This is a genomic window from Clostridium folliculivorans, from assembly GCF_024341905.1.
Taxonomy (GTDB): domain Bacteria; phylum Bacillota; class Clostridia; order Clostridiales; family Clostridiaceae; genus Clostridium_AR; species Clostridium_AR folliculivorans.
Genome location: NZ_BQXY01000010.1, coordinates 1 through 57,671, shown reverse-complemented (window position 1 = coordinate 57,671; position 57,671 = coordinate 1). Strand labels below are relative to the sequence as shown.

The 57,671-nt window shown below is 30.6% G+C and carries 42 protein-coding genes, 1 tRNA gene, 2 rRNA genes and 1 riboswitch; of the genes, 5 read left to right on the top strand and 40 right to left on the bottom strand.

The genetic code is table 11. The features are described from left to right. Positions 1-357: 357 nt before the first annotated feature. Positions 358-1,443, bottom strand: a complete 1,086-nt coding sequence (locus OCU55_RS20115; RefSeq protein WP_261854082.1) for a radical SAM protein — start codon at positions 1,441-1,443, stop codon at positions 358-360. Positions 1,444-1,474: 31 nt separating this feature from the next. Continuing rightward, on the bottom strand, positions 1,475-1,906 hold the full coding sequence (locus OCU55_RS20110) for a ferritin-like domain-containing protein (protein ID WP_261854081.1): 432 nt from the start codon (positions 1,904-1,906) through the stop codon (positions 1,475-1,477). A 268-nt stretch (positions 1,907-2,174) separates the two neighbouring features. Between OCU55_RS20110 and OCU55_RS20105 the strand changes: the two genes are divergently transcribed. Further along, the gene (locus OCU55_RS20105) at positions 2,175-2,837 is read left to right on the top strand and encodes a hypothetical protein (RefSeq protein ID WP_261854080.1); all 663 of its coding nucleotides are present in this window, start codon (positions 2,175-2,177) and stop codon (positions 2,835-2,837) included. A gap of 397 nt (positions 2,838-3,234) precedes the next feature. Here the strand turns inward: OCU55_RS20105 and yidA are convergent, their stop codons facing one another. The 9 genes from yidA to OCU55_RS20060 form a co-directional block, all read right to left on the bottom strand. Then, entirely contained in the window at positions 3,235-4,041 is an 807-nt protein-coding gene (gene yidA, locus OCU55_RS20100; protein ID WP_261854079.1) for a sugar-phosphatase, read from the bottom strand. A 195-nt stretch (positions 4,042-4,236) separates the two neighbouring features. Beyond that, positions 4,237-4,452, bottom strand: a complete 216-nt coding sequence (locus tag OCU55_RS20095; RefSeq protein ID WP_261854078.1) for a hypothetical protein — start codon at positions 4,450-4,452, stop codon at positions 4,237-4,239. Between the two features lie 350 nt (positions 4,453-4,802). After that, complete coding sequence (locus OCU55_RS20090; RefSeq protein ID WP_261854077.1) at positions 4,803-5,819, bottom strand: hypothetical protein; 1,017 nt, start codon at positions 5,817-5,819, stop codon at positions 4,803-4,805. Positions 5,820-5,836: 17 nt separating this feature from the next. After that, on the bottom strand, positions 5,837-6,424 hold the full coding sequence (locus OCU55_RS20085) for a hypothetical protein (protein ID WP_261854076.1): 588 nt from the start codon (positions 6,422-6,424) through the stop codon (positions 5,837-5,839). 2 nt (positions 6,425-6,426) lie between these two features. Then, positions 6,427-7,146 (bottom strand): LPXTG cell wall anchor domain-containing protein, encoded by a 720-nt coding sequence (locus OCU55_RS20080; RefSeq protein ID WP_261854075.1) that lies wholly within the window; start codon positions 7,144-7,146, stop codon positions 6,427-6,429. 22 nt (positions 7,147-7,168) lie between these two features. Then, the gene (locus OCU55_RS20075; RefSeq protein ID WP_261854074.1) at positions 7,169-7,786 is read right to left on the bottom strand and encodes a COG1361 family protein; all 618 of its coding nucleotides are present in this window, start codon (positions 7,784-7,786) and stop codon (positions 7,169-7,171) included. Positions 7,787-7,854: 68 nt separating this feature from the next. Continuing rightward, the gene (locus tag OCU55_RS20070) at positions 7,855-8,538 is read right to left on the bottom strand and encodes a CalY family protein (RefSeq protein WP_261854073.1); all 684 of its coding nucleotides are present in this window, start codon (positions 8,536-8,538) and stop codon (positions 7,855-7,857) included. 98 nt (positions 8,539-8,636) lie between these two features. Further along, a complete protein-coding gene (locus OCU55_RS20065) occupies positions 8,637-9,236 on the bottom strand; it encodes a signal peptidase I (RefSeq protein ID WP_261854072.1) in 600 nt (199 codons plus the stop codon). Between the two features lie 369 nt (positions 9,237-9,605). Continuing rightward, positions 9,606-10,136 (bottom strand): signal peptidase I, encoded by a 531-nt coding sequence (locus OCU55_RS20060; protein ID WP_261854071.1) that lies wholly within the window; start codon positions 10,134-10,136, stop codon positions 9,606-9,608. A 532-nt stretch (positions 10,137-10,668) separates the two neighbouring features. Here OCU55_RS20060 and OCU55_RS20055 point away from each other — a divergent pair. After that, positions 10,669-11,220 (top strand): ATP-binding protein, encoded by a 552-nt coding sequence (locus tag OCU55_RS20055; protein ID WP_261854070.1) that lies wholly within the window; start codon positions 10,669-10,671, stop codon positions 11,218-11,220. Between the two features lie 210 nt (positions 11,221-11,430). On the opposite strand, the gene OCU55_RS20050 is transcribed toward OCU55_RS20055, so the two are convergent. The 4 genes from OCU55_RS20050 to glcT form a co-directional block, all read right to left on the bottom strand. Next, a complete protein-coding gene (locus OCU55_RS20050; protein WP_261854069.1) occupies positions 11,431-13,026 on the bottom strand; it encodes a peptide chain release factor 3 in 1,596 nt (531 codons plus the stop codon). A 1,088-nt stretch (positions 13,027-14,114) separates the two neighbouring features. Then, positions 14,115-15,005 (bottom strand): IS1/IS1595 family N-terminal zinc-binding domain-containing protein, encoded by an 891-nt coding sequence (locus OCU55_RS20045; protein ID WP_261854068.1) that lies wholly within the window; start codon positions 15,003-15,005, stop codon positions 14,115-14,117. 526 nt (positions 15,006-15,531) lie between these two features. Then, positions 15,532-17,025 (bottom strand): PTS transporter subunit EIIC, encoded by a 1,494-nt coding sequence (locus tag OCU55_RS20040; protein ID WP_261854067.1) that lies wholly within the window; start codon positions 17,023-17,025, stop codon positions 15,532-15,534. 291 nt (positions 17,026-17,316) lie between these two features. After that, the gene (glcT, locus tag OCU55_RS20035) at positions 17,317-18,162 is read right to left on the bottom strand and encodes a glucose PTS transporter transcription antiterminator GlcT (RefSeq protein ID WP_261854066.1); all 846 of its coding nucleotides are present in this window, start codon (positions 18,160-18,162) and stop codon (positions 17,317-17,319) included. A 345-nt stretch (positions 18,163-18,507) separates the two neighbouring features. Here glcT and OCU55_RS20030 point away from each other — a divergent pair, with 345 nt between their 5' ends. After that, positions 18,508-19,536, top strand: a complete 1,029-nt coding sequence (locus OCU55_RS20030) for an acyltransferase family protein (protein ID WP_261854065.1) — start codon at positions 18,508-18,510, stop codon at positions 19,534-19,536. A gap of 157 nt (positions 19,537-19,693) precedes the next feature. Here OCU55_RS20030 and OCU55_RS20025 read toward each other — a convergent pair whose 3' ends face one another. The 7 genes from OCU55_RS20025 to OCU55_RS19995 form a co-directional block, all read right to left on the bottom strand. Beyond that, positions 19,694-20,368, bottom strand: coding sequence for a hypothetical protein (locus tag OCU55_RS20025; RefSeq protein ID WP_261854064.1), 675 nt, complete (start codon positions 20,366-20,368; stop codon positions 19,694-19,696). Further along, the gene (locus OCU55_RS20020) at positions 20,365-22,866 is read right to left on the bottom strand and encodes a glutathionylspermidine synthase family protein (protein WP_261854063.1); all 2,502 of its coding nucleotides are present in this window, start codon (positions 22,864-22,866) and stop codon (positions 20,365-20,367) included. The genes OCU55_RS20025 and OCU55_RS20020 overlap by 4 nt, the downstream gene beginning before the upstream one ends. Positions 22,867-22,885: 19 nt before the next feature. Beyond that, complete coding sequence (locus OCU55_RS20015; protein WP_261854062.1) at positions 22,886-23,218, bottom strand: hypothetical protein; 333 nt, start codon at positions 23,216-23,218, stop codon at positions 22,886-22,888. Between the two features lie 14 nt (positions 23,219-23,232). Then, positions 23,233-23,859, bottom strand: coding sequence for a hypothetical protein (locus OCU55_RS20010; protein WP_261854061.1), 627 nt, complete (start codon positions 23,857-23,859; stop codon positions 23,233-23,235). 14 nt (positions 23,860-23,873) lie between these two features. Beyond that, complete coding sequence (locus tag OCU55_RS20005) at positions 23,874-24,077, bottom strand: hypothetical protein (protein WP_261854060.1); 204 nt, start codon at positions 24,075-24,077, stop codon at positions 23,874-23,876. A gap of 494 nt (positions 24,078-24,571) precedes the next feature. Next, entirely contained in the window at positions 24,572-25,396 is an 825-nt protein-coding gene (locus OCU55_RS20000; protein WP_261854059.1) for a Cof-type HAD-IIB family hydrolase, read from the bottom strand. Positions 25,397-25,851: 455 nt separating this feature from the next. Beyond that, positions 25,852-26,235 carry a desulfoferrodoxin gene (locus tag OCU55_RS19995; protein ID WP_261854058.1) on the bottom strand — a complete coding sequence of 128 codons (384 nt, stop codon included), beginning with the start codon at positions 26,233-26,235 and terminating at the stop codon, positions 25,852-25,854. Between the two features lie 445 nt (positions 26,236-26,680). Between OCU55_RS19995 and OCU55_RS19990 the strand changes: the two genes are divergently transcribed. Beyond that, the gene (locus OCU55_RS19990) at positions 26,681-26,899 is read left to right on the top strand and encodes a hypothetical protein (protein WP_261854057.1); all 219 of its coding nucleotides are present in this window, start codon (positions 26,681-26,683) and stop codon (positions 26,897-26,899) included. Between the two features lie 350 nt (positions 26,900-27,249). On the opposite strand, the gene OCU55_RS19985 is transcribed toward OCU55_RS19990, so the two are convergent. The 3 genes from OCU55_RS19985 to OCU55_RS19975 form a co-directional block, all read right to left on the bottom strand. Beyond that, positions 27,250-35,781: a glycoside hydrolase family 94 protein gene (locus tag OCU55_RS19985; RefSeq protein ID WP_261854056.1), complete on the bottom strand. Its 8,532-nt coding sequence runs from the start codon at positions 35,779-35,781 to the stop codon at positions 27,250-27,252. A 383-nt stretch (positions 35,782-36,164) separates the two neighbouring features. Next, entirely contained in the window at positions 36,165-37,460 is a 1,296-nt protein-coding gene (locus OCU55_RS19980) for a M18 family aminopeptidase (protein ID WP_261854055.1), read from the bottom strand. Between the two features lie 362 nt (positions 37,461-37,822). Next, positions 37,823-39,601, bottom strand: coding sequence for an N-acetylmuramoyl-L-alanine amidase (locus OCU55_RS19975; protein ID WP_261854054.1), 1,779 nt, complete (start codon positions 39,599-39,601; stop codon positions 37,823-37,825). Between the two features lie 414 nt (positions 39,602-40,015). Between OCU55_RS19975 and OCU55_RS19970 the strand changes: the two genes are divergently transcribed. Continuing rightward, positions 40,016-40,906 carry an IS1/IS1595 family N-terminal zinc-binding domain-containing protein gene (locus OCU55_RS19970; RefSeq protein ID WP_261854053.1) on the top strand — a complete coding sequence of 297 codons (891 nt, stop codon included), beginning with the start codon at positions 40,016-40,018 and terminating at the stop codon, positions 40,904-40,906. 697 nt (positions 40,907-41,603) lie between these two features. Here OCU55_RS19970 and OCU55_RS19965 read toward each other — a convergent pair. From OCU55_RS19965 to OCU55_RS19895, 15 genes are all read right to left on the bottom strand, one after another. Continuing rightward, positions 41,604-43,433 carry an LTA synthase family protein gene (locus tag OCU55_RS19965; RefSeq protein WP_427847083.1) on the bottom strand — a complete coding sequence of 610 codons (1,830 nt, stop codon included), beginning with the start codon at positions 43,431-43,433 and terminating at the stop codon, positions 41,604-41,606. A gap of 796 nt (positions 43,434-44,229) precedes the next feature. After that, entirely contained in the window at positions 44,230-44,952 is a 723-nt protein-coding gene (locus OCU55_RS19960; RefSeq protein WP_261854052.1) for an amino acid ABC transporter ATP-binding protein, read from the bottom strand. Further along, positions 44,939-45,598, bottom strand: coding sequence for an amino acid ABC transporter permease (locus tag OCU55_RS19955; RefSeq protein WP_261854051.1), 660 nt, complete (start codon positions 45,596-45,598; stop codon positions 44,939-44,941). The genes OCU55_RS19960 and OCU55_RS19955 overlap by 14 nt, the downstream gene beginning before the upstream one ends. A 146-nt stretch (positions 45,599-45,744) precedes the next feature. Then, the gene (locus tag OCU55_RS19950; protein WP_261854050.1) at positions 45,745-46,578 is read right to left on the bottom strand and encodes an ABC transporter substrate-binding protein; all 834 of its coding nucleotides are present in this window, start codon (positions 46,576-46,578) and stop codon (positions 45,745-45,747) included. A gap of 345 nt (positions 46,579-46,923) precedes the next feature. Next, the gene (locus OCU55_RS19945) at positions 46,924-49,056 is read right to left on the bottom strand and encodes a HelD family protein (protein ID WP_261854049.1); all 2,133 of its coding nucleotides are present in this window, start codon (positions 49,054-49,056) and stop codon (positions 46,924-46,926) included. Positions 49,057-49,147: 91 nt separating this feature from the next. Continuing rightward, positions 49,148-51,136 carry an ATP-dependent zinc metalloprotease FtsH gene (ftsH, locus tag OCU55_RS19940; protein ID WP_261854048.1) on the bottom strand — a complete coding sequence of 663 codons (1,989 nt, stop codon included), beginning with the start codon at positions 51,134-51,136 and terminating at the stop codon, positions 49,148-49,150. Positions 51,137-51,274: 138 nt separating this feature from the next. Beyond that, positions 51,275-51,808, bottom strand: coding sequence for a signal peptidase I (gene lepB, locus OCU55_RS19935; protein ID WP_261854047.1), 534 nt, complete (start codon positions 51,806-51,808; stop codon positions 51,275-51,277). Then, positions 51,795-52,031, bottom strand: coding sequence for a DUF3006 domain-containing protein (locus tag OCU55_RS19930; RefSeq protein WP_261854046.1), 237 nt, complete (start codon positions 52,029-52,031; stop codon positions 51,795-51,797). The genes lepB and OCU55_RS19930 overlap by 14 nt, the downstream gene beginning before the upstream one ends. A gap of 508 nt (positions 52,032-52,539) precedes the next feature. Continuing rightward, positions 52,540-53,832 carry a diaminopimelate decarboxylase gene (gene lysA / locus OCU55_RS19925; protein WP_261854045.1) on the bottom strand — a complete coding sequence of 431 codons (1,293 nt, stop codon included), beginning with the start codon at positions 53,830-53,832 and terminating at the stop codon, positions 52,540-52,542. Positions 53,833-54,204: 372 nt separating this feature from the next. Continuing rightward, positions 54,205-54,407, bottom strand: a riboswitch (Lysine riboswitch). Positions 54,408-54,614: 207 nt separating this feature from the next. Further along, a complete protein-coding gene (locus OCU55_RS19920; protein ID WP_261854044.1) occupies positions 54,615-55,304 on the bottom strand; it encodes a beta/alpha barrel domain-containing protein in 690 nt (229 codons plus the stop codon). A gap of 252 nt (positions 55,305-55,556) precedes the next feature. Then, the gene (locus tag OCU55_RS19915) at positions 55,557-56,048 is read right to left on the bottom strand and encodes an NAD(+) diphosphatase (RefSeq protein ID WP_183275723.1); all 492 of its coding nucleotides are present in this window, start codon (positions 56,046-56,048) and stop codon (positions 55,557-55,559) included. Positions 56,049-56,088: 40 nt separating this feature from the next. Further along, positions 56,089-56,781 (bottom strand): DNA/RNA nuclease SfsA, encoded by a 693-nt coding sequence (gene sfsA / locus OCU55_RS19910; RefSeq protein ID WP_261854043.1) that lies wholly within the window; start codon positions 56,779-56,781, stop codon positions 56,089-56,091. Between the two features lie 526 nt (positions 56,782-57,307). Continuing rightward, positions 57,308-57,382 (bottom strand) — tRNA-Glu (locus tag OCU55_RS19905). 4 nt (positions 57,383-57,386) lie between these two features. Next, positions 57,387-57,504, bottom strand: a 5S ribosomal RNA gene (gene rrf, locus OCU55_RS19900). 56 nt (positions 57,505-57,560) lie between these two features. Then, positions 57,561-57,671 (bottom strand): 23S ribosomal RNA (locus tag OCU55_RS19895); the annotation flags it as partial.

Sequence of the window (57,671 nt, the reverse complement as noted above, 5' to 3'; positions counted from 1 at the left end):
CTCCATAATATTATCCACAGTTTCTATCGTACTTTGTGTAATTTATCAACAGCTTTAGATGCATAACTTTGTAATTGAACTTATAGAAATCCGTCATAGATTTATACTCTTCAATTATTTCTTAAATCAATGATTAATGTTAATACCTTATACAGGTTTCCTATAATGGAACTTAATATAGACTTGCCTGACAATCACTATTTCTACGGATTATCAGGCATAATATATACAGTATGAAAGTATAAGCTATTTAGTTATTTTCTATAGATAAACTACTTCAGTCCTTGGATTTCAAATAAAGATTTCTATGCATCTACGAATCTTTATTTGGATAAATTCTAATATGAAGTAGTTTATCTATAATAACTTCTTAACTTCCTCTTCCTTTTCAAATAGTACGCAGCCTCCACTATGCTCTCCTGAAAGTATTTCGTATTCCTTAAGCTTTTGGAATAGTGGGGATTTTAACGCTTCAAGTAAAGTACAATTTTTTAAATTCATATCTGAAAAAGGAGAAAACGGGCATGGTTCTGCTCCTCCATTTGTGTTTATGTGAAAGAATCCTCTACCTGCTGCAAGGCATCCACCTGTATACTTTTCATCTCCAGGGAAAGATAAGAAAATGGCATCTTCGTACATTTCTCTAAGCTTTCCTTGCTCAGTTTCAAGAATATCACGTTCTTTATCCGTTGGCGCAATATCCTTTGTAGCTTCTGTAACGGGCACATATTCTACGAAAACCATTGCTCTACAGCCCTTTTCATACAGTTTATCAAAAAACTCTTTACTTGTAACTGTATTTATATTCTCAGTAGTTACAGTAACTGACGCACCATATAGTATGCCTTTCTTCTTTAAGCTGTCCATTACCTTCATGAGAATGTCATAGGTTCCTTGTCCACGTCTATCATCGGTCTGGCTTCTGTCTCCTTCTATACTTAGAATTGGTACAAGATTTCTATTCTTATCAAGGAGACTTATATAAGCTTCATCAAGCATTGTACCATTTGTAAATATAGGAAACATTATTTCTTTTACCTTAGCAGCTTTTTCAATTACTTCTCTTCTCATAAGTGGTTCTCCACCAGCAAGTAATATAAATGGTATACCTAATTCTTTTGCTTCTTCAAAAATCTCTCCCCATCTTTTTGCTGACATTTGATTTAGTTCTAAACCTTCTCCACAAGCTTTATTTGCTCTAGCATAACATCCCTTACAAAATAGGTTACAAGTGCTGGTTATACTTGAAATTAAAAATGAAGGTATGCCTTGTCCATTGACTTGAAAATCATCTCTTTTCTTCTTCGCTTCTTTACTGGCTAGCATGTATTTTACCATGAATGCCGTTTCTCTTGGATTTTTAAAGGATGCTTTTATTATATTATTGATTATATTTTCTATCCCACCACTCATATATTCTGCTATGTTAAACTCACTATTCATATTCGCTAAAACCCCTTTATTTTTAATATCTTTAATTATCTCCAAATGCCTCAGAATATATCTTAGAATGGGCAATTTCATCTGGTAGTATTCTTTCTAACACCTTTAGATAATCTTTATGTACTCCATCAGCAATCTGCTTCTCAATCTTCACTGCAACACTTGCTTCATTATCACTTATCATTTTTAGTTTTTTACTTAGCGGAATAGGTGTTAAGGCATAACCCACCAGCTTTCCAAATGCTATACAAAGCTTCTCTTCTTTCAGCTCAATATTGTATTGTTTTTTATAAAACTGTCTAAAGATTCTCCCGTGCATATGCTCTTGTTTTCCAGCTTCTTTTAAATGCTCTCCAAAGTTAGGTTTAAAGTTTTTATATTGATTACCAAGTACAGTATATAAGCCAAAGGCAAACATCTCTGTACGAAAATTACTTCTCACTTCTGCTTGAAATTTATCCATTTTTATTCCTCTCACTGATCACTTAATTTCATCATAGCGCTTTTAATAGACATCATACGATTGTATTGTATTCATCACAACATGCCTTATTATATATTCTTTATATGTCCTAAATGTGACTATAAACTTACAGAATCTCAACTCTAACTATTAAGGTATGCATGCTAAAAGTCATAGGTGCATAATTTTCGAACTAGTATAAATTAAGTTTCTACACAGTAACCCATATGCAACTCTCTTCATATAATGTATAGAGGTGATTTATAATATGTCAACTCCTAAATTCATGTTAGAACTTCCCGAAGAACAATTAGCCGCTAAACCTACAGTAATTCCAGATCCAAATTTAGTTGCTAAGACAAATAGATTTTATAAAATCCCTGTATTTTTAAGTCATCCTACTAGCAATACTATGAACAATCTTCAAATAAGCTTTTTATTAAGACTTATGGAAGAATTAAAAAAAGAATTGCTGTTTCCAAGGACACTTCCAAATACTGAACAATATCCCGAAACAACTATGACAAGTATAAGAAGAATGATTTACTCTAGCTATGGTATGGTAACTTTGAATCTTGCAAGAAAGAAAGTAAGAGTTATTGAAACCAATGGTGCTACTGTATATGATAAAGATCTTGGAACCGAATATTGGACTGGCTCTACATTCTCATTTATTGAACCAGCTATGGCCTTCCAATATGGTTTACCTCAGCTTTTTATAACTGAAGCTATAGTTTCTGGACAAGATGTTTATGAATCTGGAGGTATAATTCCTTTCCGTACTATGGTTTGGGATTCATCTCAAGGTATAGATTATTTCTTTAAGAGTACTGAGTGGAAAGAAATGCTTCAAAACTGGTCAGCAGAAGTCAGAAGCGGTTATTTCTTAAATACTTTACCACCTTATAATTATGTACCAGAAGGTCAATAATCATATCATTTAGCTAAAGTTTTCATCATTAAAATAAAGAGACGTAGATATAACTATTACAGGTTTATCTACGTCTTTGTTATTGCGTTATTATTCAATACTATATATTAGAATTTATCCTAATTTCAAATTTAAGCACATTATGTCATAAAAATATGGTTTATTTTTTACTGTTCCCCCTAAACAGCTCTTCTAACCCATTGAAATTGCTAGGTTTAGCTAATAAAATTTCTTATAACTTCCTACACAGCAAAAAAAGAACTGATCAACTATAAAACAAATTGATCAATTCTTTTCTATTAAACTAAATCATATTGAAATCTATCAAAATAAAACTTCTTGAATTCACCAAAATTTTTATTTCGAGTCTAATTATATAAATGGCTCATCTTCAGATTTAGCAAGCTAATATAAATTTTTCTATAACTTCAGCAACCCCATCATCTTCGTTAGTTGATGTTACATAGTTCGCTACTTGCTTTACCTCATCGAAAGCATTTCCCATAGCAACACCAAGTCCTGCAAATTCTATCATATGTAAGTCATTACCGGCATCCCCTACACAAATAACTTCTTCTTGCTTAATTCCAAGATAATCTGCAAGAGCTTTAACGCCTTCACCCTTATTACTCTTCTTGTTTAAGAACTCTAAGAAGTAAGGAGCACTTCTAACAACTGTGTACTTGTCGTAAACTTCTTTTGGTAACTTTTCTATGGCTGCTTGTAGTATTTCTGGTTCATCAATCATCATTATCTTTGATATATCTGCATCACTATCTACCTTATCAAAGTCAACTTCTGATACGTCAATACCATTTATAGTTCCTTCAACTTCTGTGTATTTGCTCATCTTAGGAGTTATACATCCTGTCTTATCAAAAGCATGTATGTTTACACCTAATTCCTTGCTTAGTCCATAAAGGTATGCTATATCTGTACCTTTTAATATATTCTTTGAAATTACTTCTTTAGTTTTTGTATTTTGAATTAATGCTCCATTAAAGCTTAATACATAATCATCTTCATCAATTAAATTTAAGGCCTCTAAATATCTAGTTATACCTTCAATAGGTCTTCCAGAAGCAAGTACAACTTTTACGCCTCTTTTTTTAGCTCTTGCTATCGCTTTTTTAGTTATATCAGAAACCGTCTTATCTTCTTTTAGTAAAGTACCATCCATATCTATTGCAATCAGTTTGTACATATATACTCAACTCCCGTAAAATTTTTTACGAGTTCATTATAGCACTGATAGCACTATTGTTTTTTTATGTAACAGAAGCAATTTAGGGAAATATACTTGATTTACAACGATTACACTATCTTTTTTGTATGTTACAATATATTGAGTTTTCTAATAATTCACAAAACATTTCCATTACAATACCTTATGCTCCTGTTATGTTTCTGAAGATAACTTTCTTTTAGCCGCACTATAACCTTTTATGAAGAAAATATTGTATATTAGTATAATTACCCCAAGTACTATTAGCCCTACGCTTACTTCAAATTGTTGTTTTGCAAATGGATTATCGTTCCCATACATCTTAGCTTTAGTTACGAATAACAATATAATCCCCACTATCATTTGTATGATAGAATAAGCTATCATCATAAGCTTATATGTCCTAGATTTCTTTATCCTCTTTATATAGATCCCTCCTGTACGAATATAATATTTCATTTTATTAACTAAACTATATTATTATATTGTCCATTTGTAAGTTTTTTACACAAAAATTTATAAAGAGGTATTTTTATAAATAGATTTGCTCCAACTAATATGATTTATTAGTGAAATTTTAATTAAGTTCTTGCTAGTATTAAACTCAATATTCATATGCCTCTAAATTAATTTGGATAATCACTTATGTATTTATTTTAATGTAGAAAGTGATTAAGTGGATTTTTTCTATCAAATTAAAATGTGGCAGGCTAAATATCTGCTTACCACACTTTTTATTATCAATAATTAATTATATATTTTTGAATAGGAACCTGATAATCATTATACTTAAAAGTTGCAGTAAATTCAGTTCTATCAAGCTTGCAGTTTATATCACCTTTAGGACTCATATACTTTAAAACTATGTCATTCATTTTTCCAATCCAATCAGTTGACCATGCATTGCCTTTTTTATATGCATAAGGCATTTTGCCATTTAATAAAGCTTCTAATTTATCGAACTGGTTAGCATTTCCTCCTAATAGATCAGAAGTACTGTATCCATTATTACCTGCATCAAAAATAATCAAATCTGCTTGATCTGCAGGAGTATATTTGTTGTTAGCAGTAGTTCCTGTTCTTTCATATTTACCTTCTTTATAATCGTAAGTTACCACTCTATTTCTGTTCTTATCTATGCTTAAATTAGTACTTTCGTTTGCCAATGTATATTCATTATATTTATTATTTGCATCTTTCTTTGATGTACTTTGAAACACATCTCGTTGAGTAATTTCTATAGTAGCATCGTTTAGTTTTATTTTCCCATAATTGAGTCCATTACTTATTGGTGTACCTATAGCAATAATGTTATGAACTAATGTACCGTATTCTTCTCCACCGTTACAATTAAGCTTTCCTCCATCCCAATTTTTGAATTCAGGACTTGAAATATCACTTTTAGAACCAATGGATTTATTGTCACTTGGTATGTTTTTAAATTGTGCGTATCCAGTTCCTATAGCCTCCCCTGGAGCCTTTCCATCTAAATCCCTCAATATATATGTGCATGCATTATCTAACCATGTGTTATAACTTGGACTTTCATCAATTTTTAATTTCTTAAAATAACCGCTATATAAAGGTCCTATGGATGCATATATTCTTATAAAAGGCTTAGGATATTCACCAGTGGTAATAGTATTTTTTTCGTTAGAGTTTCTATCTGTCAAAAATGCATAGGTCCCAGTACTCATTGCTGCAGTCATAAAAAATGCAAGTATAATAATTATATATATTTTTTTATACCTTCTCATAATATATCCCACACCTCCTAATTTGAACTGAGCCACTGAGGATCATTTGGTTGTGTGGCATAAGCGTTAATAGTAAAACTTAAGTTCTTGCCTTCAGTACAATATGGAGCATTTCCCTTTAGTGAAAATACAGCGTTTACTTTAATCTTATCCCCTGATTTTAATAATAGTGGCTGGTTTTTGTCATCCAAAAGCTGAATATATCTTGATTTACTATCAATAAAATTCTGCTTTAAATTTCCTTCATATACTTTTGAATCTATAGTAATTTTATAATCTAAATATGATAATAAAGTATCCTTACCTGAACCTTGAAAATCCTCCAAACTTAAAGCAAGCTTACTTGTTAATGTTCCTGTATTCTTAATATAGAAATCACTGCTTTTTGACCCATTAGGTATTAATCCGTTAATATTGACTATAGCATCAGAGCATTTAGTAGTTCCATCAGCTTTCATAAAGCTTGAACTAACATTTCCTAATGATATATCAATACTATTCTCTACTTTTTGATTGACAGCAAAATATGAAAAGGTGTAGGTTGAGCTAGTAATTATACATGCTAAGCCTAATAGAATAATGATGAATTTCTTATTCTTAGTCATATCTATTTATCCTCCTTTTTTAAAGAGGTTTCTTCCCTATAACCTAATATCATAAATCCTATTCCTGAAAGTAATAAACCTATAACAACAAGTGTTATAAAATTATAAATACTTCCTGTCTGTGGCAATGTTGTTATATCTCCGCTTACTGCACTGCCATCCTTTGAAATATACTGTATGCTTAAATTAAACAGATTCTGAAGATCTTCAAATATATTTCCTGATTCTTCTTGAAAGTGTATTCTTAATGACAATTCATCCTCACTATTACCTTTTATCTTTATAGGAGTATTCAGTAAAGCCCCCTTATTGTTAAAATCTTCAAAGGTACCATCAAAAAGTATATCATTACCTTCTTTAAGCTGAACCTTTAGATTTTTAAGGAACTCTCTGTATATTTCTTCATCTGAGTTAAACACTTTATTTACTGCAAAATTGCTAACAGACTGAATATTAACTGAAATCTTATCAAATTCAATCTCACTGTTGTCCCCATTTTTTATGCTAAATTGTTTTTCCAAGGTTCTTCCTGGATACCAAAAGCCATCCTTGTCACTAAATCCACCTAAACTACCATCATTATTTTTAGATATTATTGTAACCTTCTTTTGAATATCTTCTTGTGCACTAGCTTTGGTGTAGCTACCCATAATTAGAAGAAATAATGTTATAGCTATTAAAGAAAAGATTGTTTTTTTATTAATATAATTTTTTATAATCATTATTCATACTCCTTTCTCATAGCTACTCACTCCATGATGTATTATTCCATTGGGTAGCGGTAATATCTAACAGCTGAAGTGCATCATTGCTTAGTCTTATATTACTTTTATCTAAATCCTTATTAGTTACCTCTACTGGAAGCTCAAGTCTTACTGTAAAGCTGACTTTTGCCTTAGGTTGTAAATTCTCAACATACCATATATTTTTATCATTCACATCATTGCTTACCTTACAAGTCATATCATGCTCTTTTAGACTAACACTCATCTTAAAGAGTGAATTCTTTGATAGTTCACCTTTTGTTATCTTAATTCTTGAATTCAAAGATCCTATATTAGTTATAGTAATATCCTTCTCAAAAGCATCTCCTGGTCTAAGATTAGCTGCTTCAAGAGCACCAGAAGTGTTCTTATTATTTACAGAATCATTTGCTGTATAATTATTACCTGCCACAGGAATTGGAACATACCTCCAAGAACTTTGAGAAGTATTATCTGTTTCTACTTTTAAATTCCCGAGAACTATTGATTGAGTATCAGTTTTACTTTCACTTGTAAAATATGAGTACGTTGCTCCAAGATTCAAACATACTATTGTAATTAGGGATAATATGAAAATTAAAGGCTTATAGCGTTTCATTTATCTCCTCCATATATAAATAATTACAGTACCTTAGGGTACTGTAATTATTTAGCTTGTATTTTAGTCTAGTTACCAGCTTGATCCCAACCAGGGTTATTCCATTGAGTTGCTTCAGCAACAAGCTGCAAGTCAAATTGCTTATCGAAATTTGAGTAAGTAGCAGGTCCATTTGGATTATTAGCACTAACTAAATTTCCATTACCCATTGTAGGATCTAAAGTAACGGTCATTTCAACTTGTACTGTCTCATCATGCTTAGCATCAAGAGTAATATATTTTATGTTTTTACCATCAGCATCATACTCTAAGTTTACCTTTACTGCATCAACCTTACCATCAGCACCTACAGTGTATGCTTTTACACAATCATAGTCATGGAAAATCCAAAATCCATGATCTTCGACTTTATCTGAATTAGCTGTCATATCCTTTAATTGCATTCTAACTTTTGCATCAAGAGACCCATTATTTTGAAGTGTGAATGTTTTAGTAATCTTATCGCCAGGAGCCACCTTTGTTGCATTAGCTTTATTTGTTAGATCTATTTCACTATTCTTATTATTGTTAGCGCCATCTACGTATCTCCAATTTGTTTCTTGAGCACTTAAGAATTGAACCTTTACATTTCCTGTTGTAAATGATACTACATCAGTCTGAGTTTTGTTTGTAAAATAAGCAAATGTTGCACCAGTTCCAGCTACGAATAGAGCTGCTGACAATAATACTGCTCCTATAGATTTTTTATTCATTTTAAAACCCCCTAAAAATATTCATTTTATTGTTTACCTTTAATCTATGGCCAGTAGATCAAAGCTATTTTATTTAAAAGCGCGCATCTTTACTATATTTAACTATTTACTTTAACATCTTCAATTTTCTTTTCTTTTGATTTCTTCATTCTTAAATAAATTTCAGTTCCAGTAACTCCAAAGAATAATATCCATATTAAAATTATGCCTGCTAATCCCTTTAATTCAGTCAAAATATATCCTATAAGTGGAATTTTAAATGCATATTTACCTACTACATTTACCGAGTTTACTGCCTCTTGATCTACTGCATTATTATTATCCCCTTTGGTTTTATAACTAACATTTCCTTTACCATCTTTGATTATTTCAACGATTCTATGAGTGGATAAAGAGGTATTCCATCTAAATGTAACAATATCACCAACTTTTAAATCCTTAACATCAACTTTTCTATCTATTATTAGATCTCCCGAACTAAAAATCGGCTTCATACTATTAGACAAGACTGACATCCACATATAAGAACCAATAGATGGAGCATTGAAGTCTTTTCCCTTTGTCTTGACATTGCCATATACAGAAAGTCCAACTAATACTATAAGTAATACAATTATCAGATTGCTCGTGTAACTCCATACCTTCCTTACAATCTTGTTACTTAACATCTTTCTTATGTTCTCAATAACTTTCTTCATTTTCCCCTCTCCTCTTTCTTATCCATCTAATAAATGTAACGAGTATCTCTTGAGTGTAAAAAGTATCTTCTGTTATTTTGTTACGATTTATCTTATTCTTTTTTTATTGCAATTATTACCAATATATTTTATTTTTTACATTTGTTAACAACAAGTTAATGTTGTTATTAAACATTCATAAAAAATTGTTAATCTCCTTTATATTTATTTAGTAATTCCTTGAATTATTACATTAATAAAAAAAACAATTTAGATTGATTACATAATCATCTAAATTGTTTTTTAGTAAGGCTTAGAGCATAATACATGGCTAAAATTAAAAATACAAATTTAACATTGGCCCCTATAAATTCCAGAATTTTTATGAATTTAATTATTATTAAAATCCTTCTTTCTATATCTACTATATACTTCATTGATCACTACTAACAAAATCAATAGCCAGATAACAATTATCCCTATTGTTCTCTTCATATATACTATTACAAATCCAATTAGTGGAACCCTAAATAAATATTTGCTCACTATATCTTGTCCCTTAACAAGTTCTAAGTCTTTCACATTATTATAATCTCCTTTAGTTTGAAAAACTAAGTTTTTATCTTCGTTTGAGATACTTAAAATTCTGTGAGTGGTTAATGAATCATTATATTTAAAAGTTATTATATCGCCTGACCTTAAATCTTTTATATCAGTAGACTTTCCGATGATTACATCACCTGCATTGAAAGTTGGACTCATACTTCCCGACAATACTGTCATTATCTTATAGGGACCAATACTAGGTATATAATTTCTTTTTCCACTTCCCTTTATATTTAAAACAATACATATTATTAAAATAGTAACTATAATAGCGAAAGATATATTCTTTATCCATTTTAAGATATTCTTAACCAAATCAACCGCCTCCTACTCTATTTATAACCTATCTATAACTATATAACTTATTCAAGAAATATTATGTTATAAATAGTCAATATTATAAATATTTACTCATCAACTTTTAACAAATTACTTATGTCATTTATTATTACTAGAACTATAATTTAAACGAATCTTGCTGAAATCATTACAGATAAGTTAGTTTATTGCCATTGATAATTCTAATAAATTGTTCATATGCATCTTACTTTGTCAGAATATTTTTCCGTAAATATATATCATAATCATTTATGCATGTGTCCTATAAAAAATACTATATATTCGCTTTTTATTTTATCCTTTATTTTCCATAAACTTCATAGACTCTTCTTAACTAAAATCATTTAAATAATAATTCCAAGTTTGTAAGCTATAAATTTGATAATTGATATCTTACCTACTAATTCATTAATTGAAATACATGTCCAAAACTGCTATAATAACTTTGTTTTCACAAAATTACAAATTCCAGATTTAAGTTGGAAATTATTTATTCGGGGGTTTAATGATGCCAATTAGAATTGCAATTCTAGGTGGTCCTAGGTGTGGAAAAACCACATTAATACAACAACTGTACGTAGATTTGAAGATTAAAGGCTTAAATGTAGGTGCTGCAAGTGAATACAGCACTGAATACCTTAGAGAAAAAGGCATGATAGAATCTATCGCTGAACAATATGGTATTTATTTAGGACAAAAAAACATAGAAAATTCATTAAGTAGTTTTGATTATGCCGTAACCGATTATGCTACTTTTGTGCCATACATATATGGACGTTTTATGCTAGGCGATAAAAAAAGAACTTCAAAAGATAAAGAAATCTTAAAAGACCTTTACGCACTTGCTCTTAGAGATTTGGACAAGTATGATCATATTTTCTTTGTGCCAAGAGAATTTGGATATACTAAAGATGGAGTAAGATGGCAAGATGAAACTGCTGCTGAAGGTATTGATTCTGCTATAAAGCATTTTTTAGATTCAGAAAATGTTAATTACCAAGTTATCGAAGGCAACACAAAAGAAAGATGCGAAAAGATTTTAGATATATTAGGTGTATAATTTCCTAATATCCAAACATTTTGAAATTCATTATGACTTTTAAATAAACTAAAGACCCGTGAAAACTTAGGGATGTATATAACTAAGTTTTCACGGATTTTATGAATAACCTTCTATATTAAGTTTATATATTCTTTTAAAAGTTTTATACTTATATAAGAAAAAATAGCACCACCAAAATTGGTGGTGCTTACTTTAGTTAATACTATATTATTCTTCTGTCTTACCTATATCAGAAAGCACTAGACCTTTGTTATGATCAAGAGCCCAGCTTATACCCCAATCATTTTGGAATATAAGAAGATTTCTATCTCTAAAGTCTTTAACTTTTTTCGTATCTGAAGTTAAGTTTAGCTTATCAACATCTATATCTTCATTTTCGATCCATCTTACATATCTATAAGTAGATCTATCCATCTTAATATCAACGTTGTATTCATTCTTTAATCTGTATTCAAGAACTTCAAATTGAAGTACACCTACAACTCCAACTATAATTTCTTCCATACCAACATAGAATTCCTTAAATACTTGGATAGCACCTTCTTGAGCTATCTGAGTTACACCTTTGACAAACTGTTTTCTCTTCATTGTGTCGACTGGTCTTACTCTTGCAAAATGTTCTGGTGCAAAGGTTGGTATACCTTCAAACTTAAACTTTGAATTATTAGCACATAAAGTATCTCCAATAGCAAATATACCTGGATCAAATACACCTATTATATCCCCAGCATATGCTTCCTCAATAATCTCTCTATCTTGAGCTAAAAATTGTTGTGGCTGTGCTAGCTTTAGCTTCTTAGCACCTTGAACATGATTTACTTCCATTCCCTTTTCAAACTTTCCTGAGCATATTCTCATGAAAGCTATCCTATCTCTATGAGCTTTGTTCATATTCGCCTGAATCTTAAATACAAAAGCCGAAAACTCCTCTTTGAAAGGATCTACTTCCCCTTGGTTTGATTTTCTTGGAAGTGGTGAAGATGTAAGCTTTAAGAAATCTCTTAAGAATGGTTCCACACCAAAGTTAGTAAGTGCTGACCCAAAGAACACTGGTGATAACTCTCCGCTTCTTACCTTTTCTGTATCAAAATCATCTCCTGCTATATCTAATAGTTCTACATCTTCCATAAGTTTGTTATGTAAGGTTTCTCCTAAAAGATCCTTAAATACAGGATCCGAAACATCTCCTTCTACTGAATTTACTGCTGTCTGTCCATGGTTTCCACCATTAAACACTTCAATAGAATTCTTATTTCTTTCATATACTCCTTTAAAATCTTTTCCTGAACCTATAGGCCAGTTCATAGGATATGATTTTATTCCAAGTTCTCTTTCTATATCTTCTAATAATGTAAATGGATCTTGTGCTTCTCTATCCATCTTATTTATAAAAGTAAATATAGGAATTCCTCTTAATGAACAAACATGAAAAAGCTTTCTTGTTTGATCTTCTACTCCCTTTGCTGCATCAATTACCATCACTGCACTATCTGCTGCCATAAGAGTTCTATAAGTATCTTCTGAGAAGTCTTGATGTCCAGGTGTATCTAATATATTAATACAATATCCATCATAGTTAAATTGCATAACTGATGATGTAACTGATATACCTCTTTGTTTTTCTATTTCCATCCAGTCAGAAACAGCATGTTTAGATGCCTTTCTAGCCTTTACTGATCCTGCAAGTCTTATAGCACCTCCGTATAATAGAAGCTTTTCTGTAAGTGTAGTTTTACCTGCATCTGGGTGGGAAATTATAGCGAAGGTACGTCTTTTCTCTATTTCTTCAACAAAATCTGCCACAGCTAATCCTCCTTTATTAATGAACAACATAAACCATTGATTTATGAAAATATCACGTTTTTTTAGTTCTCTTTTCCATAGTAGGCATACAACAACTTAAATAAAATCATATATACCTATTACTAATGAAACTTCATTATTATTGTAAAATCCAGTTATGTTTAATAACTTTATATAAACACCTTAAATACAATAATAATCTTAAGCATAGCATAAAATTATATTATACCATAAATATTTATTACATTGGTTCACTCTCCAAAAAAGGTCCACGCTAAAATAGCAAAGACCTCTATTTAAATTACATTATGTTCATACATATATATTTAACTCAAAACAAGCTAATTATAGCAATTTACAAGGAATTTTTCAATAATATATGAAGATATATTGTGAAATCACCATGTTATATTTATTTTGCTTATTAAAATTCATACTATATAAAAGTTATTAATACAACTTCATTAGTGACCTTTTTTACATCTCTATCTCTTCAAACACTGCTCTAATCGTGAAATAAATTTGAGAAATGGTTATGCTCGTGTATTTTTGCAATACCCAAACTACTATTTACGATTTTTCCAATCTCTATACTTAATAGACTATTTTTTCTCTATACAATTATTTATTAATTAAATGTTGGTAAATCTTGATACACTTAGATGGACAACTCTGTTATTAGGTTTATATTTTTAAAGTTTATTCTCCGAACCTAGTACAGTCTTAATACGGTTTTCCAATAGAACTATAGCTCTTAACAATTACTATAGAATAATATTAGCCTCTTTACTATCTTATTAATTTTTCTAAAATCATATTGCATTGACAGCTGTAAAGTGTTGTTAATTGCTTCAGAGTTATATTGATCACTTTATAATGTTTTTAATGTTTTCAAAGCTTCATTAATAATTTATAGTCTTATTAATCCTCATTAGTAGCAAGCGATTATTTATAATTGATTCGCATTAGTAGTAAGATAGTATTTTTAAATTTGTTAAATTATAATCTAACAAATAACTAAAATTATAAAACTAAATTTTTAATATAAATATTAATATTATCCATAGTTATATTAACTTATAATTTCTTTAAAAAAGTGAATTTGCAATTCTTATCTCATCTGTTCTTATAAATCTATTTCCTTTAAATAATTTCTCATATATCAAGTCCATATAATCGATAACCTTATCCAAGTTCATGATTATGAAAAAACTAAGATATCTTTGCAGATATTTTGAGGCCACTCCATGGAAAATTGATAGCCATTTTTTCAAATTTGGCCAAAGATATTTTATTCTATACTCGACCTCTACCTTAATGGATTTATTTCTATTATGTCTTATTGCTACTGATTTAATATATCTGTCTCCGTATGGAGCAATGTAAGATTTTTCTTCTATTCTAGAATAAACTTTCTCATCGAAAGCGCTTCGATTCCACCAATGCTTAAATATTGGTTTTACGAACATAGAGTCTTCTTGTCCTTTTGCACCGATAACCCAAATATCCTCTCTTGGAGTTGCTGAGGCTATTATTTCTGCATTTCTACACCCTTTAAGGTTTTCTTTTATAATAACTTTCCCTACATGTACAACTCCTGATAAACTATCTGGAGTGACGTCTCTACTTAACGCTTGAAGTATTTTATGTCTCCAATAAAAAGCTGTCCCAATACTTATTTTTAACTTCTCTGCACAAAATTTCAAAGTTTTATTTTCGGTCATTAGTTCAGTAAATTCCATCCAAGTTCTAGTATTCTTCTTTGAATAACTCCACAGTGAATTTGTTGCGCGTGAAAAAGTTTTATCACACACTTTGCATTTATATCTTTGAATTCCGTTATAAAAACCATATTTAATATGCCAAGTTGACCCACAAATTGGGCAAGCTTCTACAACTCTATCTTTATAAAAATCTCTTTTTAGAACATCATTAGTATGCAAATCAAACTTTTTTAATTCAACATCGTGCTGTAGCAAAAGGAACACCTCTCTAAGAAAATTTAATAATTAAGCTATCCTCTTAATGCTTGCCACATATTCATGTTTTTAATCATTACCAACATTTATTTAACAAATAATTGCATACTATAAAAATCAACTGAAGTTCTCTTCTCATATGCTCCATTTATAGTGACAGTTAAAATAATAAAAGTAATTATATAAAGGGGGGATACCAACCTTCTTCAGTGAGTTTTTTTGCTTATCTGCCTTTTCTAAATATCTTTAAAGAAACTTTTGCAGTTGAATAATCTTTATTTCTTTATCGTTATTATATAAGGATGTACCACTTCGAACCGAAATCTATTTTTAAAACTTAAATAAGCCATATCACCGAATTGAAACTCAGTGATATGGCCATATTTTCTTAAAACTTTAGTCAAAACTTTAATGTCATATTCTATTATTTTCTTAATTAATTATTTATTTCCTTAAGTAATTAATTACTTATTTAATTACTTGGTTTCTTACTTAATTGAATAAATACTTATTCTTTTAATAGAAATTACTTGTTCATTAATTTCTTTATTTGTGAAACAAGTGGATCTGCTAATGTACCAACAACTACTTGAACATTATTTTCACCAAGTCTTGATATACCTGATGCGCCAGCTTGTTTTAAAGTCTTTTCATCTAATTTAGATGTATCGTTTAAAGTCAATCTTATTCTAGTTACACAAGCATCTATGGATTCTACATTATTCTTTCCACCTATTGCAGCTAATATAACTTCTGCTTTATCAGATAATTTACTAGTCTTTGAAGTACCAGCTTTAGTATTAACTGTAACTTCTTCATCATCTTCTCTACCTGGAGTCTTAACGTCAAACTTCTTAATGTAGAATAAGAATATGAAGTAGTAAAGAACAGCAAAGACAATACCTACTAAAGCAATACCTATAGGGTTATGAGTATTTGGTTTACTGAAGTTTAAAGCATAATCTATGAAACCTGCTGAGAAACCAAAACCTAATTTCATGTTTAATGCATAAGTTACAGCTCCTGCTACACCAGTTAATACTGCATGTATAGCATATAGAGGAGGTGCTAAGAACATAAATAAAAATTCGATTGGTTCTGTGATACCAGTTAAGAATGAAGTTAATGCTATACCTAAAAGCATACCTGTAACTTCTTTTTTCTTTTCTTTTTTAGCTGCAGTAATCATAGCTAAACAAGCAGCTGGTAATGCAAACATCATGATTGGGAAGAATCCAGTCATAAATGCACCTGAGTTTGGATCTCCTGCAAAGTATCTAGTTAAATCTCCTCTAACTACTTCCCCTGCTGCATTTGTAAATGTACCAAATGTGAACCAGAATATTGAGTTCATTACGTGATGTAATCCAAATGGAATTAATAATCTGTTTAATAGACCAAATCCAAAGGTACCTACTGGACCTGAACCTGCAACAAAGTTACCAAATTGATCTAGGTAATACTGAATACCAGGCCATATATATCCCGCTGCAACACCTAGAATGATCATCAAGAAAGATGTCACTATAGGAACAAATCTCTTACCACCAAAGAATCCAAGAAATTGCGGCAATTGAATATCTTTAAACCTATTATATAAAAGTCCTGCAGTTATACCGGCTATAAAACCAGCAAAAACTCCCATATTTACAGTTGGATCTATAGCTGATGCAACCTTTTGTAATACAAGGAATCCTACAGCTGCTGATAAAGCTGAAACTCCGTTATTCTCTTCAGCAAGCCCTATAGCTATACCGATTGCAAATAATAATCCAAGGATTGATATTGGTGTAGCTGTTGCTCCTTTACCAAGATACAATGTACCAAAAATAGCATCTCCAGCTTGAGCAATTATTGGTATACCATTTTTAGCTAAGTACGCATTACCTGTCCATGTCCATACGTCGCTTTGACCTAGTCTCAGCAATATTGCTGCAGCAGGCATTACCGCAACTGGCGTCATGAGGGCCTTACCTATCTTTTGAAGAAAAGCTAAGGTTTTGTTAGTTTCTTTACTCATTTTTCAACACTCCTATTACTATTAATTTTGTAAAAAGAATAGTTAATTAATAAATAAAATTAGATAATTGCTATAACTTTCTTTCTGGCGATTAATTCTCTTATAATAGTTATATGCCATTACATAAGTTTTTATTAAAACAAAAAAAGCCGAAAAGGGAAAACTCCCTTTTCAGCTAATGCCCTAACTTAGGTAACACGCCGAAAGAAATAAATCAATCAAGCTATTCATATTTACAAACTCATTATATATCATATTAATAAATATTGCAACGTTTTCAATGAATTTTTATTATAAATTTTTCAGTCTTTCTATATGAATGGCAAGATATGCTACTTCATCTATGGTGACTTCTGCTTCTAACTGGTCTTCTATTACTTTTGCTGCTTCCTTTGCAAGCTTATACGATTGTTTATAACGTCTTTTTATAGTATCCTTAAGCTCATTCTTTATAGTCTTATTTGTAACTATTCTTTCACATGCAAATCTAACATGAGTTATAAACCTTGCGTAATCTAGAGACTTTCTATCAATCTTTAAATTAAGTTCTTCTTCTATAAACTCTACAATCGAATTATTTATGAAGCTATACTTCATAGTATTTGATAACTTCCCATTTTTTCTAGCTGAATGTATATGTAGTGCTATAAATCCAACTTCACCATCTGGAATCTTAACCCCTAACTCTTTTTCAAGTCTTAAAGAAGCACTTTTAGCCAAATCAAATTCTAAATCGTATAAAGTCTGGATTTCACTAATAAAAGGATTTTGTATTTCTTCACTATTTTTTAATCTCTTTACGGCAAAATCTATATGATCAATAAGTCCAACATGAATGTTTTCACTTAATTCTTCTCCTAATTTATCTGATATATCTCTTATAATTTCTTCACAAAGCGCTACGAAGGCTTCGTCGTTTCTATTTACTATTTCTTTAAAATTACTTTTGTTCTTTTCATCTTCTATGGTAAATATCTTGTCTACCAGGGTTTCACTTGTAATAATGTCCCCCAATTTCTTATTAAATCCTATTCCTTTTGCAAATAATATCTTTTCACTTTTATTATTTGTAGCTAAAACAATGTTGTTATTAAAGGCTTTTATTACAGACCAGTCACAGTTAAGTTTTTTAACCATACTTATCACCTCTACAATATTGTAACACCTAGTTTTATTTTTTCTAGTACATTCTAATTATTTTGTATATTTATTATAAAAAATTACCATTCTATAATTAATTAGCTATTTTTTTGCTAATTATTATTTTCATATTAAGGGAAATAATTGTTTTAAAAATGTGTTGTGCTTTTATTGTCCATATCTATATCACACAAAGCGTCACACACTTTCCCACAATGATAAACTTTCTTTTAAAGATATCTGAAAACTAAGGATTGCCGTATTTTTTGTGCTAAAATAGTTTTTGTTAAAAGGTTGTTAAAAATTCTTAGATAATTATTTATAGAAACAGGGGGATTCATTATGGGAAACTCTACAAGAGTGGATTATTTAGATATTGCAAAAGGTATCCTAATTATTACTGTTATTCTATGTCATAGCGATTTTCCTTTCGCTCAATATATGTATTGGTTTCATATGCCTGCGTTCTTTATAATAAGCGGTTTATTATATAAGAATAAGTTAAGTATAAAATCACAAGCTACAAAATTTTTTATTCCTTATATAGCATTTTCAATAGTTGATATGGCGCTGACTTTTATGACTAATCCGCAGGATTTTTCAATGCCAAATATTCTTTACTATAGTTATGAGCATATATATTCTGGCAAAATGATGCCCGGTGTATTTTGGTTTATACCTTGCTTATTCCTTACTAAGGTATTATTCCATTATGGAAAAAAACTATTATCAAACCAAGCTTTAATAATGTTATTAATCGGATTATATATTGCTGGTCATGCATTTGTTCTAGCTACAGTACCTGAAAATGTAGTAGATATAACAACAGCTAACTATATACCTTGGAATTTGGATGCATTAATGATTACATTGCCATACTATGCTATTGGGTATTATTCTAAAGATTTATTAAAGTTTGTTAATAACAAGATCACCTTAATAATAAGCGGAGTACTTGCAATCAGCTATTTAAAGTTAAATACTGATCTTCAAATTTATTATTACATGAATATAAAATACTCTGAGTTTAGGTATTACTTCTTAGATTTATTAGTACCAATAACATTTACAGTATTTATACTTTCTATAAGTTATCATTTAACTCAGCTAAAACACATAAGTTCTGTTGCAAGTTTCTTTAAACTTGCTGGCGCTAACTCATTAATAATAATGTATTTGCATATTCCACTAAATCATTATTTTGAAACATTGTTTAGCTATAATTACGTAATTTTCACCCTAATAGGGTTATTAATCCCATTAGGTTTAGCAATATTGATAAATAAGAATGAGCTTTGTGAGTTCATTTTTAAAGGAACAAGTCCATCATCATCATCATCAAAGAGTCACTCTGTGAGATTTGCTCATTAAATCTCATAAGTTGTTTTAAACTTAAAACAACAAAAAAAACAGTAGAAAACTTCTATTATGTAGTTTTCTACTGTTTTTTATTATTATACAAAACTTATATCTATTATTTTTAAATTAAGGTGCTCCCACATCCAATACTTTAAAAATATTATATAAATTACTCAAAAGTCTTTAGGGTTCCTTTAGGTATATGAAGCTTATAGTAAAATGCGCTTACATCTTTTCCTGAGAACTTTCCTGATGTAGACTTGTAGGTCCTTTTGAATACCTCAACATATCCTTTAGATAGATTATCTTCTTCTGATACACTACACTGCAAGGAACTGACTTCCATATCATAGGATTTTTCCCCTTGTTTTTCTACTTCAAATCTATAATAATTCTCTCCATCAGAGCTAAAGGTCCCTGCATAATAGTTATCTGATTTTACAAGGTCATATTTGCTATCTAATTTTTCATTATAAGCACTAGCTTCACTTATACCTAAGTATTCAAAGTATGCTTTCCCTTTATACATATTATCATCTGATCCTCTAGTACTTACTACTATGATTATAAATACAGCTATTATGGCAACACCACTAAATAATCCTAAAAGCACTCTAGCTAAATTCAATGATTTTTTATCTTCATCATTTAAGCCGATATACTTTTTATTCATAGATGGATTTTTAACTTTTTTATTGGTTTTTATTAGTGAAGGGTTATACATCTTTTCCTTTTCTTTAGATACAGCTTTATTATTAAACCTTGCGTCCCTAAGCTTGGAAGGATTTTTAGGAACTGTATTTAGATTTCTATTTATGGCTGGCTTTTTATCATCTTGACTCATTTAACCACTTCTCCTTCCATTGTATATAAAGGTGAATACATGCATATGTTATTTGTTATCTTAGAGCCTACTCTAGTATATGCTCCTGCAAAGGTTTCACCAACTATATAAGTACCAATTATCGGATATAAATTTTCCTTCCAAGTACTTAAATTAGACTTTACTGTAAACTTATGAGTAGCTCCTCTTATAGTCTCCTGAAATATGCAATCATAATCAGGCAATTGATCCAATTCATAAGATAATCTCACCTTGTTTCCTTCTCTTCCAAGCAAGGGTTTTACAACATAGTTTCCATTTAAATTTGTGGGATCAAAGGTTGTATATGGAATATACTTTTTTATGAGCATACTTTCTTTTTCATCGTAAAAGTCATACTTTAACAGCTCATAAATTGCGCTAAAAAAGCCTTTACTTTGAGGTATTATTGACCATGATGGGTTAATAGAAAATATACTTTTATTTATTAATCTACCTATAGCTTCAACTTCATATTGTGGTTCAAAAAACCAGTCCAATGGATAAAACCTATAAAAACAATCTATCTTATTTCCATACAAATAACACTGTTCATCTTTTATTTCAATATCGTATATGCTACCTATAAATAGCTCTACACTTACATCTTCATTTTCCTTAATATATTCACCTTTAATCGCATCATATATACTATTTATAGTATACCAATCTTCATAATAGGTTGTTGATACTATAGCCACTGTACTTACAGCTTTCTTTCTTCTTGCATCTTCTAAAATCTTATAAAACTGGTCTTTAATCAATGATGCTAATTTATCATTGATTCTATTAACTTTAAGGTTCTCGTTACCTATTATCCTATCATAATAAAGCTTATCAATCACAAGACTTTCAAATACTCCAGCTGGTGTTTCTGCATTAAGTTCCAGTACCTTAAAATCCCCATATTTATCTAAAATCCAATCCATTCTGCCTATGAATACGAGCTCATCAGTAAATTCTCTTTTAATAGTTTCTTCTAGATTTTGTATTCCAAGTATATCTCCGTATAAATCTAGATTGTCATATATTAGCTTGGCGGTCTTCTTAAAAATAGTTGCTAGTTTTTCAGTAGCCTCTTTTAATTCTTCAAGCTTTTCATCTTCCATAACTATGATTTCTTTACTAAGATACTCATAATTCTTAGCATAAATCCCTGTGAATCCATATTCTAATATGGCCTCTTTTTTTAAAGCTTCTATGTCAACATTAGGATTTATTGTTCTTAATTTAGGCGCTTTGTTTATACTTACAGAGCTTATCCAAGTACTTTCCTCTTCAGTAAGATAGTCATCATTCCATCTTATACAACTACCTATAAAATCATGTCCACTTAAGAATATCCCATAGTTACCAAATGCCTCAACATCATAGCTAAATCTTTCATCATAATAAGGGGCAGTCTCCACCTCTATTTCGCAGAATTCTTGAAGTATGAATACTTTATGCTGCATTTGCTCTTCAACATATTTCATACTTTCCTTCCATTCAGCTTCATTATGAAGAGTTCCTATAAATACATCTATGCTATATCTTCCGAACACTGGCTTTACAACATACTTATCTTTATCGCATAGAGCTTTATAAAAATTAGCTTCACTTAAAATCTCCGTTTTAGGTAAAACTGAAGTTATCACGTTAATTTCTGCTTCACTTAGCCTTGAATCTTTAGCATCTGCTAGTGCCCATAAATATGCATATAGACTTTTACATTGAGCTATTATTACCCTCGGATCATTTAGTATTAGAAACTTATTATTATCATGAAGACTTAAGATATGTTCAAAATCCCTTACTTCATATAGGAATTCTGTAGGATATAATCTTATCATCACATCAATTTGTTTATTGAAGGCATAAACCTTATCCCCTATTACATTGAAATTATCTGGTCCTGCTAAGATAAAGAAATGGTTACTATCTTCAAGGAGATTTTTTATATAGATGGCTAGATGGGTTTCTTCATACCTAGAAGGTGCAGTCAAAAATGCAATATTTAAATCTTTTTTATCCGGAATTTCTTCAGAGCAAATCCTTTTGAATACACTACATAAATCTTTATCAAAATTATCACCAAAAGCGCCTTCAAATGTTGAATTAAAACTACACTCTCTCTGTGCGCAAGGTTTATCGTAGTTAAGCTCACTATAAAAAACCCCATCTTCTTTTCTAAATCCATCATATCTAACCCACAAGGTTTCAGGCAGTTTTCTTTTTATAGCTATTATCTCATCTTTATACTTGAAATCTGGTATATATGGTTTTACATCTTCAAAGTCCTTATTTACTCCATTAAGAATTCTTTCTATAAGAGAGTTTAAAATTTCACTGCTATTCTTAAATTTATTTGCTAAAGCTTCACTTATAAATGTTGGTTCATCAGCAAACACATCATTTTTTCTTGTTGTATGGACCATATCATATTTAAACATCATCATGTCACTAAGGCTTCTATATCCATCATAATGACTTTTCAGCATAAGAATCACTCTTTCATCTTTAACTTGAGGAGCTTGTCATTCTATCGTTTTTGTACCCATAAAGCCCTTTTCCATCTTGCCATGCCTTCCAGCTGTCAGAAGAAAACTTTGTTGCCTTTCCTCTAAGTAGTATAGGCACATTTGATGGAAATATTATTGCAGTAGAACCTGTACCATGATAGGCGTCATCCTTCTCAAATTGATCCACTGTTTCCTGCTCTTCATCTTCTGAAAGACTATTATTAGAGTTTGCTTTAACAATCAACTTTCCCTCACTGTACAAAGGACTTGCTAAGCTTACTGCAGTTGCAACGGACAATGCTAAAGCTCTTTTTTTCCACTTGTCATCCATTTAACATATCTCCCTTAAAACTCTAAAATTTCTTCAACATCCAATTCACTTTTTCTTAAATATTCTAAATAATACTTTACATCCTCTTTTACATAACCTTCAGAAATATATACAATATTTTTTATACCAATTGCTTCTAACATATCGGCAGGAGGTAATTCCTCTTCAGTTATCTCATATTGATTATTGAATTTCATATAATCACATGTATAATCTTCCCTATATCTGTCTTTGTCCAATACAAAACAATATACTTTCGGTTTTATAAGTTCTAAGCTATCACTATATACTAGTAATTTCTGAGCCATCCCCTCATCTCCAACAATCCCGAAAGTATGGAAGATATGATTAAATGATAAAATTGGTTTTACTTTCACTTCGTTATTTAATAATAGTGCTAGGTCTAAAGCCAAGCTTGCTTCGAAATCAATAATATACAGGCTATCATCTTCAAATCTATGTTTTAATTTGTTGAATTTATCTATACTATCACTACTAGGAGAAATAGTATTATCTAATGAAAAATCAGAATAATTTTTCATGGTAGCAAAGGGGGTCACTTTGAAGTAACATTGAAATTCTTCTAACCCCTTCTGCCAGTTATCATACACTTTGTAAATATCTATTTCTGTTCGTCGCATTTTTATCTCCTGCTTTAATATCCAGTGCTTTGCCCTGCTTTATAAGTCACTGCAAAAACTCTAGTCAAATTCACGATATGAGTGTATCCACTTGTATCTTGAAGAGTAAGGTAATCTCCGCTTTGCTTAACATCTTTTACTTCCACTGTAACGTCTGGTGCCTCACCATTGTAAGACTCTATTGAATTATAAATATAACATTGAGTTATTCCATACATTGTCTTCACCTCTAAATTTGAAATTTAATATAGATGAACCACTTCATAATTAAATTTATATTTTCAAATTCTATTCTCAGAACCCAGAAGAGTTTTGAAAATAGCTTTCGGATTGAAGTGTTTCATCTTTATTTATTTTATAACAATTGGAAAATTTATTAAATAGTTCTAATATAAATTTTACCTTAAGATTAACTTTTTACTATAAAAGTATAAATAAGTATCACTAATTATCTTACTAATACTTATTATGATTTATCTATACACGATTTATTTACATATATGGATGTACCACTTCATATTAGAACTTATCCAAATAAAGATTCTATTTAGAACTGGTTTATCCATATTATTAACTCACCATATTGAAATTAAAAAGCACAAAATTATATATAAATAAAGAAAAAAGAGCTGCTTTTGAAGATATTCTAAAATGCTAGGTATATAACATCTTAGATGTGCTTCATCTCACAGCTCTTCTAATTATTACTTTCTTACAGAGCAAACTTTTCTATAGCTTTTGCTACTCCTGAATTTACATTTGTATCAGTAACATAATCTGCTTCTTTTTTAATGTCATCTGGTGCATTGCCCATAGCGATACCAAGACCTGCATATCTTATCATAGATAAATCATTTTCGCTATCTCCTATGCATATTATCTCTTCTTGTTTTATATCAAGCATTTCTGCCAAGTTCTTTACTGCGCTTCCCTTTGATGTACCAGCGTTCATTACCTCAAAGTTGTTAGTCCATGAACTTACTACTTCAAGATCTTTATATTGCCTTAACTCTGCTTTAGCTTTCATCAGCCTATCTATATCTACTTCTTCAACGCATATAGCTTTAAGAATCTCACCTTCATGTCTTTTAAAGGCTTCTTTAAAATCTGTTCCTTCGTCGAATTTTATTCTGCTTTCTTCTGGTAGTTCCTTATTATTAACCTTATAGCCATGATTTTCACCTACAACACTCTCTGATATTAATGTATCATGAGTATTAAAATATGTTAAAAGATCATACTTTTTTATAACCTCGTGGATTCTTTCTAATTGATCATCATTAAGTGAAGATTTGTATATTACTTCTTCTCTATCTTTTTCTCTAACATATGCACCATTTGATGCAACTATTGGCACCTTTATACCGATTAAATCTGCATAATATTTTGCTGACGTGAATAATCTTCCAGTGGTTATAGCAATTTTTATCCCTTTATTATAAGCCTGCAATACGGCCTTTCTATTCTCTTCGCTTATGGTACTTGGACTACTTAAAAGCGTACCATCCATGTCTAAGCATATTAATTTATATTTCATCACTAGTTCATCCTCTCCTATTTATTACTATATATAGATGAATCACTTCATAATTAAAATTATATTTTCAAATTCTCCTCTAAGAACCCAGAGGAGTTTTGAAAATAGTTTCGGATTGAAGTATTTCATCTTTAGATATACCAATTTCATTGATATTTAAAGACTTTATAAGTACGGATAAATATGCAATTTAGGTACAGTCTTTATTTTGCAAGTTTTATTGTGGACCAATTTATCTATATGTTTATTATAACAAATATTCTACATTCTTACCCAAGTCTATAAGTTAATTTTAATGTTAAGTTTTGTTTATAAAATTTCGATATAGGAATTCTTTATATAATTTGCTATTAAGTTTTTAGATATGCTCCAAGTTTTAACACTAATAATTAGTGGTGCAATGCCGCAAAAAAGGAAGCTTCTTCGCTTCCTTTAAATTTTACATTGCTATTTTCTTATAGTTCTACTTTCCATAATCCATGTAAGTTACAGTATTCTCTAACTGCTACTACTTTTTCATCACCAGTCTTGAAATAAGCTTCTGGCTTGTCTCCAGCTTTTAATGTACTTCTTAATACTTTTGACTCAGTGATAACTTCTATCCACTGTATTAAGTGTTCTTCTGTCATTGGATGTGCTACTTCTCCAACCTTAACTAATACTCCACCTTCAACAGCTTCTACTACTGGAACATGTTTTTCTTTTGCTCCATCAGTTGTATTTTCTTTCTTAAGAGTCATTGGCTTTCCACAGCAAACCAATGTTCCACCAGCTTGATTTACTACCTCAACAATGTTACCACACACTTCACATTTGTATACTTGATTTACTTCTGTCATATAATTCTCCTCCTACTCATTATGTGATGGAATTTACTTTAATCCCAATTAATATATATATTTATTAAACATATATTAGATGACCACTACATCTAAAAAAATTATTTAATTCTAATAGCTCATTCATATAGAGTCTCCAGTATAGACAATTAATTTTAGTAATTCCTTTTACATAGCCATATCTCTAAATTCTTTTCTCAAAATCTAAAGGAGTCTGAAAATAGATTTCCTATATAAGTGGTACATCTTTAATTGAGTATTTTAAATCTATATCCTTAATCTGGACTAATTAAATATATATTCCTATTAATATTATAAATTTCATGGAGTTTTTTTACAATATAAAATTAGTACAATTTGAAATACTAAAGATAAACTACTTCATATTTAAGTTTATATTTTTGACTCGAAGTAGTACATCTTAAAAACTAAAGGAGTGATATTTATGACAAACAAAAGTAAAGTTACTAATAAAACTTATTTACCAAATGATAGAGATTGGTATTCACCTGAAGGACATGACTTAACCTCTCTTTCTAAGACCGGAAATACTTATACTAAATTGCCTAATCCTAAGACAGATCCAATTGTATCAAATAACATTTCATATATGGAATTTGATTATACTGACCAATCCTTATATGAAGATCAGGACTCAGATTAAAAAAGGTGCTATTAAAGCGTTGCGTTGAAATTAAGTGGTTAATCATCCGATGCTTTAATGAGCTTACGCAAAGAATTAATATACTAAAGTAAAATGCATGTTCTAAATCACTAGTTGTGATTTTTGAACATGCATTTTTATAGAGTTCCTAACTCAACTATCAATTCATACATGCCCGAAAATCCGCAGAAGCCGGGATTTTCAAACAAGTATAAATTAAGTTTTGATATAGGAACTCTTTATCTATGAACCACTTCATACTTAAATCTATATCACTAAATTTGCTCATGAGGAGCCGTGAAAACTTTTAAGATAGATTTGGATTGAAATGGTTAATCTTTAATCTAAGCTTATATCTGTACTTCTACTTCATGACTTCCGTCTAGGTATGGAATAATATCTTCTTCGAGTACTTTTCCATCTAAAATAATTGTTTTTGATGGTTTTTTATCACTGGAATTAATAGCCTTATTAATATCTTGTGTTACTACTATGTGATAATGCATATTGTCTTTATTGTACTCTATCTCATATTGTTTCCAGTTACTTGGTATAGAAGGCTCTATCTTGAAGCCTTTGTCATAACTTCTATTAAAGCCTAGCATATACTCAACTGATGCCTTATACATCCAACCTGAAGCACCTGTATACCAGCTCCAGCCTCCTCTACCTCCATGTGGTTCTTGGAGATATACATCTGCAGCCATTACATAAGGTTCTACCTTATAGGTCTTACTTGATAATTCTGAAGAACTATGATTGATTGGATTTATCATATTGAAATATTGCCATGCCTTATTGCCCATTCCAAGCTTTGCCATAGCTACAATAACCCACACTGCAGCATGTGTGTACTGGCCTCCATTTTCTCTTACTCCAGGTACATATCCTTTGATATATCCTGGTTCTAATTTTGAGTTATTAAATGGTGGATTTAACAGAAGTATAATTCCCTTATCTTCTTTTACTAGATTGTTCTCGATAGCATCCATAGCTTCTTTAACTCTTTCTGGCTTTCCACCACCAGTTATAGCAGCCCAGCTTTGTGCTAAGGAGTCAATTCTACATTCATCATTCTCTTTAGAACCTAATGGAGTTCCATCATCAAAGTATGCTCTTCTGTACCAACCACCATCCCAAGCATTCTTTTCAAGATTTTCTAGGATGAAGTTTCTGCTTTTAGTGAAGTTTTTCGTATTCTCCTTGTCATTCTTATAACTAGTTACTTCAGTGAAATCTCCTAGTATTTCATATAAGAACCATCCAAGCCATACACTCTCACCTTTTCCTTCATTACCTACAGTGCTCATTCCATCATTCCAGTCACCACTACCCATTAAAGGTATATTATGCTCTCCATATTTTAAAGCATATCTTATTGCTCTTATGCAGTGATCATATACTGTTCCTGAAGACTTAGATTCAAATCTATCAGAGTATCTTTCATCTTCTCCATCTTTAAGTGGCTCATCATATAAGAAAGGAGCTTCTTCTTCTAAAACGCTATAGTCACCAGTGGATTTTAAATACTTTGCAACAACATAAGGCAACCACAATAGGTCATCGCTAAATCTTGTTCTTATACCACTGTTTACCACAGGGTGCCACCAATGTTGAACATCTCCTTCTTCATATTGTCTCGAAGCACTTCTAAGAATTTGGTTTCTAGTAATTGTTTGGTCTAATATTCCTAAAGACAATGAATCTTGAAGTTGGTCTCTGTATCCATAAGCTCCACCAGATTGATAGAAAGCTGTTCTTGACCAGTATCTACAACTCATTGTTTGATACATCAACCATCCATTTACCATATAATCCATTGATTTATCTGGAGTCTTTATCTTAACTGTTCCTAAGAAACCTTTCCAGTAGTCTTTAACCTTAGTTAAAGTATCATCCACAGATTTTAAGTTGCTATATTTATTTATAACATTTCCTATAGCTTCTACACTCTCTTCTGCTCCAAACATTAATATCAAGGTTTTCTTTTCTTTTGGCTTTATTGTAATCTTAGTTTGAGCACCTAGACATGGGTCCAAGCCTCCTCCTACTGAATCTGATAGTTTCTCCAGTCTTAAAGCTGCTGGATAACCAAGGCCTTCATTTCTTCCTAAGAACTCAACTCTATCACCAGTAAAGCTCTCTTCATCTCCTCCATAAAACTTTAGATAGCTCTTATAGTTACCAAAGTTTGCAGAGTATGGATTACTAGCCCATATGAATCTGTCTTTTTTATCTTTACTGTTTTCTTTTGTATTCATTTCATTAATATAAGTTGATACATATTGAGCTGATTGTTGAGGAACAACACCTAATACTAGCTGTGCATAATAATATAATGATATTGTTCTCTCATCTTCTCCACTATTTTCAAGTTCTATCTTTAATATTTTTATGTTGTCTTCCATAGAACAAAACATAGTAGTTTTTCCACTTATATTATGGTAGTCATGACTAAACCTAGAGTAACCAAAACCATGTTCTACAACATATTCTCCTGTATCTCTTAATGGTTTAGGGGTTATACTCCATATCTCTTCATTTATATCATCTCTTAAATATAAACATTCAGTTGCAGTATCCATAACCCAGTCATTATTCCAAGGAGTAATCTTGTTTTCTCTAGAGTTTCCAATCCAAGTATAGGCAGATCCACTTTCAGAAACATGGAATCCAAAATTTCCATTTGATATTACATTTATCCAAGGTGCAGGTGTATCCCTATGATCATTTAATACAACTACATACTCACTGCCATCCTTTTTAAATCCACCATAACCATTAAAGAAATCTAAATCATCTATATTATATTTATAATTTATACTTCCTTCATAACTACTAAATCCATTATACTTAATATCTTTTTCATCCTTATCTTTATCTGGATTAGCACTTTCTCTAAGTATAGTCTCTCTCCTAGGTATATCATATCCTTGAAGTTCCTTGTGTCTTAGAATTACATCATCTCTAACCTTTTTATCATTAGCTTCCCACTGCTTCATCTGATTTAACAAAGTACCTTTATCAGAGCTAATTACAAGCTTTGCTATACCTAATAAGAAATCTCTCATCTCATCACCTAAGGTACTTTTACTGTGGAGGTATATTCCACCTGGTTTGTTCCAGTAATCTCTTGATTGAGATGTGTTAACTTGCTCTATTATATTCTTTTGTACTGGCAGATCATAAGAGGTCTCTTCATCATTGTATATTAGTAAATCTGACTTAAGACCTTTGCTTCTCCAATAGTAATGCATATTGATCACTTGTCTAAGAAGATCCATATCAGCTTCTTCTTTTATTACAAGCATGAGTACAGGAAGATCTCCCGAAATTCCATAAGGCCATAAGTCTCTTTGATGTTTACTTAATGCCTTTATATATTTTTCATTTTCTCTTCTCCAGGTAGTTAAAAATAATATATTTGAAGCTAATGATTGGAATAGATTAGCTTGAAATGATTTTATTCCTAAATACTTCATTTCTAAAGCTACCTGCTGGGTTGCACCTATAAAAGCTCTTTCGCTTGAACTATTATCGGTGTACTTGTTTGCAATCTTCATAACCTCTTCCCTACTATCACCAGCAATAGTAACATATGATACTGATACTTTTTGCTTTGGAGGCACCTTTACCATAACTCTCATCGATATAATAGGATCCAGTATTATACCGGCACTATTATTTAATGCAGTATCGTTATCCATAGCCCTTGGAGCTCTTAAATTTCTATTCCTTCCTATAAAGTCTGCTCTTGCAGTTTCATAGGATACTGCTCCTATAATATCACCATCACTTACCACCTTTTGAACTAGATGATGTTGTTTTTGTCCTTTTGCTCTTGGTCTTCTTTTAGCTATGACACATCTATTATCTTCATCATACTCTGTTGTGATAAATAGATTTGAGAAGGTTGGATGAACCACATCAGCACTGAATGGTGCCAAAGTTACTTCCATATAACTTGTTATCTCAATATTTCTCACACTTTCAGAATTATTTTTTAAAGTAATTTTTCTAACTTCTGCATCATATTGTGAAGATACACATACTTCCATAGAGCTTTCAATGTTTCCAACACTTCTCTTAAAGAACGCTTTGTCTAAAGTAAACTGAACTACTTCTTCATCGCCATCTACTCTGCATGGTTCATATGAAGGGCTCCAGTATTCATTGGAGTTTAAATTCTTTATGTAGAACAGCACTCCTCCACCTTCATCTGTAGTATCTGACTTCCACCTGTTCACAGTCATTTCGCCTTTTTTACTTAGACCGCTTCCACTATTAGTTATAATTGTTGAATATGAACCATTGGATAACAGAAGGACCTCTGGATTTTCTGTAGCTGAGGAATACTCTCTTACTATAAGTGGTTCTTGTTCAGCCTTAATTTCTGGCAGATCAAATTGTTGCTTTCTAGTAAATATTTCATGATATCCTTGTTTTTCTTGAAGCAATAATTCAAAAGCTTTTACTTGAGGAAGCTTATGGAATCTTTCTTGAAGTATATTTTCATTTACGAAATTATCAAGTGACATCAAACTCATGCCTTGATGATGTACCATAAAGCATTTAACTGGAGATTCTTGTTTTCCTCTAGTTACTCTTTCTTCAGTAAAATCTATAGCTTCATAAAAACCATATCTTCCTATCATGTCTTTATTTATTAATGTATTCATATTTTCTATTGAGGATAATGGTGCAAAACTTAATGCCATTACTGTTGAATACGGTGATACCACAAGCTCATCTACCAAACCTCTTTTTAATCCTATGCCTGGTACCCCAAATGCCTTATATTGATAGTTCATAGCTACATCAAAATGATAAAATGCTGACTCTGATATTCCCCAAGGAATACCTCTCTTACTCGCATAAATCTTTTGAGCTTCTATTACAGAGTTATATGTTAAATCCCATAGAGTTCCTTCATAATTTTTCATTATTAAGGCTGGCATGAAATACTCAAACATTGTTCCACTCCAAGAAACTAAACTCTTTATACCAAAGGCTGTGGTTATTGCTCTACCTAATTTAAACCAATGTTCATACTCTACATCACCTTTTGCTATTGCTATAAAAGATGCAGCCCTTGCTTCAGATGCCAATAAGTCGTAACAGTTATCCCCTAAAGTATTGTTTTCCATATCATATCCGATTGAGAATATCTTTCTATGACTATTATATAAAACCTTGAAATCTGTTTCAGACGCCATCACATCTAGTCGTCCGATTATATTATTTATCTTTGCTATTAAATCCGCAGCAGGGCTAGTTTTAATCTGTATTTCTTTATTATTTGATTGAGACTTGATAGCCAAACTATTGCTTAGAGCAGCTTCAAGATTGGTAACCGGAACCTTTAACAATATATTTCCTAGTTCATTCAATCTAACATCGTCATCATTTTCTTCATTACAAGATTCTATAATCTCTCCTAACTCAGCTAGCTTCATTATAGCTTCTTTTTTAAGCTTTGTTACCCAATATAACTCTTTTTGTTTATTTTCCAATTCTATATTTAAGCACTTATCTACTACATCTTTTAGTGTTTCCATGTAATTTTTCAAGCTCATATCTTCACTGCGTATAGTATCTTTTTCTAATTTAAATATGCCATTATCTTTGATTTCTTCTTCAATAATACTCATGGTATCTATCAATGAGCTTCTTTGATTATCTGATATAAGTGGTTTCTTTAAATATTCACCTAACGCTTCTTCGATAACCCATAGGTATCCTACTAAATTCCCGCTATCAACAGTAGAAACGTATCTAGGCCATAAGGGAGTCCTTGTTCTTGTGTCATACCAATTTAGAAAGTGTCCATGATACTTATCTAATTTATCCATACTGTTAAGAATTTTTTCTATTCTATATACTGTATCAAAAAGTGTAATATACCCCATATCTCTCGCAACTATATTTGACATAAGCCCCATTGCCATATTAGTTGGTGAGGTTCTAAAAGCCACTCCGTTATTAGGATCTTCTTGAAAATTATCTGGTGCTAAATAGTTATTTTCTTCATTTACAAAATCCTCATAATAAGCCCAAGTTCTCCTGCTTAAAGTTCTTATTAGTAACTTATCCTTTTCTGGTATTTCATTGAAAGTAGTAGCTACATTTCTATCTTCCTTGCTTATTAGATAACCTATTAAAGGGCTAATAATCCATAAAATAGCTATTAATAAATTTGTGCTTCCTAATGATATTGATTTATTAAAGGTTGCAATCAAGTACAATACACCTATAAATGATGAAAGCCACATATACTTAAAATAACTGTATAGATCTTTACTACATGCCGCCTCAACATCTGCTGAAGTTTGCCACTGAAGCATATTTTTCTTAGATATAGTTGCTCTATATATAGTTCTGATTATAGCATCTAACATTATTACGCATTGATTTGGCAAAAAAGTTATTGTTAAAAGTACTTGCTTTAGACTTCTCAGTATATCCTTTTTCTTATATTTAGGTGTAATCATCATATCTGTAAAGGCAAATGCTACAAGTGATATCACTCCTAGAAGAGTGAATATATCCCAAAGCATACCATTTTTTAATACAATTACAGTAATGAAAAGACTAATTACAATCCATGGTGCTACTATACTTCTTCTTAAATTATCAAATATCTGCCATCTAGACAGTAACTTTAGCTTCTTATTAAATAACCAAGGTAGTATCTGCCAATCTCCTCTAATCCATCTATGAGATCTCATACAGCTAGCTTTATAAGAAGCTGGATATCCATCTACTACATTTACATCAGTTAAAAGTGCACATCTCGTATATGAACCTTCTAATAAATCGTGACTTAAAACTGTATTTTCAGGAATCTCATCTTTTAAGATATTATAAAATGTATCAATATTTATAATACCTTTTCCTGTGAATATACCTTCCTTAAATAAATCTTGATAAGAGTCTGATGCAGCGCTAGAATATACATCTATCCCTCCATCACCTGCAAATATTTGAGTGAATATAGTCTTCTCTGAAGCCTCTATCTTCATATCTACCTTAGGCTGCATTATTCCATATCCTCTTATTACTCTGCCATCATTGCTTACAATAGCTGAATTTAAAATATGAGCCATTGCGCCAACTAATTTTTTTCCTGCCCCCATAGGTAGTACTGTGTCTGCATCCAATGTTATTAAATATTTAGCTTTTTTAAGCTCATCTATATTACCACTAATAACATTGTAGCTAGTTTCTCTATCATTTCTTAGAATAGCCATGAATTCCATGAGCTTTCCTCTTTTTCGCTCCCAGCCCATCCAAATATTATCTCTATCATTAAACACTCTCTTTCTATTAAAGAAAAAGAAATGCTCTGGCTTTCCTTTAAAATACTTTTGATTTAATAGCTTTGCCGCTTCATTTCCAACGTAATTTATGTCCTTATCTGTTTCTTCTTCCTCGTTATTTGAATCCGCTAAATCTCCTAACAATGCAAAATAAAAATTATCATCTTTATTGGCTATATAGTAAACCTCTAAAGAATCCATAAGTTCCTTTACTTTACGACCGCTACTAAATATAGCAGGTATAACAACTAAGGTTCTAGAATCCTCAGGTATACTTTTTTCAAAATCCAGCTTAGGTAAGAAATCCGGCTTATAAAGCTTAGTTATACTCCAATTCATAAACCCGATGACAACCTCAGATACAGGCAATAATACAATTAAAGCACCTGTAACCAGTTCTCCCATAGACATATACGGATCAAAAGCATATGCCAAAGACACAACTATTATTTCGCATAGTATTATTAAACATATTTGATATAATATAAACCTCCCTGGCGCTACTGCTTTCCTACTTCTAAACTTGCCAATACTCTTTTCTAAATCTTTTTCTCCTTGATCTAGTAAATAGTAACCTACATGAGCTTTATATCTCTCGTTCTCAAAAGACTTAGCAATCTCACATAACTTCAAAGCCTCTTCTACTACTTTCCATTCTTCTTTGGAAGTTTCTCTACTTATTTCTTCAACTCTATGCCTATAGAAATCCTTAGAATCAAAATCCATATTACTATATGTTCCTTCAGGATCTTCACTCAAGAGCTTTTCAATTCGTGATACACTATCAAAAACATATTTCCAACTAATGGCATCTATGGTTCTAAGTGAAGTTATATAATTTCCCATAGAAAGTTGAAGCTTATTTTCTCTTATGAACTCTCCTGTAATAGCGTCTTCAAAATTTTCTTCTTTTGTTATCTTCTTTTCTAATACCTTATAAAGTTCATCATTATCTATGGAATTATCTCTTAAAACTCTAAATAATTTTTCACCCATTTCAATTGAGAACTTTTCATCATTTTTACCTATTTCTTCAACTGTATCTGCTAAACTATCATTATTGCTGCTATCTATTATTCTATAAGCTAATTCTTCTCCTCTTTCTTTTTCTTTTTGGATATATGCAAGCTTATCAGTAACTGTTGCTATTCCTTCTATTAGCGCAACTCTTAACATCAAAGGAAAGGCCCATAACTCTCCTAAAGTTATATACTCTTTATCATCACAGCCTTTTAGGAAATTTATCGTGTCGTGTTCCTCTACTTTTCCGTCATTAGACTTAAGAAGATCTTTAGCTAGAAGATATATTTTAGGACATGACTCTTCTCCACTGACCAAGGGAAGATTTTCGAAATATCCCCATGGCATATTTATCTTAATAGTTTTATATTCTTTTTCTATAACATAAATATTATCTAAAAGCCATTCTGCAGCCCCAACTATATCTTTATTCTCTTTTACTTGCTGATTAATATATTGATAGTTTTCTAAAATTCTACTATAACTTTCTTTTAGAGAATACATTATTCTCCTTCTGCAGTTAACTGAATCAAGTATCTTCATAAGTTTTTTCCTTCCCTCTCTATAGTGTACATTTTATTTTTTCCAAATGTAGCAGAATTATAGTGATTGTCCATTAGTTTTTTTTATTTTTGTACATAAACTTCATTTTTATGACTAAATATAACCCAAATAAAATGAAAAAAATCATAAGTGAACCTAATTCACCTATGATTTTTGCTTTATTGTTACTCTTATTAAATTATAGAATTCCTAGCTCAACTATTAATTTATACAAGCCCGAAAATCGCTATAAGTCGCAATTTTAGAACAAGTATAAATTTAGTTTCTAGATATGAACTCTTTAAAAACGCATCACTTTAGTCCGAAATAAGTATTTAAAACTCTCACGAATTTTGACGAGCAAGTCTAAAGTCATGTTAAAACTATATGCTATAAAAAGTTTCAAAAGATTTTACGCAGTAATAGTGATCTTTTACTCCTCCTAATTCCCTTACAGAATGCATAGAAAGAATTGGGGTTCCCATATCCACAGATCTTATATGAAGATGTGTTGAAGATATTGGACCTATTGTTGATCCACCTCTTAGGTCTGATCTATTAACAAATCTTTGGACAGGTACTCCAGCTTTCTTACATATTTCTTCATAAACTACAGAAGAATTTGAATCTGAGGTATAGCTTTGAGATGCTGCTATTTTTATAACTGGTCCTCCATTTATAACTGGTCTAAGTACTGGATCATGCTTTTCTCCATTGTTAGGATGAACTGCATGAGCTAAGTCAGCAGAAATTAAGAAGGATTTTGCAAGCGCTCTAAAGTAGTGTTCTCTATCTCCACCTAAACATAGTACTATTCTTTCTAGTATATGAGCTAGTAACTCTGAATCTGCTCCTTGCTTAGTTTCACTTCCTACTTCTTCATTATCAAAACAAGCCATAATATTTGTAGCTTCAGATGCTTGAGTATTTATTATTGCCTTTATCCCAGCATGAACCATAGCTAAGTCATCAAGTCTTGATGAAGATATAAATTCATTATTCAATCCCATTATGCAGCCTTTTTCAAATTCGTATAAAAACAGATCAAAATCCAATATATCTTCAATAGCTACCTTTAATTCTTCTGCTATAGTGTTAAGCAAATACTTACCACTTTCAAGCTTTTCATTTATCATCGATAATAAAGGAAGCGTGTCTTTTTGTCTATTTAACTTAACCCCATCATTAACCTCTCTATTCATGTGAATAGCTAAGTTTGGTATAACAAGTATTGGTCTATTAATATTTACAAGTCTAGTTTCTGGAAACAATGGATTCTTTCCTTTTAGAGTAACTCTACCAGCCAGTGAAAGTGGTCTATCAAACCAGGTATTTAGTATAGGTCCTCCATAAACTTCAGTATTTAACTTTATATATTTATTTTCCGCTGTAATCTCTGGATTAGGTTTTATCCTAAAGGTAGGAGAATCTGTATGTGCACCTATTATCTTAAATCCGTGCTCTTCTATTCTTCCAGTTCCAACTTTGAAGGCTATAAGCGCAGAATCATTTTTAGTAACAAAATATTTTCCTTCCTTTTTTAACTTCCAACTGTCTTCCTCTTTAAGTTCCTTAAAACCATTCTTAGTCAATTCCTTTTTTACATTTTCAACTGCATGGAAAGCTGTTGGGCTTTCATATAAAAAATCTATAAGTTCTTTTGCTAACTGTATCTCCATAACTCACCTCTATAATTTTATAATTTAATGTCTCTGTTTATTATCATTGAAATTAAGGTATTACTTCCTGGGATACTATATTAATTCTTTGCAAAACCCATTAAAGTATCGGAGGAGTGACATCTTAATATCAACACATCGCTAAATATAGCGCATTTAATTTACTTATGATTATTATTAGTTAAGTAGCACTCTATTATAATCTTCATCTTTATCTATTATATTTAATATTTCCTATATTATCAAATTATTGAATATATTTTTACAATCCTTCTAAAGTAAAAAAATCCGCTATATTTAAATAACGGATTTTTTACTAATGTCTATGTTTAAACACAACGCTTTAAGAAGGACTTATTATTTTATATCTTTATATATTCTGCTTTAACATATCCTTGCTTAGTTCCTGTATTGGTTGTAAATTCTATCTGACACCACCCATTAACCTGAGATATAACTTTAACACTAGCATTATTAAGTAAGTATCCTATAACAAGTGTATTGGTCCCAGCTCCCTGTCTAACATTAAGGTTCGTAGAAACATTAATCACTGTAGCTGGTTTAAGGTTTGTAGTGGTTTGTCCAGAATTTGTTCCTGCACTAGAACTATCTTGCGTACTAGTTATTTGTATGTAATTTTTTGATACATATCCTTCTTTATCTCCACTTATAACTTGGTACCAATCTCCTTGTTGAGATTTTATCTGAACCTCTGTGCCATTACGTAAATAAGCAATAGCTGAATAATTAGTACCTGCACCTTTTCTCATAGTTAAAGAAGTGGATATATTAATAACTCTCCCCTTTTGGACAGTATTTGTATTATTAGTTTGCCCAGCTGGTGGTACTGTTGGTGTAGTTGATGTGCCTCCAGTGGGTGTTGTCGGTGCAGATGGTGTTGTTGATGTTCCACTGCTTGGAACTGTACTTGAAACTGGTTCTATTAAAGTAATATATTGCTTATTAACAAATCCAGTTTTATTATTATCAAAAGTTATGTTATACCACCCATTTTGTTCATAGTTTATCTTAACTTCAGTATTATTCTTTAGATAAGCTATAACTGTTGATGATGATGAAGCAGCGGATCTGACATTTAGGTTAGTTGAAATATTAGTAACCTTTCCCTTTTTATCAGTTGCACCTTGCTGACTATTTCCAGATGTTTGTCCACTATTTGAAGATCCAGTTGAACCAGTATTGCCGCTTCCTGTTTGAGTATTACCATTAGTAGTAGTTAACGAGCCTTGAGTAATCAACACATAACTTTTACTTACATATCCATACTGTTTTACTCCATCTTTAGTGAAATCTATCTTATACCAACCATTGTCTTCTTCATATATATTTACGGTTTGACCAGCTGAAATACCTCCTATTACTGTGGAAGTTCCATTAGCTTTTTCTCTTATATTTAATGATTTAGAAACATTAACTAAACTTCCTTTTGCTTTAGGTTCTGCAGTAGCTGGAACACTACCATTGCTTGTCTGTTGTCCAGCAATAACTGATTTGAAATATGTCCAAAGTTCTGGTCTGTCTTTAATCATCATTTTAGGACATATCTTACCTGTAACATCGTAATGTCTTACAACATTTTCAGCGGGTATGTTATATTTTTGCATAAGATACTTAGTAAGCGCTATTCCATTTTGTAATGTTTTGTCAAAATTATTATCTGGATTTACACATAACTCTATAGCTATAGTGTTAGAATTATTTATTATAGGATTATATCTATCTCCACAATGCCATCCTCTCCAAGTATCCTCAAGACACTGAATTATATTGCTTTGATCAACAGTATAATGAGCAGATGCCTCTGCTTCTGGATGATTAGCAAAGTAATTTCTGTTATTCATTGCATTAGCACCAAACTGCCTATTATCTGTATCATGAATAACTATGTATTTAGGTAATATATTTATACCTTGTGAATAATTTATGTTTATTAACTGTTTATTTACCTTTATTCCATTTAACACTGGCGTATCAGAACTTACAGCAGTATTTTGCTGTTCTAAATTAGTAGCAGTATCTTTATTCTGCTCTTCACCAAAAGCTTGTACAGCTTCTTCTGTAACAACCATTGAAGTAATAGTTGATGATATTACAAGTGCGGTTAATAGCTTTTTTTTCATATGATTTACCCCTCAAAATTAATCGAAACTTATCCAAATAACTTCCATTAAATCACTTAATATATATTTATTATAACACCGTATAACAAATTATGCTTAATTTTAACTTATTTTTCATACATTTTATTTAACATTTTGCTATAAAGTTTTATGAAAAGTGTTTCTATATAAGTTCTATTTAATTTACATGATCAATTAATTATGTAAATTATCATCGTTTCCATATTCCTTATGAATAAAACTTATTAGAATTTACATATACGAGGAAAACTCACTTAAGAAGAGTATTCCATTGAATTTTTCGAGCATAGAAATATTTGTTAAATAAATGTTGGTAATGATTAAAAACATGAACATGTGGCAAGCATTAAGAGGATAGCTTAATTATTAAATTTTCTTAGAGAGGTGTTCCTTTTGCTACAGCACGATGTTGAATTAAAAAAGTTTGATTTGCATACTAATGATGTTATAAAAAGAGATTTTTATAAAGATAGAGTTGTAGAAGCTTGCCCAATTTGTGGATCAACTTGGCATATTAAATATGGTTTTTATAATGGAATTCAAAGATATAAATGCAAAGTGTGTGATAAAACTTTTTCACGCGCAACTAATTCATTGTGGAGTTATTCAAAGAAGAATACTAGAACTTGGATGGAATTTACTGAACTAATGACCGAAAATAAAACTTTGAAATTTTGTGCAGAGAAGTTAAAAATAAGTATTGGGACAGCTTTTTATTGGAGACATAAAATACTTCAAGCGCTAAGCCTAGACTCAACTCCAGGTAGTTTATCAGGAGTGGTACATGTAGGAAAGGTTATTTTAAAAGAGAACTTTAAAGGGTGCAGAAATGCAGAAATAATAGCCTCAGCAACTCCAAGAGAGGATATTTGGGTTATCGGTGCAAAAGGACAAGAAGATTCTATGTTTATAAAACCAATATTTAAGCATTGGTGGGATCGAAGAGCTTTCGATGAGAAAGTTTATTCTAAAATAGAAGAGAATTCATACATTGCTGCATACGGAGACAGATATATTAAATCAGTAGCTAAAAGACATAATAGAAATAAATCCATTAAGGTAGATGCTGAGTATAGAATAAAATATCTTTGGCCAAATTTGAAAAAATGGCTATCAATCTTCCATGGAGTAGCCTCAAAATATCTGAAAAGATACCTTAGTTTTTTCATAATCATGAATTTGGATGAGGTGATCGATTATATGGACCTAATATATGATAGATTGTTTAAAGGAAATAGATTTATAAGAACGGATGAGATAAGAATTACAAGTTCGCTTTTTTAAAGAAATTATAAGTTAATATAACTCTGAATAATCTTAATATTTATATTAAAAATTTAGTTTTATAATTCAGCTTTATAATTTTAGTTATTTATTAGATTATAATTTAACAAATTTAAAAATACTATCTTGCTACTAATGCGAATCAATTATAAATAAACTTTTGCTACTAATGAGGACCAATAAGACTATAAATCATTAATGAAACTTTGAAAACATTAAAAAGGTTATAAAGTGATCAATATAACTCTGAAGCAATTAACAACACTTTAAAGCAGTCAATGCAATATGATTTTAGAAAAATTAATAAGATAGTAAAGAAGCTAATATTACTCTATAGTAATTGTTAAGAGTTACAGTTCTATTGGAAAATCGCATTAAGACTGTACTAGGTTCGGAGAATAAACCTTAAAAATATAAAGCTAATAACAGGGTTGTCCATCTACATGTATCAATATTTACCAACATTTATTTAATAAATAATTGTATATATAAAATACACTGTACGCATAGAGCAGTGAATAATATTAGCTTGTGTATTATCAAAACATATCAGTAAAACTATTTTCTAGTCTACTATATGATTTGAAGAGGATTCCGATATACTTGTTTTGAAAGAATATACATATATAAAAGGTGCCTTAGGACATAAAATATTCCAAAAGCACCTCTTTTATTATTAAACCATTTATTATTTAAATTATTTATTATTTAAATATTTTCCTCTAATGAACATATCACTAATTTGAAGGGAATCCTCTAAATGTTGTTTTTCCTTTTCATCTTTAGGTGTTCCAATAATCTGTCCATAATTTAATATGGTTGCATCCCTATTAGTATTTACTAATACTCTTCCCATAGTGCTGCTATCAAACTTATTTCTATCTATTCCGATTAAATATGATATAGTTGGTAGAAAATCTATCTGGCCGCCTGCTTTTGAAATCTTCTCCCCCTTTGAATCTTTGCTATATACTATGAATGGAATTCCTTTATCATCTTTTTGCCACCAGTCTCCCTCTAGCTTAACTTGCTTAAGCTGTGCAGGGTAAAACTTATGAACACCTGTATGATCTCCATATATAACTACTATAGAATCTTTTAGGATTCCTTCTTGATCTAGTTTATTGATAAAATTTCCTATTTGCTCATCGGTATATCTTACACTTTGGAAATATGATCCTAGTATAGTTTTGTCAAATTGTTGTGGTAAATTTAACATTTTATACTGATCTGGCATATCAAAAGGTCCGTGACTTGTAAGTGTAACCATAAATGAATAAAACGGTTTTGGCATATCCTTTAACTTATCTGCAACTTGGCTTAAATATGATCTATCTGATAATCCAAGTCCTATTACTTCATCCACATTAAACTTACTTATATCCCAGATATTATCAAAACCTAATGAACCTCTATGAACTTCAGTCCAGTTCCAGTTTCCTGCTACTTCAGGATGAGTAGATACGGTGTTATAACCCTTTTCTTTCACTAAGTTAGGTAAAGTAGTGAATGGAGTATATGGATTATTAAAGAAAGTTGCTCCTTGTCTTATAGGCAATATTGAGGTGTTTACCATAAGATCTGCATCTGAACTAGTACCGTTATTATTTTGCTCGTGAATATTATTAAAATACAAACTATTATTTATAAGTCTATTTAAGTTTGGTGTTATTTCTTGACCGTAAACTTTTTGTCCGATAACAAAGTTCTCCAAAGACTCCACTTGTACAAATATTAAATTTTTACCATTAAATTTTCCTTTGTACTCATTGTCAGGTAAGTTTTCTTTATTATCTTCAAACCATTGAGTTATTTTCTCAGTGTCATTACTAGAGAGCTTAACAGCATTCTTCTCATAAATTGTTTTATAAATATCATATCCATGATAACCAAGTGGACTCATATCTGACATTGTTTGAAATGGCGCCCATGCAATCTTGAAAAGCATCTTTTCCCCTTTTGTGCCATCAATAACATCTATATAATAATAGGATGAAACTAATGTTACTATTGAAAAAGCAAAGGTAGCTGCAAACGCAAATATATATCTTTCCTCAGATTTTATCTTATTCTTAAACTTAATTACTAAAGCTGCAATAAATACAAAATCTATAAAATATAATATATCAACTGCTGCTGGTAAGAATAGATTCTTTTTTACTGGATTAAATAATTCAGGATATAAAATATGTCTAATAGATAAAAAGGTTCCATTTGCTCTATAGTACCAGATATCTGCTAGTAACAGTATACTAACTAATAAATCAAGTATTATAAGATATCTAATTCTGCCTTTCGATCTAAATAAAAAGCTTATACTAATCACCAACACTACACAAGCTATATGTGCCCACATTGGTGGTGGAGTGAAGTACATTTTGTGAAAATCCAAAGAAGACGAATTTGGAGTTCTAAGCATTGCTAAGAAAACCATGGATTTCAACATAAGTATTACACCAAAAATCACTGGAATTATCATTTCTTTTTTAAGTTTTTTAGTCTTCATTAAAAAACTTTTCTCATCCATCAAATCACCTCATATGTATGTCATTTTCATTAAACAACTGCTGAAAATTTATTTATTCGTTGCCATGAATTATTATATATTATTTAAATATTATATACTATAAAAATATGAAATTGTTTCAATTTATTAATATTTGGGGCTCTTCTAAGGTATGGTGCTTAAATTAATTGGTTAACATTCGATGCTTTTTAGATGAACAACTCTATAATTAAACTTATACTTTTAGGTTTAGAGTTGTTCATCCTTAATGAGCTTACGCAAAGAATTAATATAGCATATCCTGTATAACCAATTAACTGCAACAATATCCATAAACATAACCATATTATCTATTAAAATCTAGCTTTAATATACATACAAGAACACTATTCACAATAGTGAATAGTGTTCTAAATTGGGGTTGGTATATAAAAACAGTATAGGATTTAAATCAACATTACTTTACAACACTCACTTATAAATTGATCAGATAAACAAACGAGTTTTATAAATTAATAATTAACCTAAACCCTATATTTGGGTTGGCAAAGTTAATCTAACTCAATGTAAAAACAATGTATTACTTGCTAAATCTCAGATATAAACTCTTTCAAGATAATTAACTTCAAACTTCTATTTTATATTAAGTTTATATTGCTCAATTATACTTAATATAATCTTCATAAACTTAGAAATCTCAAATTAAATATCCATTTTCAAGTGTTTACTTTGCGTAGTAGAATGTTTATATATTTTCAAATTCTCTCCTTAAATTTCAAGAGAGAATTTGAAAACACTTAATCATATAGCATAAATTTTAAAGTACTTTTGATAGGAAATCTTGAGTTCTTGCATTTTTAGGATTATCGAATAGTTCTGTAGGTGTACCTTGTTCTACTATAACTCCACCATCCATGAATAATATTCTATCTCCAACTTCCTTTGCAAATCCCATTTCGTGAGTTACAACTACCATTGTCATTCCTTCAGAAGCAAGACTTTTCATAACGCTAAGAACTTCTCCTACCATTTCAGGGTCTAAAGCTGAAGTAGGCTCATCAAACAACATAACATCCGGTTCCATTGCAAGTGCTCTTGCTATTGCAATTCTTTGCTTTTGTCCACCAGATAATGATGCTGGATATGCAGTAGCTTTATCTCTAAGACCAACCTTATCTAGAAGCTTAAAAGCTACTTCGTCAGCCTGCGCTTTACTAAGCCCCTTTACTTTAATAGGTGCAAGAGTTATGTTTTCTAAAACTGTTTTGTGTGGGAATAAGTTAAACTGTTGAAATACCATCCCCATCTTTTCTCTTATCTTATTGATATTAACGTTCTTACCAGTTATATTGTTTCCTTCAAATATTATTTCACCATCTGTTGGTTCTTCAAGTAGGTTTAAGCATCTTAAAAAAGTACTTTTACCTGAACCACTTGGTCCTATAACAACCACCACTTCTCCTTTTTGGATATGGTCAGTTATTCCCTTTAAAACTTCATTTTTCCCGAAATATTTGTGCAAATTATTAACGTATATCACTTGCCCCTAGCCTCCTTTCGAATGCTGCTACTAATTTAGATAATGTAAATGTCATTACAAAATAAATACCTGCCGCAATTATAAGTGGAGTAAAAGGTTCAAAAGTGTTTCCTCTTACTGTATCCGCCTTATACATAAGTTCTGCTATTCCTATAACAGATACTATTGATGATTCCTTTATTATTGTAACAAATTCATTACCTAAAGCTGGTAGTATATTCTTTAAAGCTTGAGGTATTATTATATATCTCATTGTAGCACCTTGTGTAAGTCCTAAACTTCTGGATGCTTCTGTTTGTCCTTTATCAACTGCATTTATTCCTGCTCTAATTATTTCTGCAACATATGCACCACTATTTATAGATAGAGTTATAACACCTGACATAATCCCTGAGAGATGTATTCCTATATAATCTAATCCATAGAATATGATGTACAATTGAACTAGTATTGGTGTTCCTCTTATGATTTCTATATAAGCTGATCCAATAAACTTTAAGATCTTATTTTTTGATAACTTCATAAGACTCAAGAAAAGTCCTATTATTGTACCAAAAATTACAGTAAAAAATGCTAGAACTATTGTTAATCCTGCTCCTTGTATATAGAAGCCATGGTACTTATTCCAAATATCTGCAAAACCCAACCCAATTACCTCCTAATAATATGAAATATAGCAGGCACCCCTACCTACTATACTTCATTAATATCTTTACATAGCCCCAATTTAATTTTATAGCCCCATTACTGCTTATTGATCAAAATACTAAAATCAAACTTTATTTTTATAAATTATTCTACTGAATTAGTTGCATCTATTACTAATTGATCTATCTTATTATCTTTCTTTAATTCATCTAAAGTTTCATTTATTAGCTTTAATAAATCATCTGAACCCTTAGCAACAGCTATTGCTGATCCTTGTTCTGCTGGATTTAAATCAAACTTAGCATCGCTTATAGCTAAATCACTATTCTTAGATACATAAAGCTTTGCAACTGGACCTTCAACGATAGCAGCTTCAACCTTCTTATTCTTCAAGTTAAGTATTACATCAGGAATCTTTCCTACAGCTTGACGTTGTGAATCCTTTATTTGATCCTTTGCTAAACCTTCTTGTACTGAACCCTTTTGAACTCCTATAGCTTTTCCAGCTAAAGATTCTAAGGATGTATATTTAGCCTTATCTTCAGCTCTTACTACTACATATTGAGTAGCTGTATAGTATATGTTCGAAAAATCTACACTTTGTTTTCTTTCATCAGTTGGATTCATACCTGCAATTACTAAATCAGCTTTATTTGTTTTTAAAGCTGCTATTAATCCATCAAATTTCATATCACTAATTTCTAGTTCAACACCAAGCTTTTTAGCTATAGATTTTGCTATTTCAACATCAAAACCTACTATTGTGTCCTTACCATCAACTGATTTGTGAAACTCATATGGAGGATAATCTGCACTTGTAGCTAATACAAGCTTACCTGATTTTTTAATCTTATCTACAACGCTAGAAGTTCCAGCCGCTCCTGTAGAATCATTTTTCTTTGTACATCCAACCACGCTAAATGCCATTATCCCAACCAAGGCAGTAGCTAAAACTGTTTTTAATATACCTTTTTTCATTTTAAAACCCCTTTCTATAATTAAACATAATATAGTTTACCATTTTGAAATAAATATTATTCCTTGAACTGAGTATAATTATACATTATACATTCATTTTTATGCAAGTATTTTTTTATATTTTTTTAACATTTATAAATATGCAATTATGATATCGTTTAAATAACAGACAAATTAAATAAATCCGTTGATTTTTCTGCATTTAGCAATATATTTTCAATACAAAATCAATTCTCATTTATTAGGAATATTTAAAATAAAAAATGCATAAAATGTTTATTTTAAACACTTTATGCATTAATATATTTCTACTTTATCTATATAATTATAAATAAATATTTATAATTATAACTTAATATTTATATCTTTTAGCATATGCAAAGCTCTTGTACTCATTATATACTTTATTAGATCTTCATCTTTATCTTTTTCATTGTTGAAATCTACTATGATGACTCCATCAAATTCTAATCCTTTTGCAAAATAGGATGGAATGATAACAGTTCCTCCATTATAGATTACATCTTCATTATGGAACTTCATAACAGGAGCAAATTTCCTAACCTTTGGGTATATTTTATTCATATCTTCAGAGTTTCTTGTTATGATTGCAATACTTTCTAGCCCTTCATCTTTAAAATCTTCTATAGACATAAGTATTTCATCTATTAAATCCTCTTCAGATACTACTTCAACTGATTTTACTTCTTTTCCTTGTCTTACTAGTGGAATAACCTTTTCTTCTTTTAGGAACTTATTAGCATAATTCATTATTTCCATAGTAGATCTATAGCTTATATTTAGATTATAATTTTCAATGTCATCTTCTAAATAAATATTTTCAATGCTTAGCATAGCTGCTTCTTGATCAAGATCTACTAGTCTTTGATTTGTATCTCCAACTATCGTCATGCTCTTGCAGCCTGTTAGTTCCTTAATAGCCTTAAATTGTAGCTCACTATAATCTTGTGCCTCATCTATAACTATATGTCTAATATCAGATTTAGCTTTCTTACCATCAAGTTTTATCATCAGATATAGTATTGGCGCTAAATCATCTGACGTAAGTTTTTTATATCCATTGAATTTATTATAAATACTTAATATTGATTCATTTTCTATCCACTCTTCTAGTTCTGCTCTAGAGTTCATGACTTCTCTTATTATTTCTCTAATTTTCATTCTTCTATTGAATTCAATATTGTTTTCCTCTATCAATAAATCATCAGGCTTTAGACTCTTTTTATATTCTTCTGTTTCTTTATTTAAATTCCAAACTTTTTCATCACGCTTATCTTTTATTTTAGAAATAATAACTCTTTTTATTTTTTGACTTCTTCTAAATATAGGCATATATAAATAATCTTTTTCAAACAAGTTCTTTATTTCTTCTACGCCTAATATCTCTTCTCCAAAATAATTAACAGGCTTTACTTGAAAATAACTTTGCTCTATATCTTTTATAAGTTCATCTAACTTGCTAATAAACATTTTTGATTTCTTAAGTTTAATATCTTCAATAAATTCCTTGTCTCCAGACAGTACCTTTTCCATGTACTTTGGAAATTCCATAATCTCTTCATTTAAAGAAATTTGTTTTATAATAAAATTAGTTATAGTATCTTGCTTCACACCAACTTCTCCAAGGCTAGGAAGGACTGTAGATATATATTCCATAAATATAGAATTAGGCCCTAATATCAAAACCTTATCCCCAAGTTGTTTCCTGTTATTATATAAAAGATATGCTACCCTATGAAGTGCTATAGTAGTTTTTCCACTACCTGCTACACCATTTACAACTACAGTCTTTTCTCTAGGTCTTCTTATAATGGTATCTTGTTCTCCCTGAATAGTCATTATTACATCTTTAAGCTTTTCACTTGAGTTAGAACTCAAAACCATCTGCAAGATATCGTCTTTAACATCTACTTCTGAGTCAAACATCCCTTGAAGTTTTCCCTTTTTTATAATAAACTGTCTTCTTTCCTTTATATCTGTCTGTATATCCCCAACAGGTGAATTGTAGACAGCTTTACCTAAACTTCCATGATAAAAAAGTGCTGCTACCGGGGCTCTCCAGTCTACTATTATAGGCTCATATCTACCTTCCTGCGTAACTCCAAATCTTCCAATATACAGAGTCTCTAATAAATCTTCCTCTTCAGTAAACCCTACTTTCCCGAAATATGGATTTTCCTTTAATATAGTAAGTTCTTTTAACTTTCTGTCTATAGTTTTAAATGCCTCTTCTTTAACAAATCTTTCATGATCAAAGTATTCCGTAACCTTATCTTCGTCATCTCTATATTCTTCAATTACATTTTTTCTGTAATCTATTATATATTCAGATATGTATTTTCGCTTTTCTAGGTAATTTAAAATTTCATCATTTACTATTTTTAAGGTTTCACTTAACTTTTCTTCCTCAAATAGCAATTGTAATTCTTTCTCCCTGCTTGAGTTATTATCTTCCATTCAAATCACCTTTCCCTTAAATTAATGAAGAAAAAGTTCCCCTTTGGAAACTTTTTCTCTATCTTAAAACAAACTTATCAATATATAGATATTAAGATTGAACAGTACTATCACTACCATCAACCATTAATTCTGAAGTAACCTCATTTATACTAGATTCTAAAACTAAATCCGAATAAACTGGGACATCATTCTTCTTGTCCTTTCTTTCCTTCTCTAGTTTTTCAAATTCTTTTTTCTCTGCTTCTTTCTTTTCTCTTTCTACTTTTAGTTCTGGATATTTATTATATACAAATATCATAAATTCCTCTCCAGATAAAGTTTCTTTCTCTAAAAGATCATTTGAAATATCATTTAATAAATCTCTATTATTTCTTAATATTTCTCTTGCTTTTTCATGGCTGCTTTTTATTATCTGCAAAGTTTCTTCATCAATTTGTGCTGCAGTTTCAGCAGAACAGTTCTGAACTGGTCTTCCATCTAGATATCTATTACTAACAGATTCCAACGCCATCATATCAAACTTATCGGTCATACCATATATAGTAACCATGCTTCTAGCTGATTGCGTAGCTCTTTCAATATCATTTGAAGCTCCTGTAGATATGATGTTAAACTCAATCTCCTCTGCAGCTCTTCCACCAAGCATAACTGTGATTTCGTCTATCATCTCATCTTTAGAAACCAAATACTTTTCTTCATCTGGAAGTTGCATAGTATAACCTAATGCTCCCATGGTTCTTGGAACTATCGTAATCTTGTGTACTGGATCAGTATTCTTCAGTAAAGCCGCTACAAGCGCATGACCTACTTCATGGAAAGCAACAATTCTTTTTTCTTTAGGAGAAAGGATTCTATCCTTCTTTTCCTTACCAGCTATTATTACTTCCACTGCTTCTTCAAGATCCTCTTGAAGAACAAACTTTCTATTATTTTTAACTGCACTAAGTGCAGCCTCATTAACTATATTTGCAAGATCAGCTCCTACTGCTCCTGGAGTACTTTTTGCTACTGATTCCATATCTACATTATCACTCATTTTAACATCTTTTGCATGAACTTTAAGTATAGATATCCTACCTTTTAAATCTGGTCTATCAACTATAACTCTTCTATCAAATCTTCCTGGTCTTAGTAACGCCTTATCAAGTATCTCTGGTCTATTAGTAGCCCCTAGAATTACTACCCCTTTAGAAGAATCAAATCCATCCATTTCAGCAAGTAACTGATTTAGAGTCTGTTCTCTTTCGTCATTACCTTGGATAGCTCCATCTCTGCTCTTACCAATGGCATCAATTTCATCAATAAATATTATACATGGAGCTTTTTCTTCAGCCTGTCTAAATAAATCTCTTACTCTTGAAGCACCCATACCAACAAAAAGTTCTACAAAGTCTGATCCAGACATTGAGAAGAACGGAACCTTTGCTTCACCAGCTACTGCCTTTGCAAGCAATGTCTTACCCGTTCCAGGAGGGCCCACTAAAAGAGCTCCTTTAGGTAATTTTGCTCCTATTTCTTGATATTTCTTAGGGTCATGTAGAAAATCTACAATTTCTTTTAGTGATTCTTTTGCTTCTTCTTGGCCAGCTACATCTGCAAAAGTTTTACCAGTCTCATCTTCTGCGTAAAGCTTAGCAGTGTTCTTGCCAAAAGACATCACTCCGCCACCCATCTTCTTATCCATCTTACCAAACATTAATCTGCCTATTATAAAGAAGAATATTATAGGTGCAATCCAATAAAGTATTAAGTCAGCTATTGGGAATGCATCTGGAAGCTTTCCTTGATATTTTGCGCCTGAATCTTGTAAGTTCTTAACAAGATCCTTATCTCCTAGGTTCACTGTATATAGTATCTTACCATAATCACTGCTTTGTTTATTTGGTATTATAGTTAGCTTTTGACTTGTAATAGTTACAGTATCTACCTTTTTATCTTTTAACATACTTTGAAATTCATCATATGTAATATTCTCTGTCATCATCTCAGTTTTAGTATAATTAAAAGCAAATAATAACCCTAATGCTATTATTCCGTATATAATAGCATATTGCCATTTTTTATTATTCTTAAACATATCTGCACCTCTTTTCATTTGTCATATTATATAGATGGCTCCATTTTTAATTGAATTTATATCTCTAAATCTTCTTGTTATAAATCAGCTACATTTTAAAAATAGTCTTAGTTTTGAAGTTATCCAACTTTAGATGAACTATTTTAACGGCCCAATCCTATCAAATGGAAAAACTCTAATTCTTGCTTTTCCTTGTATATCCTTAGAATCAATATATGGATTATTCCAATATCTTGCATCCGCAGAGTTAGCTCTATTATCTCCTAGCATCAAATACTTTCCTTCGGGAATCTTAAAGCTTCCTGTTTTACTATCTGGATTTTTTACATAATCCTCCTGAAGATATTTACCATTAATATAAACATCCCCATTATCTTTTATCTCTACAGTTTCTCCTGGCAACCCAACTACTCTTTTTATAAGTAAGTCTTTAAGTTCATTTGAATAAAAAACCAATATATCTCCTCTTTTTATATTTTGAGGATTATAAATCTTGGTTACAAACATTTGATCACCTTTTTTTATAGTTGGATACATTGATTCTGTTGGAACAGAAACTTTGTATAAAAGAAATTTATTAATAAGCATGGCAAGCAATATAGCTGCACCAATAGGTACTACCCAATCTAATAAAAATTTGACCATAGGATTTCTATCACTACTTTTCTCCATCGTTCCACATACCTTTCATTAAATCTTCTACAATTGATTTCCTTTTATTTGTTAAATCTCTGTCTATATAATAAATGGAATCTTTTTTAACCAATACATCGCCTTCTTTAGGTACTCCTTCAATATTATTGACATTAATTTTAAAAATCTCTTCATTTACCTCACAAACGGCAATATTGTCTTCTATTCTATCTATTATTATATAAGCTTTAGATAGTTTCATATTATCTCCTCAATATCAATGAACTACTTCATAATTAAATTTATAGTTTCATATTCTCCTCTCAGAACCCATCAGAGTTTTAAAAATAATTTTCTTATTGAAATTATTCACCTCTAACTAAAAATACACCTTATATAAGTATATCATAATAAAATTTTTTTTCTATTGTAGATAGATAATTTAAAGGTTATTTTTCCACTTGCTGTAAATATATTGTATAAAATTTAATTGGGTGAATTATATGATATACCTTTTCTCCTTCTATGTAAATAGTTTGACAAGTTTTATTTTTATTACTGTATTGTCTTAAGATTTTATACTAAGTACTTTAAATTAGTATGTTTAGCTATCATAAAAATTTAATACTTTCCTCTAATTTTAAAAATAACAGAGTGTTGATATATTCAACACTCTGCGAAAATCTTAAATCATTAATTTATATATGCTCAAACTCTCAAGAAGCCTCAATCTTCAGGCATAGGTATAAATTAAGCCTTCACAATAGAAACTATAATTCATTGCTAATTACATCTGAATAAGTTTCTCTCTTACAAACAAGTCTATCTTCTCCATCTTTAATCATAACAACAGCCGCCTTAGGAACCTTATTATAATTATTAGCCATTGAATATCCATAGGCACCTGTTGACATTATAGCCAACAAATCACCAGTTTCAACTCTTGGCAATTTTATATTATTTATTAATATATCTCCAGATTCACAGCACTTTCCAGCTACAGTTACGTCTTCCAACTGATGAGAGTTAACCTTATTTGCTACTATTGATTCATATTCAGCATTATATAATGCTGGTCTAATATTATCAGTCATTCCACCATCTACAGATATATACTTTCTTATTGAAGGCACTTCTTTAATTGATCCAACTTTATATAATGTAAGCCCCGCATTTCCAACTATAGATCTTCCTGGTTCTATTGTAAGTATAGGCATATCTAGACCTAAGTCTTTACAAACTTGATCAGCCTTATTTAAGATTGCGGCACAATATTCGCTTGCTGGCTTTGGTTCATCATCAGAATTATAATAAATTCCAAAACCACCACCAAGATCGAGCTCTTTTATAAGATATCCTGTAGCATTATATATATCCTTAATAATTGTTAACATTATCTCAGTTGCATCTTCATACGGAGTTATATCAAAGATTTGAGATCCTATATGACAATGTAACCCTGAAAGTTCTATATTTTGTAATGATAAAACTTTATTAACAACATTTAATACATTATCTGCTATATATGCAAATCCAAACTTTGAATCTAACTGTCCTGTCTTTATATACTCATGTGTATGCGCTTCTATACCTGGAGTTATTCTTAAATAAATTCGTTGTTTTTTATTATGCTTTCTAGCAATTTTGTCGATAAGCTCTATCTCCATTTCATTATCTGCTACAAAAGTACCTACTCCAAGATCAATTCCTAGTTCAATTTCGTCAATTGTCTTGTTATTTCCATGGAAATATACTTTTTCCAACGGGAATCCCGATTTATATGCTGTAAAAAGTTCTCCACCTGACACCACATCTAAATATAGATTTTCATCTTTTATAATCCTGCACATAGCAAGAGTTAAAAATGCCTTTCCAGCATATGCAACTCTATTATTTCTACCTTCACAATTAAGCCCCTTGTAATATTCTCTACAATTTTGTCTAATAAGATTCTCATCAAAAACATACAGTGGTGTAGAATATTTTTCTGCAAGCTCTGTAGCTCTAACCCCACCGATTGATAATACATTTTCATCAATATTCATACTTCCAAACAATTTCATCAACATTACCTCCCCAATATTAACTAATAAAATGTCTTTTACTCTTTCTTTAGCATAATTTAAGTACCATTATTAATTTAAGATATTCCTAAACATCAAATAATGTAATCAATCATATGCAAAATTAGTCAAAGCATTCCAGTTTCTCTGATACTCAATCTTATACAGTAAAAAAGTTGCTGAAGCCTTCTACACATATTTATTCACAACCTTATCTTTGATATAATTTCATAAAGAATAAAAAACGCCACAGAAAATATCTGTGACGGGTAGAATTCGCTTTAAGGTGAAATTGCAGAAATGAATTTTTATCTTATGATATAATTCTAAGATATCTCAAAAACATTTGAAAATACTTTATCGCAATCTTTAGTACCTTGTAGCTCTCCACTTTAATAATTAAAAGATAACACTATAATCATCTCACTTTAAAGTGACAGTTATATACATATTATATATATAACCAGAAAAAAGCTTTGCCAAGCTATCTTCTTCGGCTATTTTTCCTTTCTTTATTCATCTACACTTGCCAGCTCCAAATAAATACTTTTAAAAACAGCACCTCTACCCTAGGTTTCGTTTAACTGTTGAATCGAATAATACATTAATATTATTAACGACTCGACATTATTCAATTTTATTTGTAATTTAACTATTATATTATCATATTATAATAAATATGCAATACAAAAATCAAATTAATTAATATAGAATATATTTCACAATTTTACATCTTTAAAATATTGCTTTTTAAATTATAACTGAGAAAATTGTCAATATAACTACTCTTTGTCGCTTCTGTATTTAACCATAAGTTCACTAAATATCTCACCTGAACTGGGAGGTGTATATGTTATAGCGTTTGCTCCTGCAATTATCGTTTCTCTTATACTTTCAGTAGTAGGTCCACCTGTAGCTATAATAGGGAAGTCTGGAAACTTCTTTCTTACATTACGAACTATCTCAGCAGTATTCTTTCCACCTGAGACATTTAATATGTTAGCACCTGCTTCTATTCTACCTTCAAAATCATCGTTTTCAGATACAACAGTAACTATTATCGGTATATCTACTGTATTTCTCAATTTACTTACAATCTCATTTGAAGTAGGTGCATTTACTACAACTCCCATTGCACCTTTAAATTCCGCATCCAATGCAAGATTTATAACTCTCATTCCTTGAGTTATACCTCCTCCTACTCCACAAAAAACTGGAACGTCTGCAGCAAGCATTAAAGCTTCAGTAATAATAGGCTGAGGAGTAAATGGATATACTGCAATTATTGCATCAGCATTAGTGTTTTTTATTATTGCAACATCAGTAGTAAATACTAGTGATTTTATTCTTTTGCCGAATATCTTTATTCCACTTGCATCTCTTATAACTGCAGGCATTTCTATTAAGTGATTTCTTAGAGCTCCTTTAATCTCAGGTACATACTTTGGCTCTTTATTTGTATTTCCTATCATTTAAATATCCCCCTTTCCCTTCCATAAAAATATATAATTAATAAATTCTAAATATCAAAGAAATTAAGGAAAAACTCTTTTACAATTAAAATATATATACAAACGAATTTTGCCTTATTACAATTTCCTAAAGAATAAAAATAATTTGAAAATTAACTATATTTTAATACAACAAGTTTCTCTTGTCATTTTTTTTATATTAATTTTTCTTTAATTCATATGACAATATTATTCAAAATATAACAAATACAATTATTTTAATTCATTAAGTATCTTCCTAACTACTGCTTTTCCTATCTTATCTTCAGTCATTTCACCTATTGCATCTTCAATATTGCTCCAATCTAACCATTCCACTTCCGAAGACTTTATAATTTCTCCTGATTTGTAGTGTGCTATATATGTAAGCATAAGTAGATCTTTCCCTTTAACATAATCACTACCTAAATATTTTATGTTATCTACTATTAATCCCGTTTCTTCTTTTACCTCTCTATAAACAGCATCTTCTGCTTTTTCATCTGGGCTGATATAACCTGAAACAAGTACTTTTGAATTTTTATATATATAGCTTTGCTTAAGTAGCAATATCTTATTCTCCTTTATAATGGCAACAACAATACAAGGTCTTGGCACATCAAAAAACATCATATCATCCTCTGAACAATATGGTACTCCCCCCTCATCCCAACTATGTCTTTCTTCAAGCTTCTTCCCACAAAGTGGACAATATACGAATTTCATGTCATTCCCCCTAAAATTACCTTACAATATATTCTATATACTATAATATCACTTGAACTTCCCTTTTCAAAGTTATGCTGTTTGGAGTAACCTCAGAGCAATATGCAAAGACATCAACCCCATTTTTAGCCGCATATCTTAATGCCTCACCAAATTCAGGATCTGTTTCATCATGAGGCGTAAATGCTTTTATATCATCTAGTTGTATAAGAAATATAACTCCAGCTCCTTTTCCTTGTCTTTTAACCTCTACAAGTTCCAATAAATGCTTTCTACCTCTTTCAGTAGGTGCATCTGGAAAGCTAGCAACTCCATCTTTTTCTAAAGTTACCCCTTTAACTTCTAAATAATACTCGGAGCCACTATCATCACTAAGTTTAAAATCAAATCTGCTATTTCCAAAAGTTTTTTCTCTCATTATTATATTATATTTCGCTAAGGAAGGAATCATTTTATTTATCAGCGCCTCTTGTACTACCTTATTTGGGATATGTGAATCTATACTTATGAGATTTTCTCCTTTGTATGCAGCTATTAAATCATATTGTGTTTTTCTTTCTGGCGAATCTTCCTTTCTAAGTATAACCGTTGTTCCTGGTATCAAGATTTCTTTACATCTCCCTGTATTGGGCACGTGAGTCATTATTTCCTTACCTTCTAGTATTACATACCCTTGAAATCTATTGGGTCTTTTAACGAATACTGCTTCTAGCACAGGTTTCTCTATTAACATATTAATCACCTTCATAATATATTTAAGATAGTTATCCACATTATCCACACATATTGTCCACATAAAGTGTGTGTAATGTTAATACTTAACCATAAAACTTATATCTTTGGTTATAATTATTGCTTTTATGTAAGTTTTTGTAGGTTTATATACTATTTTGTTGTAGCATATTTATTAAGTCGAGTATGCTAAACTATAATTATTAACCTAATTATATTATTTTTTTATGGCATATGGCAATAAATATTAGTTTTCCCACTACTTATCCACATTTATTCACAGGTTTGTATACAAAAATGTGGACAACTAATATAAAAATCAGCTTTTTGTGAATAAATCAATACGTTTTATAAAAACAACTTTTTTCTACATTTTTTCCGAAAAAACACTAATTTTTATAGACAAAAATAAGGAATTACCCTTAAGAGTAACTCCTTATATATTCATTTATAGGCTTCAGCCCTATTACGTTCTACACATATATAAACTCGATAAACTCCGGAAGTAAATCGAGTTATATAAGTTATGGTGACTCCTAGGGGAATCGAACCCCTGTTACCACCGTGAAAGGGTGGTGTCTTGACCGCTTGACCAAGGAGCCATGAACCTAGCGACCACCTACTCTCCCACACAGTCGCCCATGCAGTACCATCAGCCGTCTAAGTCTTAACCTTCGTGTTCGGTATGGGTACGGGTGTAACCCTTAGACGCATCATCACTAGATATTGAAAGATTATTCTTTCAAAATTGCACTTAAGTTTACTTTGTAATAATTTGTATTGGTCAAGCCCTCGACCTATTAGTATCGGTCAGCTGAACATGTTACCATGCTTACACCTCCGACCTATCAACCTCGTGTTCTTCGAGGGGTCTTACTAGCTTACGCTATG

Excerpts from the sequence above, each read along its gene's own strand:
- OCU55_RS19995 (WP_261854058.1), bottom strand. The coding sequence starts at position 26,235 with ATGACAGAAGTAAATCAAGTATACAAATGTGAAGTGTGTGGTAACATT.
- lepB (WP_261854047.1), bottom strand. The coding sequence starts at position 51,808 with ATGGAGAAAAGTAGTGATAGAAATCCTATGGTCAAATTTTTATTAGAT.
- OCU55_RS19980 (WP_261854055.1), bottom strand. The coding sequence starts at position 37,460 with ATGGAGATACAGTTAGCAAAAGAACTTATAGATTTTTTATATGAAAGC.
- OCU55_RS20080 (WP_261854075.1), bottom strand. The coding sequence starts at position 7,146 with ATGATTATAAAAAATTATATTAATAAAAAAACAATCTTTTCTTTAATA.
- OCU55_RS20070 (WP_261854073.1), bottom strand. The coding sequence starts at position 8,538 with ATGAATAAAAAATCTATAGGAGCAGTATTATTGTCAGCAGCTCTATTC.
- lysA (WP_261854045.1), bottom strand. The coding sequence starts at position 53,832 with ATGAAATTGTTTGGAAGTATGAATATTGATGAAAATGTATTATCAATC.
- OCU55_RS20000 (WP_261854059.1), bottom strand. The coding sequence starts at position 25,396 with ATGAAATATAAATTAATATGCTTAGACATGGATGGTACGCTTTTAAGT.
- OCU55_RS20025 (WP_261854064.1), bottom strand. The coding sequence starts at position 20,368 with ATGAGTCAAGATGATAAAAAGCCAGCCATAAATAGAAATCTAAATACA.
- ftsH (WP_261854048.1), bottom strand. The coding sequence starts at position 51,136 with ATGTTTAAGAATAATAAAAAATGGCAATATGCTATTATATACGGAATA.
- OCU55_RS20115 (WP_261854082.1), bottom strand. The coding sequence starts at position 1,443 with ATGAATAGTGAGTTTAACATAGCAGAATATATGAGTGGTGGGATAGAA.
- OCU55_RS19965 (WP_427847083.1), bottom strand. The coding sequence starts at position 43,433 with ATGGATGAGAAAAGTTTTTTAATGAAGACTAAAAAACTTAAAAAAGAA.
- OCU55_RS20105 (WP_261854080.1), top strand. The coding sequence starts at position 2,175 with ATGTCAACTCCTAAATTCATGTTAGAACTTCCCGAAGAACAATTAGCC.
- OCU55_RS19985 (WP_261854056.1), bottom strand. The coding sequence starts at position 35,781 with ATGAAGATACTTGATTCAGTTAACTGCAGAAGGAGAATAATGTATTCT.
- OCU55_RS20110 (WP_261854081.1), bottom strand. The coding sequence starts at position 1,906 with ATGGATAAATTTCAAGCAGAAGTGAGAAGTAATTTTCGTACAGAGATG.
- OCU55_RS19990 (WP_261854057.1), top strand. The coding sequence starts at position 26,681 with ATGACAAACAAAAGTAAAGTTACTAATAAAACTTATTTACCAAATGAT.
- OCU55_RS20020 (WP_261854063.1), bottom strand. The coding sequence starts at position 22,866 with ATGCTGAAAAGTCATTATGATGGATATAGAAGCCTTAGTGACATGATG.
- OCU55_RS20065 (WP_261854072.1), bottom strand. The coding sequence starts at position 9,236 with ATGAAGAAAGTTATTGAGAACATAAGAAAGATGTTAAGTAACAAGATT.
- OCU55_RS20075 (WP_261854074.1), bottom strand. The coding sequence starts at position 7,786 with ATGAAACGCTATAAGCCTTTAATTTTCATATTATCCCTAATTACAATA.
- glcT (WP_261854066.1), bottom strand. The coding sequence starts at position 18,162 with ATGGTTAAAAAACTTAACTGTGACTGGTCTGTAATAAAAGCCTTTAAT.
- OCU55_RS19950 (WP_261854050.1), bottom strand. The coding sequence starts at position 46,578 with ATGAAAAAAGGTATATTAAAAACAGTTTTAGCTACTGCCTTGGTTGGG.
- OCU55_RS20090 (WP_261854077.1), bottom strand. The coding sequence starts at position 5,819 with ATGAGAAGGTATAAAAAAATATATATAATTATTATACTTGCATTTTTT.
- OCU55_RS20010 (WP_261854061.1), bottom strand. The coding sequence starts at position 23,859 with ATGCGACGAACAGAAATAGATATTTACAAAGTGTATGATAACTGGCAG.
- OCU55_RS20005 (WP_261854060.1), bottom strand. The coding sequence starts at position 24,077 with ATGTATGGAATAACTCAATGTTATATTTATAATTCAATAGAGTCTTAC.
- OCU55_RS19930 (WP_261854046.1), bottom strand. The coding sequence starts at position 52,031 with ATGAAACTATCTAAAGCTTATATAATAATAGATAGAATAGAAGACAAT.
- OCU55_RS19920 (WP_261854044.1), bottom strand. The coding sequence starts at position 55,304 with ATGATAGGAAATACAAATAAAGAGCCAAAGTATGTACCTGAGATTAAA.
- OCU55_RS19945 (WP_261854049.1), bottom strand. The coding sequence starts at position 49,056 with ATGGAAGATAATAACTCAAGCAGGGAGAAAGAATTACAATTGCTATTT.
- yidA (WP_261854079.1), bottom strand. The coding sequence starts at position 4,041 with ATGTACAAACTGATTGCAATAGATATGGATGGTACTTTACTAAAAGAA.
- OCU55_RS19975 (WP_261854054.1), bottom strand. The coding sequence starts at position 39,601 with ATGAAAAAAAAGCTATTAACCGCACTTGTAATATCATCAACTATTACT.
- OCU55_RS19915 (WP_183275723.1), bottom strand. The coding sequence starts at position 56,048 with ATGAAATTCGTATATTGTCCACTTTGTGGGAAGAAGCTTGAAGAAAGA.
- OCU55_RS20030 (WP_261854065.1), top strand. The coding sequence starts at position 18,508 with ATGGGAAACTCTACAAGAGTGGATTATTTAGATATTGCAAAAGGTATC.
- OCU55_RS20095 (WP_261854078.1), bottom strand. The coding sequence starts at position 4,452 with ATGATGATAGCTTATTCTATCATACAAATGATAGTGGGGATTATATTG.
- OCU55_RS20055 (WP_261854070.1), top strand. The coding sequence starts at position 10,669 with ATGCCAATTAGAATTGCAATTCTAGGTGGTCCTAGGTGTGGAAAAACC.
- OCU55_RS20015 (WP_261854062.1), bottom strand. The coding sequence starts at position 23,218 with ATGGATGACAAGTGGAAAAAAAGAGCTTTAGCATTGTCCGTTGCAACT.
- sfsA (WP_261854043.1), bottom strand. The coding sequence starts at position 56,781 with ATGTTAATAGAGAAACCTGTGCTAGAAGCAGTATTCGTTAAAAGACCC.
- OCU55_RS20085 (WP_261854076.1), bottom strand. The coding sequence starts at position 6,424 with ATGACTAAGAATAAGAAATTCATCATTATTCTATTAGGCTTAGCATGT.
- OCU55_RS20040 (WP_261854067.1), bottom strand. The coding sequence starts at position 17,025 with ATGAGTAAAGAAACTAACAAAACCTTAGCTTTTCTTCAAAAGATAGGT.